The 56,493-nt window shown below is 57.8% G+C and carries 50 protein-coding genes, 1 tRNA gene, 1 rRNA gene and 4 pseudogenes (1 of these 56 only partly in view); 25 read left to right on the top strand and 31 right to left on the bottom strand.

Features of this window, described 5'->3' with window-relative positions; all coding sequences use genetic code 11:
• The 6 genes and pseudogenes from ACIQVE_RS08820 to ACIQVE_RS08795 all read right to left on the bottom strand — a co-directional run.
• A protein-coding gene (locus tag ACIQVE_RS08820) for a tetratricopeptide repeat protein (RefSeq protein WP_402806859.1) crosses the window boundary here: on the bottom strand, positions 1-269 show its 5' portion. It extends 679 nt beyond the left edge of the window; only the first 269 of its 948 coding nucleotides appear in the window; the start codon lies at positions 267-269; its stop codon lies beyond the left edge, outside the window.
• A complete protein-coding gene (locus ACIQVE_RS08815; RefSeq protein WP_402806856.1) occupies positions 266-1,213 on the bottom strand; it encodes a tetratricopeptide repeat protein in 948 nt (315 codons plus the stop codon). Before ACIQVE_RS08815 ends, ACIQVE_RS08820 begins: the two co-directional genes overlap by 4 nt.
• Complete coding sequence (locus tag ACIQVE_RS08810) at positions 1,210-2,124, bottom strand: tetratricopeptide repeat protein (RefSeq protein WP_402806853.1); 915 nt, start codon at positions 2,122-2,124, stop codon at positions 1,210-1,212. The genes ACIQVE_RS08815 and ACIQVE_RS08810 overlap by 4 nt, the downstream gene beginning before the upstream one ends.
• Positions 2,105-4,294, bottom strand: coding sequence for a hypothetical protein (locus ACIQVE_RS08805; protein ID WP_402806851.1), 2,190 nt, complete (start codon positions 4,292-4,294; stop codon positions 2,105-2,107). The genes ACIQVE_RS08810 and ACIQVE_RS08805 overlap by 20 nt, the downstream gene beginning before the upstream one ends.
• A 17-nt stretch (positions 4,295-4,311) precedes the next feature.
• Positions 4,312-6,691, bottom strand: a pseudogene (tssI, locus tag ACIQVE_RS08800) (type VI secretion system tip protein TssI/VgrG).
• A 292-nt stretch (positions 6,692-6,983) separates the two neighbouring features.
• The gene (locus tag ACIQVE_RS08795; protein WP_402806848.1) at positions 6,984-7,439 is read right to left on the bottom strand and encodes a hypothetical protein; all 456 of its coding nucleotides are present in this window, start codon (positions 7,437-7,439) and stop codon (positions 6,984-6,986) included.
• 140 nt (positions 7,440-7,579) lie between these two features.
• Here ACIQVE_RS08795 and ACIQVE_RS08790 point away from each other — a divergent pair, with 140 nt between their 5' ends.
• Positions 7,580-7,936, top strand: coding sequence for a VOC family protein (locus ACIQVE_RS08790; protein WP_402806846.1), 357 nt, complete (start codon positions 7,580-7,582; stop codon positions 7,934-7,936).
• A 96-nt stretch (positions 7,937-8,032) separates the two neighbouring features.
• A complete protein-coding gene (locus tag ACIQVE_RS08785; protein WP_150603233.1) occupies positions 8,033-8,242 on the top strand; it encodes a hypothetical protein in 210 nt (69 codons plus the stop codon).
• A gap of 3 nt (positions 8,243-8,245) precedes the next feature.
• Here ACIQVE_RS08785 and ACIQVE_RS08780 read toward each other — a convergent pair whose 3' ends face one another.
• The gene (locus ACIQVE_RS08780; protein WP_402807152.1) at positions 8,246-8,614 is read right to left on the bottom strand and encodes a cupin domain-containing protein; all 369 of its coding nucleotides are present in this window, start codon (positions 8,612-8,614) and stop codon (positions 8,246-8,248) included.
• 170 nt (positions 8,615-8,784) lie between these two features.
• Positions 8,785-9,693 carry a transcriptional regulator GcvA gene (locus ACIQVE_RS08775; RefSeq protein WP_402806841.1) on the bottom strand — a complete coding sequence of 303 codons (909 nt, stop codon included), beginning with the start codon at positions 9,691-9,693 and terminating at the stop codon, positions 8,785-8,787.
• 109 nt (positions 9,694-9,802) lie between these two features.
• Here ACIQVE_RS08775 and gstA point away from each other — a divergent pair, with 109 nt between their 5' ends.
• The 3 genes from gstA to ACIQVE_RS08760 all read left to right on the top strand — a co-directional run bounded on the left by gstA (position 9,803) and on the right by ACIQVE_RS08760 (position 13,208).
• Complete coding sequence (gene gstA, locus ACIQVE_RS08770; protein WP_402806839.1) at positions 9,803-10,414, top strand: glutathione transferase GstA; 612 nt, start codon at positions 9,803-9,805, stop codon at positions 10,412-10,414.
• 67 nt (positions 10,415-10,481) lie between these two features.
• Positions 10,482-10,862, top strand: a complete 381-nt coding sequence (locus ACIQVE_RS08765; RefSeq protein WP_401229382.1) for a RidA family protein — start codon at positions 10,482-10,484, stop codon at positions 10,860-10,862.
• 357 nt (positions 10,863-11,219) lie between these two features.
• On the top strand, positions 11,220-13,208 hold the full coding sequence (locus ACIQVE_RS08760; protein WP_402806836.1) for a U32 family peptidase: 1,989 nt from the start codon (positions 11,220-11,222) through the stop codon (positions 13,206-13,208).
• A gap of 115 nt (positions 13,209-13,323) precedes the next feature.
• On the opposite strand, the gene ACIQVE_RS08755 is transcribed toward ACIQVE_RS08760, so the two are convergent.
• Positions 13,324-13,398: transfer RNA gene (locus ACIQVE_RS08755), tRNA-Gln, on the bottom strand.
• Positions 13,399-13,716: 318 nt separating this feature from the next.
• On the opposite strand from ACIQVE_RS08755, the gene ACIQVE_RS08750 reads away from it, so the two are divergent.
• The gene (locus ACIQVE_RS08750; protein ID WP_402806833.1) at positions 13,717-14,745 is read left to right on the top strand and encodes an alpha/beta fold hydrolase; all 1,029 of its coding nucleotides are present in this window, start codon (positions 13,717-13,719) and stop codon (positions 14,743-14,745) included.
• Between the two features lie 75 nt (positions 14,746-14,820).
• Here the strand turns inward: ACIQVE_RS08750 and ACIQVE_RS08745 are convergent, their stop codons facing one another.
• Both ACIQVE_RS08745 and ACIQVE_RS08740 read right to left on the bottom strand, forming a co-directional pair.
• The gene (locus ACIQVE_RS08745) at positions 14,821-15,180 is read right to left on the bottom strand and encodes a DUF6124 family protein (protein ID WP_402806830.1); all 360 of its coding nucleotides are present in this window, start codon (positions 15,178-15,180) and stop codon (positions 14,821-14,823) included.
• Between the two features lie 124 nt (positions 15,181-15,304).
• The gene (locus ACIQVE_RS08740) at positions 15,305-15,670 is read right to left on the bottom strand and encodes a DUF6124 family protein (RefSeq protein ID WP_402806828.1); all 366 of its coding nucleotides are present in this window, start codon (positions 15,668-15,670) and stop codon (positions 15,305-15,307) included.
• Between the two features lie 679 nt (positions 15,671-16,349).
• Between ACIQVE_RS08740 and ACIQVE_RS08735 the strand changes: the two are divergent.
• Positions 16,350-16,454: pseudogene (locus ACIQVE_RS08735) on the top strand (DUF559 domain-containing protein); the annotation flags it as partial.
• A 130-nt stretch (positions 16,455-16,584) separates the two neighbouring features.
• Here the strand turns inward: ACIQVE_RS08735 and ACIQVE_RS08730 are convergent.
• Together ACIQVE_RS08730 and ACIQVE_RS08725 are read right to left on the bottom strand one after the other, a co-directional pair.
• Positions 16,585-17,610 carry a GlxA family transcriptional regulator gene (locus tag ACIQVE_RS08730; RefSeq protein ID WP_402806826.1) on the bottom strand — a complete coding sequence of 342 codons (1,026 nt, stop codon included), beginning with the start codon at positions 17,608-17,610 and terminating at the stop codon, positions 16,585-16,587.
• 50 nt (positions 17,611-17,660) lie between these two features.
• A pseudogene (locus tag ACIQVE_RS08725) lies at positions 17,661-17,783 on the bottom strand (agmatine deiminase family protein); the annotation flags it as partial.
• Between the two features lie 17 nt (positions 17,784-17,800).
• On the opposite strand from ACIQVE_RS08725, the pseudogene ACIQVE_RS08720 reads away from it, so the two are divergent.
• Positions 17,801-18,247: pseudogene (locus ACIQVE_RS08720) on the top strand (LysR substrate-binding domain-containing protein); the annotation flags it as partial.
• Between the two features lie 6 nt (positions 18,248-18,253).
• Here ACIQVE_RS08720 and ACIQVE_RS08715 read toward each other — a convergent pair.
• Positions 18,254-19,414: a radical SAM/SPASM domain-containing protein gene (locus ACIQVE_RS08715; RefSeq protein WP_402806824.1), complete on the bottom strand. Its 1,161-nt coding sequence runs from the start codon at positions 19,412-19,414 to the stop codon at positions 18,254-18,256.
• A 123-nt stretch (positions 19,415-19,537) separates the two neighbouring features.
• Entirely contained in the window at positions 19,538-20,431 is an 894-nt protein-coding gene (locus ACIQVE_RS08710) for a LysR family transcriptional regulator (RefSeq protein ID WP_402806822.1), read from the bottom strand.
• A 114-nt stretch (positions 20,432-20,545) separates the two neighbouring features.
• On the opposite strand from ACIQVE_RS08710, the gene ACIQVE_RS08705 reads away from it, so the two are divergent.
• The 7 genes from ACIQVE_RS08705 (at position 20,546) to ACIQVE_RS08675 (ending at position 26,546) form a co-directional block, all read left to right on the top strand.
• A complete protein-coding gene (locus ACIQVE_RS08705; protein WP_402806819.1) occupies positions 20,546-20,947 on the top strand; it encodes a RidA family protein in 402 nt (133 codons plus the stop codon).
• A gap of 130 nt (positions 20,948-21,077) precedes the next feature.
• The gene (locus ACIQVE_RS08700; RefSeq protein WP_402806817.1) at positions 21,078-21,941 is read left to right on the top strand and encodes a putative selenate ABC transporter substrate-binding protein; all 864 of its coding nucleotides are present in this window, start codon (positions 21,078-21,080) and stop codon (positions 21,939-21,941) included.
• Complete coding sequence (locus ACIQVE_RS08695; RefSeq protein ID WP_402806814.1) at positions 21,938-22,735, top strand: phosphonate ABC transporter ATP-binding protein; 798 nt, start codon at positions 21,938-21,940, stop codon at positions 22,733-22,735. The genes ACIQVE_RS08700 and ACIQVE_RS08695 overlap by 4 nt, the downstream gene beginning before the upstream one ends.
• The gene (locus ACIQVE_RS08690) at positions 22,729-23,553 is read left to right on the top strand and encodes a PhnE/PtxC family ABC transporter permease (protein ID WP_402806811.1); all 825 of its coding nucleotides are present in this window, start codon (positions 22,729-22,731) and stop codon (positions 23,551-23,553) included. Before ACIQVE_RS08695 ends, ACIQVE_RS08690 begins: the two co-directional genes overlap by 7 nt.
• A complete protein-coding gene (gene phnE / locus ACIQVE_RS08685) occupies positions 23,550-24,317 on the top strand; it encodes a phosphonate ABC transporter, permease protein PhnE (RefSeq protein WP_402806808.1) in 768 nt (255 codons plus the stop codon). The genes ACIQVE_RS08690 and phnE overlap by 4 nt, the downstream gene beginning before the upstream one ends.
• A 192-nt stretch (positions 24,318-24,509) precedes the next feature.
• On the top strand, positions 24,510-26,189 hold the full coding sequence (locus ACIQVE_RS08680; protein ID WP_402806805.1) for an MFS transporter: 1,680 nt from the start codon (positions 24,510-24,512) through the stop codon (positions 26,187-26,189).
• Between the two features lie 138 nt (positions 26,190-26,327).
• Positions 26,328-26,546, top strand: a complete 219-nt coding sequence (locus tag ACIQVE_RS08675; RefSeq protein ID WP_402806804.1) for a hypothetical protein — start codon at positions 26,328-26,330, stop codon at positions 26,544-26,546.
• A gap of 238 nt (positions 26,547-26,784) precedes the next feature.
• Here the strand turns inward: ACIQVE_RS08675 and ACIQVE_RS08670 are convergent, their stop codons facing one another.
• Positions 26,785-27,534, bottom strand: a complete 750-nt coding sequence (locus tag ACIQVE_RS08670) for a DUF72 domain-containing protein (RefSeq protein WP_402806801.1) — start codon at positions 27,532-27,534, stop codon at positions 26,785-26,787.
• A 140-nt stretch (positions 27,535-27,674) separates the two neighbouring features.
• A complete protein-coding gene (locus tag ACIQVE_RS08665; RefSeq protein ID WP_402806799.1) occupies positions 27,675-27,950 on the bottom strand; it encodes a DUF2798 domain-containing protein in 276 nt (91 codons plus the stop codon).
• 124 nt (positions 27,951-28,074) lie between these two features.
• Between ACIQVE_RS08665 and ACIQVE_RS08660 the strand changes: the two genes are divergently transcribed.
• The 5 genes from ACIQVE_RS08660 (at position 28,075) to ACIQVE_RS08640 (ending at position 34,450) form a co-directional block, all read left to right on the top strand.
• The gene (locus ACIQVE_RS08660; RefSeq protein WP_402806796.1) at positions 28,075-29,016 is read left to right on the top strand and encodes a LysR substrate-binding domain-containing protein; all 942 of its coding nucleotides are present in this window, start codon (positions 28,075-28,077) and stop codon (positions 29,014-29,016) included.
• Between the two features lie 75 nt (positions 29,017-29,091).
• Complete coding sequence (locus tag ACIQVE_RS08655) at positions 29,092-30,135, top strand: alpha/beta hydrolase family protein (protein WP_402806794.1); 1,044 nt, start codon at positions 29,092-29,094, stop codon at positions 30,133-30,135.
• Between the two features lie 519 nt (positions 30,136-30,654).
• The gene (locus ACIQVE_RS08650) at positions 30,655-31,065 is read left to right on the top strand and encodes a GFA family protein (protein WP_402806792.1); all 411 of its coding nucleotides are present in this window, start codon (positions 30,655-30,657) and stop codon (positions 31,063-31,065) included.
• 72 nt (positions 31,066-31,137) lie between these two features.
• Positions 31,138-31,977, top strand: a complete 840-nt coding sequence (gene yghU, locus ACIQVE_RS08645; RefSeq protein ID WP_402806790.1) for a glutathione-dependent disulfide-bond oxidoreductase — start codon at positions 31,138-31,140, stop codon at positions 31,975-31,977.
• Positions 31,978-32,269: 292 nt separating this feature from the next.
• The gene (locus ACIQVE_RS08640; RefSeq protein WP_402806787.1) at positions 32,270-34,450 is read left to right on the top strand and encodes a TonB-dependent siderophore receptor; all 2,181 of its coding nucleotides are present in this window, start codon (positions 32,270-32,272) and stop codon (positions 34,448-34,450) included.
• A gap of 76 nt (positions 34,451-34,526) precedes the next feature.
• Here ACIQVE_RS08640 and ACIQVE_RS08635 read toward each other — a convergent pair whose 3' ends face one another.
• From ACIQVE_RS08635 to ACIQVE_RS08625, 3 genes are all read right to left on the bottom strand, one after another.
• Positions 34,527-35,168, bottom strand: coding sequence for a LysE family translocator (locus ACIQVE_RS08635; protein WP_402806784.1), 642 nt, complete (start codon positions 35,166-35,168; stop codon positions 34,527-34,529).
• Between the two features lie 185 nt (positions 35,169-35,353).
• On the bottom strand, positions 35,354-35,695 hold the full coding sequence (locus ACIQVE_RS08630; RefSeq protein ID WP_402806781.1) for a hypothetical protein: 342 nt from the start codon (positions 35,693-35,695) through the stop codon (positions 35,354-35,356).
• A gap of 86 nt (positions 35,696-35,781) precedes the next feature.
• A complete protein-coding gene (locus tag ACIQVE_RS08625) occupies positions 35,782-36,420 on the bottom strand; it encodes an ATPase (protein ID WP_402806778.1) in 639 nt (212 codons plus the stop codon).
• 171 nt (positions 36,421-36,591) lie between these two features.
• On the opposite strand from ACIQVE_RS08625, the gene ACIQVE_RS08620 reads away from it, so the two are divergent.
• Together ACIQVE_RS08620 and ACIQVE_RS08615 are read left to right on the top strand one after the other, a co-directional pair.
• On the top strand, positions 36,592-36,840 hold the full coding sequence (locus tag ACIQVE_RS08620; RefSeq protein ID WP_402806776.1) for a hypothetical protein: 249 nt from the start codon (positions 36,592-36,594) through the stop codon (positions 36,838-36,840).
• A 57-nt stretch (positions 36,841-36,897) separates the two neighbouring features.
• The gene (locus tag ACIQVE_RS08615; protein WP_402806774.1) at positions 36,898-37,392 is read left to right on the top strand and encodes a PaaI family thioesterase; all 495 of its coding nucleotides are present in this window, start codon (positions 36,898-36,900) and stop codon (positions 37,390-37,392) included.
• A gap of 81 nt (positions 37,393-37,473) precedes the next feature.
• Here the strand turns inward: ACIQVE_RS08615 and ACIQVE_RS08610 are convergent, their stop codons facing one another.
• Positions 37,474-39,669, bottom strand: a complete 2,196-nt coding sequence (locus ACIQVE_RS08610; RefSeq protein WP_402806771.1) for an OsmC domain/YcaO domain-containing protein — start codon at positions 39,667-39,669, stop codon at positions 37,474-37,476.
• 299 nt (positions 39,670-39,968) lie between these two features.
• Between ACIQVE_RS08610 and ACIQVE_RS08605 the strand changes: the two genes are divergently transcribed.
• On the top strand, positions 39,969-42,614 hold the full coding sequence (locus ACIQVE_RS08605; protein WP_402806769.1) for an EAL domain-containing protein: 2,646 nt from the start codon (positions 39,969-39,971) through the stop codon (positions 42,612-42,614).
• 34 nt (positions 42,615-42,648) lie between these two features.
• On the opposite strand, the gene ACIQVE_RS08600 is transcribed toward ACIQVE_RS08605, so the two are convergent.
• Both ACIQVE_RS08600 and ppk2 read right to left on the bottom strand, forming a co-directional pair.
• Entirely contained in the window at positions 42,649-42,864 is a 216-nt protein-coding gene (locus ACIQVE_RS08600) for a hypothetical protein (protein ID WP_402806766.1), read from the bottom strand.
• Positions 42,865-43,008: 144 nt separating this feature from the next.
• Positions 43,009-43,824 (bottom strand): polyphosphate kinase 2, encoded by an 816-nt coding sequence (gene ppk2, locus ACIQVE_RS08595; protein WP_402807149.1) that lies wholly within the window; start codon positions 43,822-43,824, stop codon positions 43,009-43,011.
• A gap of 183 nt (positions 43,825-44,007) precedes the next feature.
• Here ppk2 and ACIQVE_RS08590 point away from each other — a divergent pair, with 183 nt between their 5' ends.
• The gene (locus tag ACIQVE_RS08590; RefSeq protein ID WP_402806763.1) at positions 44,008-46,158 is read left to right on the top strand and encodes a TonB-dependent receptor family protein; all 2,151 of its coding nucleotides are present in this window, start codon (positions 44,008-44,010) and stop codon (positions 46,156-46,158) included.
• Here ACIQVE_RS08590 and ACIQVE_RS08585 read toward each other — a convergent pair.
• From ACIQVE_RS08585 to ACIQVE_RS08570, 4 genes are all read right to left on the bottom strand, one after another.
• Positions 46,142-47,422 (bottom strand): ABC transporter substrate-binding protein, encoded by a 1,281-nt coding sequence (locus tag ACIQVE_RS08585; protein WP_402806760.1) that lies wholly within the window; start codon positions 47,420-47,422, stop codon positions 46,142-46,144. The genes ACIQVE_RS08590 and ACIQVE_RS08585 overlap by 17 nt on opposite strands.
• 63 nt (positions 47,423-47,485) lie before the next feature.
• Positions 47,486-48,754 (bottom strand): DUF1479 domain-containing protein, encoded by a 1,269-nt coding sequence (locus ACIQVE_RS08580; RefSeq protein ID WP_402806757.1) that lies wholly within the window; start codon positions 48,752-48,754, stop codon positions 47,486-47,488.
• Between the two features lie 129 nt (positions 48,755-48,883).
• Entirely contained in the window at positions 48,884-49,774 is an 891-nt protein-coding gene (locus ACIQVE_RS08575; protein WP_402807147.1) for a helix-turn-helix domain-containing protein, read from the bottom strand.
• 134 nt (positions 49,775-49,908) lie between these two features.
• Positions 49,909-51,126: an MFS transporter gene (locus ACIQVE_RS08570; protein ID WP_402806754.1), complete on the bottom strand. Its 1,218-nt coding sequence runs from the start codon at positions 51,124-51,126 to the stop codon at positions 49,909-49,911.
• A 131-nt stretch (positions 51,127-51,257) separates the two neighbouring features.
• On the opposite strand from ACIQVE_RS08570, the gene ACIQVE_RS08565 reads away from it, so the two are divergent.
• A complete protein-coding gene (locus ACIQVE_RS08565; RefSeq protein ID WP_402806751.1) occupies positions 51,258-51,884 on the top strand; it encodes a TetR/AcrR family transcriptional regulator in 627 nt (208 codons plus the stop codon).
• Positions 51,885-51,906: 22 nt separating this feature from the next.
• On the opposite strand, the gene ACIQVE_RS08560 is transcribed toward ACIQVE_RS08565, so the two are convergent.
• From ACIQVE_RS08560 to rrf, 4 genes are all read right to left on the bottom strand, one after another.
• Complete coding sequence (locus tag ACIQVE_RS08560; RefSeq protein ID WP_402806748.1) at positions 51,907-54,387, bottom strand: TonB-dependent siderophore receptor; 2,481 nt, start codon at positions 54,385-54,387, stop codon at positions 51,907-51,909.
• Between the two features lie 120 nt (positions 54,388-54,507).
• A complete protein-coding gene (locus ACIQVE_RS08555) occupies positions 54,508-55,464 on the bottom strand; it encodes a FecR domain-containing protein (protein WP_402806746.1) in 957 nt (318 codons plus the stop codon).
• The gene (locus ACIQVE_RS08550; protein WP_402806743.1) at positions 55,461-55,982 is read right to left on the bottom strand and encodes a sigma-70 family RNA polymerase sigma factor; all 522 of its coding nucleotides are present in this window, start codon (positions 55,980-55,982) and stop codon (positions 55,461-55,463) included. The genes ACIQVE_RS08555 and ACIQVE_RS08550 overlap by 4 nt, the downstream gene beginning before the upstream one ends.
• Positions 55,983-56,216: 234 nt before the next feature.
• A 5S ribosomal RNA gene (gene rrf, locus ACIQVE_RS08545) occupies positions 56,217-56,332 on the bottom strand.
• Positions 56,333-56,493: the final 161 nt, after the last annotated feature.

Here is a 56,493-nt window from a genome sequence, read left to right as displayed (position 1 = left end):
GCGATCGCTTTTTCGTAGAGCCCGACGATGGTTATCCAGTCTTTGACACCTCGTACCTTCTCCAAGGCGCGGGCCTGTTGAAACCAGCGTTCGGCTTCCGCATCCAGCGGCGGGTTGTGGTCTTTTTCGTAGGCACAGGTAAACGTTGGATAGGCCATGGCTGGAGTGCCATTGAATACGCCACACATGCAGACAGCACAAAAAGCCATTGCTTTAATCAATCGCCCAGGTAAGCGCCGACGCATTTCTTGTTGAAGAAGATCACTCATATTTCCGGCCGGCGATCCGGGTGCTCTGCGTCAAAGCCCTGCTTGGGGTGGGCTGGAAGCGGGTGGTCTTTCATCAGATTAGGGAAGCGCAATTCAGGGTTAGCATCTAGTTGCTCCCACAGGCCGGCATACAACTCATGAAGCTTGGGATCTGGCCGATATCCAAAGTTATCTACCGGAGACGGTTGAGACTCAAATGCCCCACTGAGATAACTTAAACCTCTAGCACTCCCTAATGATGCAGCACGTTGATAGTAGAATAAGGCTCTAGGTTTGTTTTTTTTAGAAATATCATAGAACGCAGCTGTTTCTATAATAGCCTCTGGTGAATCTTGAGCTCCAGCACACTGAAAATATGGCTCAGCCATTCGGTCATCCTGCTTGTCTCGAGGCAATTCGAAGGAGAGGTAATTTCCGATTCGAACTTGTGCTAAAGGACTGCCTAGCTGCGCTGCCTGGAACATATAGGAACTCGCCATGCGATCTGACTTCAACACTCCTCGTCCATTTTCGGCAACCACCGCCCAGTTGTAATAACCCAGCGGGACTTTGAGCTTCACCATGCGCTCATAGAGGTCGAGCATCTTGTTGGTGTCTTGTTCAACACCCGGTTGTCCCGGCCAGCCCGTGCGGTAAAGCCCCGCCAGGTTATGCATCGCCTTCCAATGATCTTTGGCGATGGCTTTTTCGTAGAGCCCGACGATGGTTATCCAGTCTTTGACGCCTCTTACCTTCTCCAAAGTGCGGGCCTCTTGAAACCAGCGCTCCGCTTCCCCATCCAGCGGCGGGTTGTGGTCTTTTTCGTAGGCACAGGTAAACGTTGGATAGGCCATGGCCGGAGTGCCATTGAATACACCGCACAAGCAGACAGAACAAAAAACCATTGCTTTAATCAATCGCCCAGGTATGCGCCGACGCATTTCTTGTTGAAGGAGATCACTCATATTTCGGGTCGGCGATCCGGATGCTCTGCGTCAAAACCCTGCATGGGGTGGGCTGGAAGCGGGTGGTCTTTTATGAGATTAGGGAAGCGTAGACTCCGGTCGGCCCGCAGCTGCTTCCATAGAGCCGAATATAGCTCATGGAGCTTTTTGTCTGGTTGATAACCAAAGTTATACATAGGTTCAGGCTGCTCCTCGAATGCTCCTTTTAAATTGCTTAATGCTGTGGCGCTACCCAATGTCGCTGCTCGCTGATAATAGAATAACGCTCGAGGTTTGTTTTTTTTAGCAATCTCATAAAAGCTCGCGGTTTTCAATATTGCATCAGGGTTGTCTTGCGCCCCAGCGCAACGGTAATAGCGCTCAGCCATGTCGTCATCTTGTTTCTCACTGGGTAGTGAATAGGCAAAATATTGCCCTATTTCAACCTGCGCTAAGGGGCTACCGAGCTGCGCCGCCTGAAACATATAAGAGGTCGCCATTCGATCTGACTTTAAAACCCCTTTTCCTTGCTCTGCTACTACAGCCCAGTTGTAATAACCAAGGGGCACCTTTAGTTTTACCATGCGCTCGTAGAGATCAAGCATCTTGCTGGTGTCGACTTCTATTCCGGGATTTTTTTCAGTTCCCGGTTCACCGACACGATAAAGCTGAGCAAGATTATGCATCGCCTTCCAATGATCTTTAGCGATGGCCTTTTCATAAAGCGCAACCACCTCAGGCCAATGCCCTAACTCTTTTTCTAAATGTCGGGCTCGTTGAAACCAGCGCTCGGCCTCTGCATCTAGCGGAGGGTTGTGGTCCTTCTCATAAGCACAGGTAAAATTTGGATAGGCCATAGCAGGAGCTCCACTTAATGAGAAAGAAAGAATGATGGCGCAGAGGGAAATCGCTTTAGTCGATGGCTTTGGCATACGGAGTCTCCACGTCCCAGAATCTCGTCAGATGGGCTAACAACGGCTCATTTTTATTTTTTCTTGACCAATTTTTATCCATTACATCATTCCATTTTTCGAAGTTGGCAACTGCGTCACAACGCCCCTTGTCATCGTTAACCGACTCACCAACATGCAACTTCCACAACTCTTCCCGCCAGTTCTTGGCCAACTCGGCATCCGGTGCAGCCAGACCTAACTCAGAGTCTGTATGCAGGCTACGAGTGTTGATATTTGCAGAACTGAGCAGACTGAAGACATCGTCCACCACCAGCAATTTTGAGTGCACGTAGATGTCCCTGAAAAAAGCCTGCTCTCCGTCGGCTAACGTGTTTCCGGGCTCTGGAGTGCAAGCAGTCAGTGTTGCGATGACGACTTTAAGGCCTGGTAAATCCTTCAAGGCGTAAGGCTTTTGATCTTCTTCCTCGCCATTTTTCGGTTTGCCGAGTTCAGGAATATCTGTTGGTTTGAGACCACCCAGGCGCTGCTCTAACTCAGGGGTAACCCCTTTTTTCTCAAGGTCGGTAATATCGCGCTGCAGTACCTCGGCTCGGTTGAGCTGAGCCCGCCGCACGTAAGCATCGCTGTGTAGATCTGTTTGCAGATCCGCCAACTGGCTGCGTTTTCGCAGCATCTCTTCCACCAGGCTGCGCTGAGCCTGGGGCATCAGCTGCTCCTGCCCCAGTTCCTGCAAGGTGGCATAAGTGGTGCTGGAAAAGCCCTTGTCGTTGGGGTTGTTGGAGACCACGAACAGATAGAGAGGATTTTTACGTTTTTTGCTTCGGTATGCAGCCGCCAATTCACGCAACTGTTTGGCAAACGGCGGGTAGCGGAAATACTGGTTTTCAAAATAGGCGTAGTTGCGCACGTTGCCCAGAGCCTTGTGGTACAGCTCCAGAATCGAGGTCTCGGCACCTTCTTGTGGTTGTGTGCGGCAAATCTGCGCCACGGTCGAGCCGGCAGCGTTGAAATTGTCCGGCTTTACGGCTTGGCGTTGATCGCGCAGGCCGTCGGAAAACCATTTTTTAACCCAAGAGGTTTCCCGATCCCAGGCGGTGCTGAAGTTGTGGTTCAGGTCATGCAGAACAGGGCCTTGCACTTTCATCGACAAGTCCTGCCAGGGACCGAAGCCCGGGCTACGCCGCGCGGCTTTGTCGTCATACAGGTGCGCGCTGGTATCCCAATAATTGCGATGCATGTTGTGCCCCATGACAAAGCCTACGGCGCTCGCAGTGTCTTCATAGTCCACTAACACCATCTTCTGGTGGTGGCTGCCAAACAGGGTTAACAGCAACATATGCGCAAAATTGGTATCGGGGGCTTCGCCATTCATCAATCGAAAAAGGGTCGCCAGACGTCCTTTTTCATCGCTCATCTGCGGTCCGCGTATGGCGGCATTCAGGGGTATCTCTGTGGAAAAGTCTCGGGTGCGAAACTCGACGTTCTGCATCCGCCCATCGTGGATGCGATTGAACCATTCCCGGGTGTATTCCTGATCCTGCGGGGAATATTTGGGCGCACCTGAGCCTTTGAGTTTGTTGTAGCCACCTTGCCCGCTCAGTTCGGTTTCAATGTCGAGCAGAATGGCCAGCAGCTCCTTTTCGCGTTGGTCGTAGCGAAAACCACTGGTCCCGTAGGCGGGGATTTCACCGGCACGAAGTTTGGTCAGTTCATGTTGATGAATCGTGCGGCGATACTCCAGTTTCTGACGATCTTCGAGCGTGCGGTTGGAACCGGCACTGCCCTTGGTGATGCCAGAGCCCATGGCCGTCCCGCCTGAGCCAGTCAGGCCATCGCCAATGATGGTGTTTTCAACAAAGTTGGCCACTGGGTTTTTCCAGATCAGCACACGCGTCTTGACCCCGTGGCGACCTCGAACATCCAGTAGCTCGCCGATGCGATCGCTGCCCGGCTTGAAACGCATCGCCGGGTCGAATCCCCAACTGATGATTTCGACACTCTTCGTCGCGGCCTCAATGGCATCGTATACAGCGCCGAATGCCTTATCACCATTGATCAATGGGGTGACCTTAATGCCGGCACGTGGTGGGTAGAGCGCTTTCCTCGCGAACCAGTCCATGGTCAGGGAAGTGGACTTGTGTTCTGTAGGCGTCAGCTGGATAACTTCTTTGCTGTAATCAGTGGTCATTCGATTGCTTCCTGCACTCAATGGCTCTTCGGCTTGCTGGCCGGGTTCAACGTAACGGCGCGGTAGTCATCCGTCGAGCCCATCGGTTCGAGCTGGTCGGCCTGCGCGTGATAGTCGCGATAGCCTTGACGTGCCAGTTGTTGGTTCTGTGAAGCGGATTGGCTGCTTTCTTCCTTGGGTTCAATCTCGAAACGATGGCCATTCACCAACTCCACCGCGTAGGCTTGAGTGCCCGGAACGTGATCAAACTTGATCTTACCGTCTTCGCCCGTAAGGCCTTCCTGAATCACGGCGCCATCGGCGAACAGCGTATAGGGCTCATCTTCGTAACCTGGATGACCGGGCACTGCACTGATGGTGGCGCTGAGCTTGTGAATGACGTCCGGCGCCGGTTGCGACTCGCCCCGCTCGGGGACTTCGCCGGCCTTGTCAGAAGCCGCTGGCAGTGGCACCAGCGGCAGGAGCGCGGCATTTCCGGTCCCGACACCCGCCGCACCTCCAGCATTCAGCTTGATGACCGGACCCACTACGGTAATGCCACCGGCATCCAGCTTGATGAAGCTACCGCCGGCTTTCACAGTGAGCTCCGTGCCTGCTTCGATAACCATTTTCTGCCCGGCCTTGAGATGGATTTCTTTGCCTGCCGTCATCAACTGTGCGGTGCCCAGTTTGATGTGCTGGTTTTGGCCTATCACCAAATGGTCATCGGCTTTGACCTCAACCTTGCGATCCGCAATGGTGGTGCGGTGTTCTTCGGCTTTCAGCTCGGTATAGGTGTTCTTCTCCACCGTGTCATGGCGTTCATTGCCGACCCGAATCTTCTGGTCGTGCTCAACATTTTCATCCCAATCGCGCTGCGCATGAATGTAGATCTGCTCTGCACCTTTCTTGTCTTCAATGCGCAGTTCGTTGTACCCACCGCCCCCCGGGGAGCTGAGCGTTTTGAACACGCTGCGAGTCTTGTTCGCCGGCAAGGCATACGGCACCGGGTTTTCCTTGTGGTACAGGCAACCGGTGACGAGTGGCTGGTCGGGGTCGCCTTCGAGGAAGGTGACGAGGACTTCCATGCCGATGCGCGGGATGCTGATGGCGCCGTAGCGATCACCGGCCCAGGAGCTGGAGACGCGCATCCAGCAGCTGGTTTTGTCGTCGGCCTGGCCTTCGCGGTCCCAGTGAAACTGGACCTTGATGCGGCCGTATTGGTCGCAGTGGATTTCTTCACCTTTGGGGCCGGTGACCATGGCGGTCTGGCTGCCGAGGACGCGGGGTTTCGGGTGTTCGAGGGCCGGGCGGTAGAACACGTCCCACGGGGTGGCGAGGAAGGTGTTGCGGTAGCCTTGGTGGAAGTCGTCCTTGTTATCGGTGGTGTCGCTGGTCACGCCTTCTTCGAGGACTTGCGGCTGTTTGCCTTCGTGGACGATTTCGGTGAGCAGCCACAGGTCGTTCCACTCGCTGCGCGGGTGGTCGGACATTTCCATGAAGTGGCCGCTGACCAGTTTGGTCTGGTCGCCACGACCTTCGGCCTGACGGTAGTCGGCGCGGTGGCGTTCGAGGGCACGTTGGCTGAGGAACTTGCCGCGCGCACGCTCGATGAAGCGGCCGGGGTAGTCGTAGTCTTCGAGATCCGGTTCGCTGCTTTTGCTATCAAGAGCGCCGTCAGGTTTGTACGCCGCTTCCATTTGCAGGCGCGGTTTTTCGAAATCGTAGTCGCGGCGGGTGACGCGGCTGGTGCGGGTTTCCAGACGTAGCTTGAAGCTTTTGATTACCGGTTCGTCGGCGACCAGCCCGCTGCCTTGCACGTAGGCGGTGGGCTGGCCGAGTTTCTGGAATACGGTCTGGTCGTCGCCGAACACCAGCAGGTGGGCTTTGTCACTGTGCTGGAAGTGGTAGTGAATGCCTTCCTCCTCGCACAGGCGCTGGACGAAGTGCAGGTCGGTTTCGTCGTATTGCACGCAGTAGTCGCGATCCGGGCACGGCTGGCTCAGCTGGAAGCTGTAAGCTGTAAGCGTTACCTTTAATGCCGTGTTCTTCGAGGATCAGCGCGATGATTTTCGGCGCCGACATCTGCTGGTAGATGCGTTGGTTGGTGCGGTGATGCAGGTATTGCAGTTGCGGCACCATCGAGACTTTGTAGCGGGTCAGACGCTTGCCGGCATCGCCTTGGGCGACGCGATAGATCTGGCCGTGGATGCCGCTGCCGTTAACGTCCAGCGCCAGGAACGCCTGTTTGTGGAGCAGGGTTTCCAGATCCAGGTCGGGGTTTTCGCTGACCAGTTCGAGGTCGAAACGAAACGGCTGGCTGATGCCTTCGGTGCCGGTGAACGAAAGCACCTGAAGATCGTGCTCAAGATTATCGATGGTCAGGCTGAAATGAGTTTGGTTGGCAGGACTGAACATCTCTTGTAGCTCCTTGACGTGCTGTAAATCTTCCTTAAAACCCAAGCTCGTCTCTGAGACATGGGGGCTCTGGGCGAGCAGCTCTGTAAAGTGCGCAATCATAACTTGCTTGAACTGCGCAAGAAGTTGCGCAGTTGCCCGCAGAGAACCAGTACGTGGGGGTTACAAAGAATTGAAACAATATGTTTCTTAGTTTCGTTAGCTACCACGCACTCATCCGTCGCACGTCCGCTTCTGGCCCCGGGTGTGTAAAAACGCGCTGAGCCAGAAGCGGACGAGCCCTTACGTCAACTCAAATCCCAAACGAAAGTGCGCCGCAATACATGAGCGTATTGCAAACGATCATCTGCGCGAACAAAAAACCAAGGCCAGCTCCCAAAAACGCGACACTCGCAACAACCCACGGCAACGTTGCCATGACGCGATACTTCAATAACCAAATCGACAGGCATGTACCTACCAACATGCCGGGGATGGAAAACAGGTGCCCAAGTCCGACAAGACCCGCCTCTCTACCCATGCTGGACATGAGTGAGATGTAGATCAAAAGAGTCGTGATTGCTGCGGCTGTTGTTCCCGTCAGGAACAACGCTGGCACGCGAAAAATCAATCCCGGAATCAGAGTGATCAAAGGCACGCCGATGAGATACCAGGCGCCCGAATAAAGCGGGGCGCCCCCCATACTTGCGAGAAGGAACAATGGAAGGATCAAAAGGATTGCTGCGACGAGATCACTTCTAAAGTCCATTGGCATTTCCTGGCCTCCCTGTCAGATGCAAACTTGATGTAACAGGTTAGGAGACGAGCTGGATTTTGTGGCGGGCGTGAACACATGCCAGGCCCAATCCACTAAACTCGATTTTTCCCCAATCAGCCAAGGAAGCGTCAATGGGTATTCGAGGAAAAGACCGGCAGATCGACAATATCGAGTTCAACGTCGTCGACATCGCCCGAAGCAAGGCCTTTTACGCGGCCGTATTCGACTGGAGTTTCGTTGACTACGGCCCAACTTATACCGAGTTCAGCGACGGTCGGATGACCGGTGGATTCACTACCGGAGAACCTGTGCGGCCCGGCGGACCATTGGTCATTCTCTACGCGGAAGATCTAGGCGTTACAGAACTCAGGCTCAAGGCAGCAGGCGCTACGATCAGTCGTGAAGTTTTCTCGTTCCCGGGTGGGCACCGCTTCCACTTCATCGACCCAGATGGCTATGAGCTCGCCGTGTGGTCGGCCTCTCCATGATTGGGCATGGCAAACAACTCCGTGTGGCTTTGAACTTCACGGCATGCAGGCATCGTGCTAAAACGGCAGTCACCCGTTTTGCAGGACAGTCACCGAATGCCCAAGAAACAACCGGTCAGTAAAGAGGCCGCCACCGCTGCGGAAATCGAGCGATCGATCCAGGCCTTGAACAAAATGGCCGAACGCTTGTGGGGGGATGGTCGAGAAGCGGAAGCCAAAGCGCTTCTCGACGCACTTGATGCATTAAATCGGGCGCTCGACCGGATCAGGATTGGCGAGAGTCGTCGCGTTGTGACACTGCACTAAACCCTACGGTTTGAGAATCAACAACGGGTCGCCCTTCTTCACAATGTAAGTCGCCAACTCCGAGGCCTTGTCTGTACCGATGTTCTTGGCGATATGCGCCACGCCCTCGGGAATGTACAGAGAGTCACCAGCCTTCAGCGTCACGGGCGCCCTGCCCTCGAGTTGATATTCGAATGTGCCGCTGATCACGTACGCGACTTCCACGCCCGGATGCGCATGGCGTGGCGAGGTCACGCCAGGTTCGAAATCGACTCGTGCCTGAATGACTTCGCGGTCAGCGGCGCCGAGATCCTGGCGAACCAAATCGGTACGGCTCAGGCCTTGTTGCCAGCTCTTGGGTTGGGTATCGGCGGCGTGTGCGATGCCGATCATCGAAGCGAGTATTGCGGCGGTAGTCAGGAACAGTGGACGGCGCATGATGTTGCCCTCTCAAACTCAGTGGTGTGTGGTGACATCCACTTTGAACAGGGCATGTAGAGCTGATGTGTCGTGAAACCTTGGTTTGTTATTGGCGTGTGTCCCGGGTCGGGATTGATACACGCTTATACAAACGGCTGGCGGCGTTGCTGCAGCGCCAGTAGCCATGTCCGTAACGCAACAATCTTCTTCGAGTCAGCCGTTTCAACAGGCGTCACCAGATAGAAACCCAGATCATCTTGCAAGCGCAGATCAAACGGTGCCACCAGCCGCCCCGCGCGCAAATCATCATCGACATAGGTCGAGCGCCCGATGCACACGCCCTGCCCGTCAACCGCAGCCTGCACCGCCATCAACGCCAGATCGAAGGTCAATCGTGGCGCCTTGGCCAGTTGCGCTGGTTGACCCGCCGCGCTAAGCCAAGTGTTCCAGTCGCCGGCGGTCATGCCACTGACTTGCAGCATCGTGTGGTTGAGCAGGTCTGCCGGTGTGTTCAAAGCCTTCGTGCCTGCGAGCAATGCCGGGCTGCACACCGGGAAAATCTCATCGGACATCAGCCAGTCCGCCCGCAATCCCTTCCAGTCACCCCGGCCATACCGAATCGCCGCATCAATGCCGCCCTTGCGAAAATCCACAAGATCGGTGGACGCGCTGACCCTCACATCGATATCGGGAAAGGCCTGCTGAAACGCCGGCAGGCGCGGCAACAACCACTTGGATGCCACCGATACCAACGTGCCGATAGTCAGCACGCTGGTGTTACGCGATGCCAGCAACTGCTCCGTCGAATGGCGCAACTCATGGAAGGCCGACCGGATGCCGGGCAGGTACGCCTGCCCGTCCTCAGTCAGCGCCAAGCCGTCCTTGAGCCGAAGAAACAGCGGCACGCCAAGCTCCGCTTCGAGTCGGCGAATTTGATGGCTGATGGCGGTCTGGGTGACGTTCAGCTCTTCGGCAGCCTGGGTAAAACTCATGTGCCGGGCGGCTGATTCGAAGGCTTTCAAGCCGTTGAGGGATGGAAGTCTGGCGGTCATATAACTTTCGGCACTCATGAGATTTTGTCATACGCTAGCACTTCAAATGACCTTTGCGAAACCCTCTGCAACGGAGGATTCTTGCGCCTTCTTTCAGCAAGGAAGTGCCATGAAACTGTATTTCGCGCCCATGACCTGCTCCCTGTCTTCGCACATCGTGCTGTGCGAACTGGGCCTGCCGTTCGAATTGATTCGCGTAAATAACCAGAGCAAACGCACTGCCGACGGGCGCGATTTTCGTGAGATCAATCCGAAGGGATATGTCGCTGCGCTGGAACTGGATAACGGTGAGGTACTGACAGAAGGCCCGGCGATTTTGCAGTTTATAGTCGATCAAGTACCCGGAAATACACTGGCGCCGCCACCCGGCACCTGGGAGCGAGCGCGGTTGCAGGAACACTTGAATTTCATCAGCACTGAAATCCACGGCGCCAGCTCGCCGCTGTTCAACAGCGAGATTGCGCCATCGACCCGGGCAATCTTCAAAGACAAATTGTTCAAGCGTCTGGACTTCCTGAGCCAGACACTGGTTACACAGGATTATTTGATGGGCACATTCGGCGTAGCGGATGCCTATCTGTTTACCGTGCTCAAATGGCTGCCAGTGTTCAACATCGACATCGAGCATTGGCCGCTACTGGCCGAGTACATGCGGCGCATCGCCGAGCGTCCAGCCGTGCAGTCGGCGATTGCGGCAGAAGAGGCAACGCAGCCGGTCTGATCTGTGCCGATTGGCCAACGAATCTGTAAACTGCGGCGATCTTTACTCGCTCAGACAAGGGACCCACATGGCCAACCAAGACATCACCTTCACGCCCGATCCGGACGCCGAGTCCATTTCTTCCGACGTCGCGACCTTTGGCGGGATCATGGTTTCCACGCAGATTCCGACCCGCGCTGATGGCAGCCTGGAACTGGGCGACATCACCGAGCAAAGCGAATGCACGCTGCAAGCGCTGAAAGTTGCGCTGGAACGTGCGGGCAGTTCGATGGACCGGGTTATGCACCTGACGATCTACCTCACCGACATGGCTGACCGTGCAGCGTTCAACGAGGTTTACAAGCGCTTCTTTGCCAAACCGTGGCCGGTGCGTGCGGCGGTTGGCGTTGCCTCCCTGGCCGTTGAAGGCATGCGCGTGGAAGTGACCGCGATGGCTGCAAAAGCCTGAGCCCCAATCTGAAGCAAACACAAAAACCTGTGGGAGCCAGCCTGCTGGCGATGGCGCACTGATAGTCGACATCTTTGTTGACTGATCCACCGCTATTGCGGGCAAGCCCGCTCCCACTGGGTTTGACGGTGGTCGCAAGGTTTGTGCCTGGCATAAAGCACTGTGGGAGCGGGCTTGCCCGCGATGGCGTTGGGTCAGGCGACATTGATGTTGAATGTGCCGGCCTCTTCGCGAGCAGGCTCGCTCCCACAGGTTTTGCCAGGGTGGCGGTTGCCATCGGGCAGCACGGGCGTGCCCGGCGCGCGTTTCGGGGCTACAATGCGCGCCTCGACCGTGACAGCCTGACTAAAAAAAACTATGTCTTTGCCCAAGCATCATCTGGAATTGCTCAGCCCGGCCCGCGACGTGGCGATTGCCCGCGAGGCGATCCTGCACGGCGCCGACGCCGTGTACATTGGTGGCCCGAGCTTCGGCGCCCGCCACAACGCCTGCAACGAAGTGAGCGAGATCGCCGGACTGGTGGAATTTGCCCGCAAGTATCACGCGCGAATCTTCACCACCATCAACACGATCCTGCACGACAATGAACTGGAGCCAGCGCGCAAGCTGATCCATCAGTTGTACGACGCAGGCGTCGATGCGCTGATCGTCCAGGATCTGGGCGTCATGGAGCTGGACATTCCGCCGATCGAGCTGCATGCCTCAACCCAGACCGACATTCGTACGCTGGAACGGGCGAAGTTCCTCGATCAGGCCGGTTTCTCGCAATTGGTGCTGGCCCGCGAGCTTAATCTGCAGGAAATCCGCGCGATCGCCGATGAAACCGACGCCGCCGTCGAGTTCTTCATTCATGGCGCGTTGTGCGTGGCGTTCTCCGGCCAGTGCAACATATCCCACGCGCAGACCGGGCGCAGCGCCAACCGTGGCGATTGCTCCCAGGCTTGCCGCTTGCCGTACACCCTCAAGGATGAACAGGGTGGCGTGATTGCCTACGAAAAACACCTGTTGTCGATGAAAGATAACAACCAGAGCGCCAACATCCGCGCCCTGGTCGAAGCCGGTGTGCGCTCGTTCAAGATCGAAGGCCGCTACAAAGACATGGGCTACGTGAAGAACATCACCGCCTATTACCGCCAGCGCCTCGATGACGTGCTCGAAGATCGCCCGGATCTGGCCCGCGCCTCCAGCGGCCGCACCGCGCATTTCTTCCTGCCCGACCCGGAAAAAACCTTCCACCGGGGCAGCACCGATTACTTCGTGACTGATCGCAAGATCGACATCGGCGCCTTCGATTCGCCGACGTTCACCGGTTTGCCGGTCGGCACGGTGGAGAAAGTCGGCAAGCGTGACATGCTGGTCGTGACCCACGATCCGCTGTCCAACGGCGACGGTTTGAACGTACTGGTCAAGCGTGAAGTGATTGGTTTCCGCGCCAACATCGCCGAGCCAAAAGGCGAGTTCGAAGAAGACGGCGAGAAGCGTTACCGCTACCGCGTCGAGCCGAACGAAATGCCGGAAGGCCTGTTCAAACTGCGCCCGAACCACCCGTTGAATCGCAACCTCGATCACAACTGGCAGCAGGCGCTGCAAAAAACCTCTTCCGAGCGTCGCGTGGCCCTGAGCTGGTTTGCCCGTCTGCGTGAAGAGCAGCTGGAAATCACCGCCACCAGTGAAGAAGGCATCAGCGCCAGCGTCACCCTGAACGGTCCGTTTGGCGTTGCCAACAAACCGGAGCAGGCACTGGAGCAGTTACGCGATTTGCTCGGCCAACTCGGCACCACGCAATACCACGCCACCGACATCAAACTCGATGCGCCACAGGCTTTCTTCATCCCTAACTCACAGCTCAAATCCCTGCGCCGTGAAGTGATCGAAGCCCTGACCGCCGCCCGCGTCGCCGCTCATCCGCGCGGCGGCCGCAAAGCCGAAACCACGCCGCCACCGGTGTACCCGGATTCGCACCTGACGTTCCTCGCCAACGTCTACAACCAGAAGGCGCGCGACTTCTACCATCGTCACGGCGTGAAGCTGATCGACGCCGCGTACGAAGCGCACGAAGAAGCAGGCGAAGTGCCGGTGATGATCACCAAACACTGCCTGCGTTTCTCCTTCAACCTGTGCCCGAAACAGGCCAAAGGCGTGACCGGCGTGCGTACCAAAGTCGCGCCGATGCAGTTGATCCACGGCGATGAAGTGCTGACGCTGAAGTTCGACTGCAAGCCATGCGAGATGCACATCATCGGCAAGATGAAGGGCCACATCCTCAACCTGCCGCAACTGGGCAGCGTTGTCGGGCACATCAGCCCTGAAGACCTGATGAAAACCATCCCGCGCGCACCGCACTGAGTGGTTGGCGTGCGCGGTGCTTCGGCGCCGCGCACGCATGCCCTGCTCCATCAATGGCCAAATCGCAGGCATAAAAAAACGCCAACTTCTTACGAAGTTGGCGTTTTTTGATATATGGCAGGGGCGGCTGGATTTGAACCAACGCATGGCAGGATCAAAACCTGCTGCCTTACCGCTTGGCGACGCCCCTACAGCACTTGTCAGCGGCTCCGTGAGGATCACTGCAAGAACGGGGCGCAATTTATCAACATTCGTTACGTTTGTGAAGCCCGAAATGAAATATTTTTTGTTTTAAAACAGCGACTTATTTTTTTGCCTGGATTCAGGCCAATCATCAGCCCGTTTGGCACCGTGTATCCCACTGTGTACGAACCCTTCCGCGATACAGCAATTTTCAACATCACCCCTCTTCGACACAGGCCAGATACGTCCCTACGCTTAAATGCACTCACGGTTTGAAGGATTTATTCGCACCCCTCAGCCAACGGTTCGCACAGGAGACGTCACCATGAAAATGGCACTGCACACCCGCAAAACCGCATTCGGACTTTCGATTCTGGCGCTGTCGCTATTCGGCGCTTTTGCCACGGTTCAGGCACAAACCACGGAACCTGCGGCTGTGAGCTATTCCGCGCCTTCGCCGTTCGGCCCGCTGAAACATGTGAAGGCCGGTGTGCTGGACGTCGCTTACGCTGAAACCGGTCCGGCCAACGGTCCGGTGGTGATTCTGTTGCACGGCTGGCCCTACGACATTCACAGTTACGATGAAGTCGCGCCGTTGCTCGCGGCCAAAGGTTATCGCGTGTTGATGCCGTATGCGCGGGGTTTTGGCGATACGCAGTTCCTCTCCAAAGACACCCTGCGCAACGGCCAACCGGCGGCGCTGGCCAGTGACGTCATCGACTTCATGGATGCGTTGAAGATCAAGCAAGCGGTGCTCGGCGGTTATGACTGGGGCGCACGCTCGGCCGGCATCGTTTCCGCGTTGTGGCCGGAGCGGGTCAAGGCGCTGGTGGCGGTCAGCGGTTACCTGATCGGCAATCAGGCTGCCGGGCAGGACCCGCTGCCGCCCAAGGCTGAATTGCAATGGTGGTATCAGTTTTACTTCGCCACCGAACGCGGTCGCGCCGGCTATGCGAAGAACACCCACGACTTCGCCAAACTGATCTGGCAAACCGCTTCGCCGCAGTGGAAATTCGATGACGCTACGTTCGATCGCTCCGCCAAAGCGCTGGAGACCCCCGATCACGTCGACATCACCGTATTCAACTACCGCTGGCGTCTGGGCCTGGTTCAGGGCGAAGCGAAATACGCGGCGCTGGAGCAGAAACTGGCCACCGCGCCATCGATTAGCGTGCCGACCATCACAATGGAGAGCGACGCCAACGGTGCGCCGCACCCGGCGCCTGAGGATTACGCCAAGCGATTTACCGGGAAGTACGAGTTTCGGCTGATCAACGGTGGCATTGGCCACAACTTGCCGCAGGAAGATCCGCAGGCGTTTGCCAAGGCTGTGATTGATGCGGATCACCTGTAGAAGCGCCTCACCCTGGCCGGAACAAAAAAAGCAGCCAGCCGCTGAGGCTGACTGCTTAATGGCTAACGCGCGTGATTACTCTGTTGGCACAACGATATCTAACGCCTTGTTTACTGCCAACTCCCCCAACATGACCACTTGCGCAATGCCCAGCAGGGTATGGCGGTTTGACCCCTCTAGCAGCCCTGCAAAATTGCCGAGCATGACCGTAGCAGACGCTAAAGAGCCGCTGGCATTGGTCAGCAAAGACTCGGAGTCGGACTGCGGGTTGACCATGAACATAGTGCTGGGCGTATAGGGTGCCGCCATGATCGCGCCCGCAGGCAAAAGGTAATGGTCGAGTGCACGCTCTGCCGCTTCGTGGAGTTTTCTTGAGTTGGGTGATGCGTACGGCGATGCCGGGTCTGTGACCGGTGGTTCGGGTGGCTTGGACATCAGTTGATACTCCAGACAAGAACCGCTTGAGGTTTTTTGATAGCGGGCGCGAAGCGTCACGATCACGACCGTTGACGCTTCTGTGCAGTGATGGAGCAAGCCCCCTCACTTGGCTGCATTGCAACTATTGCGGCAAGCGCTGGTTGTCCAGGACTCGACCGACGACCAGCTCGCTGAGCATGATCGCCTGTTGCAGCATCAGCATCCTTTTGCGATGCGGCCCGTCTATCAACTCGGCGAATTCCCGCGCCATGTCACTGGCGGAGGACAAGGTTTCGTAGGCCTCAACGAGCAGCGTTTCGTCATCCACCGTGGAGTCGATGAGATAGATTCTGCCGGTCTTGCGGGTGGGGATAGAGGTCTTCAGTGCCGATGGATTGAGGTAGAAGTTGATTGCGCGTTCTGTTGCCTCTTTGATGTTCTGAGGTTCGAGCGCTGCGTCGTAGGGGATTGGATCGGTTTCTGGCGGGTTGGGCGTGATTTTGAACATATCTCTAATTCCAAAAGTAGGGCCACGACCGTTCTCTACTAAAAGAAGGGAGGCAGCTGTGCGCAGGTTAGTAGACCGGTGGAATTAGCAAAACCGGCGCGCCCGAGAGCGCCCTACGCACAACCGCCATCAAGTGCAGGAGGCATACCTGACTGAATGGAGCTCGTGCGCTTACTAATACCAAACGGGCTACTAAACCCGACCACTGATAGGCAGTGGCAGGTCAACGATAGAGTCCTAGGGCACAGCGCACAAGCCGGCGGATTCTGGCGTACGCGTAGGTAAAGGCACAAGGTTTTGTAGCCTTTATGGCGTAACAGTTGGTGTAAGTTAAACGTACGTGCGGGATGGTGTTTAGAAGAGCCCCTCACCCTAGCCCTCTCCCGGAGGGAGAGGGAACTGACCGTGCGATGCTCCATGAATACGTCGACCTGAAAGTGCAATGCCGAATCCATGATCGACACAATCTTTCACCGACCTAAACTTGCCGAATCCATGATCGACATTGCGGCGCTGCTGCCGAATCCATAATCGACTCGGTCTTTCAGGTCGATGTATGACGCAAGACATCTCGGTCGGCCCCCTCTCCCTCCGGGCGGTCCGACGTTTCGGGAGGGCTGGGGTGAGGGAAAATTGGTCTACAGTTAAATTTCCATCCACTTCACAAGGATCGTGAAGCATGCACAATCGCCCCACCCTCGCCCAATTCGCCCGCCATTTGCGCACCAATCAAACTGACTGCGAACACCTGCTCTGGCAAAAGCTGCGCGCCCGCCAAATCTCGAAAAGCCCCTCACCCTAACCCTCTCCCGGAGGGAGAGGGGACTGACCGAGTTGAATGGCGGAGCTACGCCGACTTGGGATACCAGGGTGAACTCGGGTTAGTCAGGGGCTTGGGTTAGTGACGGCTCGGATTATTTGACCAGCCGTTTTTCCTTCGAAGGGCGATAGCCGAAATACGAGCTGTAACACTTGCTGAAATGACTCGGCGAAACAAACCCACACGCCACCAGCACTTCCACCTGCGACAGCTCTGTATGTTGCAGCAACCGCCGCGCTTCGGTGATGCGCAATTCCAGGTAATAGCGCTGCGGCGTGGTGCCGAGCTGTTCCTTGAACAAGCGCTCCAACTGGCGCCGGGATCGGCCGGCATAGACCGCCAGTTGCTCCAGCTCCAGCGGCTCTTCGAGGTTGGCATCCATCAGCTTTACCACTTCGCGCAGCGGCGCGCTGACGCAGATGTTTTCATCCGGTTTGATCCGCCGATACCGCGACTCCTCGAACGCGAGGATATCCTCGACGCCCTCGACCAACGCCTTGCCGTGCAGGTTCTTGATCCAGTCCAGCGCCATGTGAAACGCCCCGGACGGGCTCGATGCCGTGAGGCGGTCGCGGTCGATGACGTAGGGCTCGCTGCTGACGTGGGTGGTTTTGGCGATTTCGGTCAGTGCCGGGCGATGTTCCGGGTGGATCGCGCAACGATAGCCGTCGAGCAATCCGGCGCGGCCTAGAAACCACGCGCCGTTCCACAAACCCGCGAGGCTGACACCGCGTTCTGCTGCTGCTTTCAACAGGCTGATGAATTCGTCACTGGCGCGCAGTTCGGTGCGATAACCGCCGCACACCACCAACAAATCCAGCGTCTGAAGCGCCGCCAGATCAATTCGCGCATCCGGGCGGATCACCAATCCCAAGTCGCTGACGACCTCAGCTTCACTCAAGCCAAACGTGCGCGTAGAAAACAGCTCCGCGCGCAACAGATTGCTGGTGATGATCGTGTCCAGCGCCTGGGTGAAGGCCGGTAGCGAAAAGTGTTCGAGCAGTAGAAAACCCGCGCGCGTCACGCGGGCCTGGTCAGCGGATTGCTCATTCAGATAGCGGAGGTTTTTGCCCTTCATGCCCCCGCTGAATTGGCGTCGTTCGATCAAGGTCTGGTCCATCGGTCATGTTGTTATGCGCCGATAGTTGGCCTGAACCGCGCCGGAGTCAATCACGCCTGCGGCTGATGGCTGGTGACGCAATGAATCCCGCCACCCCCGGCAGCGATCGCGTCGATGTTGAGCTGGACGATTTCACGATCCGGATACAGCTCGGACAGCAGAACAAAAGTTTTTTTTGTCCGCTGTTTTGCAGACTATCGACATCGCCGTGCGTGACGACATCAGTTCCCAGGCCGAATGCAGCTTCAAAGTGCTGCACGCCGACCGCCTCTACCCGGCCTGTCATCCGAGTGTGTGGGCGCTGCCCGCTGCGCAACGCACAACGTTGCATGGTGAGCGGGAAATGGACTGGAGCCATTGGGCGGTGGAAGCCGGGGTCGATGTCGGCCAGCAGGATCAGGGCTTGAATTTCTCTGATCCGGGCTTGCTGCTCGACGCCGCGTGCTCGGGGCTGGGTATTGCGCTGGTGAGCCAGTTGCTCAGCCGTCAGGCGCGGGCTGACGGCGTGTTGCTGCCGTTGGTCGAGGCGACCATACGCGGCCCGAACTGGGCGTTGTTGACTCATCGCGACAGCGAGAATGATCCGATGGCCCAGCGTTTCGTGACGTGGTTATCGGATCATCTACCGTCATCCTGACGGCGCTTATACCGCTGAAAAAAGACCGGCGCCCACTCGCCCTTCCAGGCGACCGAAGAGCACGTAGTGCTGATAGCCACTGGTGAAAGCGCCGGTGCGAACCGCCTGCCGGACGTCGTCGTTCAGTTGGAGGTATTGCGCTTCATCGAAGTTTTCGACACTGACTTCGCCGGCCCGGCCGAGTTGTTCGCTATCAATCGGCAAACCCGCAATGCTGCGCTGCTGGAAATCGATAATGCGATTGATTGCATGACTTTCCAGCGCGCCCTGGCCGGGGTACATCGCGTAGATATGCATGCCCTTCTTCACGCACCGATTGCACATGTCGACACAGTTTTGCTGCGTGTTTTTACGCTTCATCAATTCGTCGACATTGATGTCCAGATACTTTCCGACTTGATATTCACTTTGATTGAAGATGGTGCAGCAAAGCACTGTGTTGCCGTTGCAGTCGATCACCAGCCAGTTATCTTTGAGCGAGCACGCTTGCTTGTGGAAGTGCTGCACGACATTGACCAGATCATCGTAAGGCGGCAATGCCAGCCTTTTCAGGGTCTCGTGGTCAGTGTCGGTCACGGAAGGATCGCGTTCGACAATGGCCAGCGCCTTCTCCAGCGGCATCATCACCGAATAACCGGTGCTGAAGGTGAAGCCCAGACGCTCACTGAACTCGCGCATCAGTGTTTCTTCTGCCAGGTTGTCCAGATACCGATGGTAATAAACCTCGACATGGGTGTTCAGACCATGGCGCTGCACAAGCTCACTCAGCGTGATCATGTTCTGTTTTACAACTTCGATATCCCCGCCTACATGGCCCTTCGCGTAGGTCTCCTGGTAAAACCCTGACAGCGAAATACGGAAGAAACCCGGTTCGGCCATCAAGGCTTTTTCCATGTTCTTGGCCAGGTTCAGGTTAGTGCTGACGCCACTGTTCATGCCGGCCGCATTGATGATCTCGATGAACTCGCCGATCTTCGGATGCACCAAAGGCTCTGTCCAGTTGTAGAGAAAAATCGCCCGAACGCCTTCACGTTTGGCTTTCTCGACGATCTCGCGGAACATCTCGATCTGCATGGCTTTTTTGAAGTTGAGGTTTTCCGAGTTGCCCATCGGGCAAGAAGGACAGCTCAGATTGCAGGCACCGACGATATCGATATACATGTTCATGACGAGTGAAGCTCCTTGAGCTCTACGCTCATCTGGTCAACGCCGCAGGCTTTCGGGTTGCCGGATGTGTTAGTTATTTGACGACATTGAGCACGTCCAAGCAAAAAGCGCACCAGACGCCGGCTACGCCATTAACTTCACAACCCAATCGATAAATACTCGCAACTTCAAGCTGATGTGGCGGTTCGGCGGGTACGCTATGTACAGAGGCATCGATTCAAGTTGCCAGCCCTCGAACAGCGGCACTAGTTCACCGCGTGCTACAGGGGCGTCGGACATGTACCTGGGCAGCCATAGCACGCCCATGCCGGCCAGACCCGCCGCGAGATAGGCATTACCATCGTCGACAGCCAACACATGACGACCTTTGATTTGCAAACTTTGCTTGTCGTTATGCAAAGTGAAAGGCAGGGGTTTGCCGGTGCGCGCCCACAGGAACGCAACCACACGATGATGCGAATCCTCCAGCTCCTGCGGATGCATCGGCGTGCCGGCACGAGCGAGATAGTCGGGCGCGGCAAACACGCCCAGTTGCAGATCCGCAACCTTGCGCGCCATCAGTGACTGATCCAGCAGCTCGCCGCCGCGCACCACGCAGTCGACGTTCTCATCGATGATGTCGACGATACGATCACTGACGCCCATGTCGATCTGGATATCCGGATAGCGCGCGTGAAATTCGGGCAATGCCGGAATCAGAATCAAGCGAGCGAACGGGCTCGGCACGTCCACGCGCAATCGTCCACTGGGCGACACCGAGGCACCGGGCAGGCTGGTTTCGGCATCCTCCATGTCGGCGAGCAACTTGATCACGCGCTGGTAATACGCCGCACCGTCGGCAGTGACATTGACCTTGCGCGTAGTGCGGTTGAGCAATTTGACCCGCAACCGCGCCTCCAACTGCTGAACCAGTTGTGTCACGGTGGTCTTGCTCATGTGCAGGGTTTCGGCAGCTTTGGTGAAACTCCCCGCCTCGACCACCCGTGCAAACGCCTGCATTGCATCAAAACGGTCCATTACTCGGCTTCCGATTGTTTGGAATTTGCAAACAGTTAACGCCAAGCTTGCGCGTTTATCACCCGCCTGCAAATCCCTAGAGTTACGCCATCACCTCACTGATGGAGACACCCCATGACGCAGCGCGATGTTGTTTTCCCACCCGCACGCCGGACCCTTTACGAGCGCCATCGCTACTCGCCGGCGATTCGCTCCAACGGCTTTCTATTTGTCTCGGGACAAGTGGGCAGCACCGAGGACGGTTCACCCGAGCCGGATCTGCAAAACCAGGTGCGCCAGGCTTTCAATAACCTGAACGCGATTCTCGATGAGGCCGGTTGCACGTTCGCCGATGTGGTCGACGTCACCGTGTTCATTGTCGATCCGCAGTCGAAGTTCGAGACGATCTGGAATGTCGTTCTGACGGAGTTCTGGGGTGACGCGCCGCATCCGACCGTTACCACCGTTGGCGTGACCTGGCTGTATGGTTTCGACTTCGAGATCAAGGTGATCGCCAAACTCCCCGAACGCCACTGATTGATGCGCACTGGCCTTTGAACCCTCGAATGCGTATAACCTCGCCGTTTCGTCTAACCTGACTTTGCGCCCAGCCTCGACTGTACAACGGCGGCGCTTCGACTTTGACGCTCACGAAACGGAGAATTCCATGCTCAAACGAACCCTGTCACTGACGGCCGGTCTGGCCCTGTCCCTATCTGCGCTGGTAGCGCAAGCCGCTGATGTATTGCGGGTCAGCGCCATTCCCGATGAGGCCCCAACCGAACTGCTGCGCAAGTTCGAGCCATTGGGTGCGTATCTGGAACAGCAATTGGGCATGAAGGTGCAGTTCGTCCCGGTGGCCGATTACCCGGCAGTGGTTGAAGCGCTGGCCACCGACCGTCTCGACATGGCCTGGCTAGGTGGCTTCACTTTTGTGCAGGCGCGCTTGAAGACCGACGCCACCACCCCGGTCATTCCATTGGTGCAGCGTGAACAGGATGCGCAGTTCACCAGCAAATTCATCACCGCCGACCCGAACGTAAAGAGCCTGGCCGATCTGAAGGGCAAGACCTTCGCCTTCGGTTCCGTATCGTCCACTTCCGGTAGCCTGATGCCGCGTTATTTCATGCTGAAAAATGACGGCATCAAGCCTGAGGCGTATTTCAGCCGCGTCGCCTACTCCGGCGCCCACGACGCCACCGCTGCCTGGGTGCAGGCCGGCAAGGTCGACGCCGGTGTGTTGAACGCCAGTGTCTGGCAGAAACTGGTGGACGCCGGCAAGGTCGACACCAACAAGGTCAAAGTCTTCGCCACCACCCCGCCGTACTTCGATTACAACTGGACCGTGCGCGGCACCCTCGACCCGGCGTTGGCAGCCAAGATCAAAAAAGCCTTCCTTGATCTGGACCCGGCCAACCCTGAACAGAAGAAGATTCTCGATCTGCAAGCCGCCAGCAAATTCATCGACACCAAGCCCGAGAACTACAAGGGCATCGAGGAAGCCGCCCGCGCTGCCGATCTGCTGAAATGACGCTACGCCTCACCCACGTCAGCTTGCGCCACGCCAATGGAGTCGATGCCCTGCGCGGCATCGACTTGCAGATTGGCGTCGGCGAACAAGTCGCCATCATCGGCCCGTCCGGGGCCGGTAAATCGAGTTTGCTCAACCTGCTGGCCACCGCACTGCGGCCCAGCAGCGGCGAGATCGAAGTGCTCGGCGAACGCGCATGGCACTTGTCTGCCCGCCAGCGACAACGCCTGCGCGCGCGCATCGGCCTGGTGCATCAGGCGCCGCCGCTGCCTCTGCGCCAGCGCGTGGTGACAGCGGTGCTGGCCGGCAAACTCGGGCAATGGAGTTTGGGCAAAAGCTTACTGAACCTGCTGCATCCACTCGACGTGCCCGGTGCTCGCGCAGCATTGGCGCGGCTGGATCTGGGCGATAAATTGTTCGCCCATTGCCAGCAATTGTCTGGCGGTCAGTTGCAGCGCGTCGGCATCGCGCGGGTGCTGTATCAGGCGCCGGATATTCTGTTGGCCGACGAGCCGGTGTCAGCGATGGATCCGGTCATGGCCGGGCATACGCTGACGGTCCTGTCGCGCCATGCCCGCGAACATAACGTCACGCTGGTGGCGAGCCTGCATGCGGTGGACCTCGCGCTGTCGCACTTCCCGCGGATCATCGGCTTGCGTGACGGGCAGATTCTGTTCGACAGCCCCTCCGATCAAGTCAGCCGCGAAATGCTCGACGCGCTGTACGCCAATGAACACCTGCAATCGCCGCCCACGGCGGTTACGCCTTTGCCTGTGCAGATTCCACGATGCTGAAGGCCGATTCACGCGATCCTGCGGCGTGGCCGCGTTTGCTGCTGACGGTTTTGGCGATTGCGGTGCTGTGGCCGGGAATACAACTCAGCGAGCTGAATTTGAGCGTGCTGCTGCCCGACAGCCAGAATGAAATGGGCCGGTTTGTCGCGCAGTTCTGGCCGCCCGCCCACGATGAAGCGTTTTTGCAGTTGTTATTCAAAGCCACGTTGCAAACCCTGGCAATTGCCACGGCGGGCATGGCGTTGGCGTTGTTGCTGGCCGTGCCTGCTGGTTTGCTCGCCAGCCGTGCCTTGTCGCTATCTGCTGCTTCACGGGGTGGCGTGCCCAGTCGTCTTGGCCGTTTGCTGCGCTGGCCGGTTCGCGGCTTATTGATCTTCCTGCGCAGCGTGCCGGAAATCGTCTGGGCGCTGTTGTTCGTGCGCGCCGTCGGTCTCGGTCCGGCGGCGGGCGTGCTGGCGATTGCGATCACCTACAGCGGCATGCTCGGCAAGGTCTACGCAGAGATTTTCGAATCCACCGACCAACGCCCAGCGCACGCCCTGTTGCAATCAGGCAGCGGTCGACTGGCGAGTTTTGCCTATGGGATTTTGCCCAATGTCGCCGGGGAATTGCTGTCTTACACGGTCTATCGCTGGGAATGTGCGATCCGCGCTTCGGTGGTGATGGGTTTTGTTGGCGCCGGTGGCCTGGGCCAGCAAATCGACCTGTCGATCCGCATGTTCGCGGGCGGTGAAGTCGCGAGCATTCTGCTGACCTTCCTGCTGCTGGTGCTGGTGGCCGATCAACTCAGCCGCTTGCTGCGCTGGAGGCTGACATGAATCGTCTGATCAATCTGTTGTTGATCGCGGGCATCGGCGTGGCCGTCATCGCTTCGTTCATTTACCTGGGGCTCGACCTCGGCGAACTAGGCAGTGCCACCAGCCTTAAACAGATGGGCGCGTATGTGCAGCGCTTTCTCAGCCCGGACCTGAGCGCCGATTACCTGAAAGCGATCCTCCATGGCTCGCTGGAAACGTTGGCCATGTCGGCGCTCGGCACCCTGCTCGCCGCGCTGCTGGGCATCGTCCTGGCGCTGCCCGCTGCCGGGCGATTCGGCTGGCCGCTGCGCAGTGTGTCGCGATTGCTGCTCAATGGCCTGCGGGCGATTCCGGAACTGGTCTGGGCCGCGCTGATGGTGCTCGCCGCCGGGCTCGGGCCGAACGCCGGCACCCTCGCACTCGCCCTGCACACCACCGGCGTGCTGGGTCGCTTGTTCGCCGAAGCGCTGGAAAACACCCCGCCGCAACCGGCCGAAGCGATCCGCTTGCAGGGCGGCAACCCTATCCTCGCCTTCTGCTACGGCACCCTGCCCAACCTCGCCCCGCAACTGCTCGCCTACGTCCTGTACCGCTGGGAGAACAACATTCGCATGGCCAGCGTGCTGGGTTTCGTCGGCGCGGGCGGTTTGGGGCAGATGCTGTATGTGAGCCTCAGCCTGTTTCAGGAAGCGCAGGCCAGCACAGTGATTCTGGCGATGCTGGTGCTGGTGTTTGCAGTGGATTGGTTGAGTGCGTCGAGCCGCCAGCGCTGGGTCAAGGCGTAAGTGCCGATGCTGGCGAGTGGATATCTGCCAGAAGCTGATTATGCTTCAGGAAACCTCGCACACCTGCGAGACCGTCAGACTGTGCAAGTTTCACGCGACAGCAATTGCGGCATACGCCACAAGGCCAGAGTGCGATAAAGCGTTATTGGGGGACTCCGGCCTACAAAAAAACCAGCACGACGGAGTACACCTATGGCCACAATCGACACGACACCCACAGGCAATCCACCCCGCAGCGGCGGCATGACCAAGGAGGAGCGCAAGGTCATCTTCGCTTCGTCCCTAGGCACGGTGTTCGAATGGTACGACTTCTACCTCTACGGATCACTGGCGGCGATCATCGCCAAGCACTTTTTTGCCGGCGTCAACGAAACCACCGCGTTCATTTTTGCCCTGCTCGCTTTCGCTGCCGGGTTTGCCGTGCGGCCGTTCGGCGCCATCGTGTTCGGTCGGCTCGGCGACATGATCGGGCGCAAACACACCTTCCTGATCACCATTGTGATCATGGGTGTTTCTACGGCCATTGTCGGTCTGCTGCCCGGCTACGCAACCATTGGCGTCGCCGCCCCGGTCATCCTGATCACCCTGCGCTTGCTGCAAGGCCTGGCGCTGGGCGGTGAGTACGGCGGCGCGGCGACTTACGTGGCCGAACACGCGCCACCGGGCAGACGCGGGTTCTTCACGTCATGGATTCAAACCACCGCGACGCTGGGCCTGTTCCTGTCGCTGCTGGTGATCCTCGCCTGCCGCACCGTGCTGGGCACCGAAGCGTTCGAAGCCTGGGGCTGGCGGATTCCATTCCTGCTGTCGATCCTGCTGCTGATCGTTTCGGTGTACATCCGCCTGCAACTGAGCGAGTCGCCGGTGTTCCAGAAGATGAAGGCTGAAGGCAAGGCCTCCAAAGCGCCGCTGACCGAATCCTTTGCACGCTGGGACAACCTCAAAGTGGTGATCATGTCGCTACTCGGCGGTACAGCCGGTCAGGCAGTGGTCTGGTACACCGGGCAGTTCTACGCGCTGTTTTTCCTTTTGCAGACGCTGAAGATCGACCCGCAAACCGCCAACCTGCTGATCGCCGGATCACTGTTGATCGGCACGCCGTTCTTCGTGATCTTCGGCAGCCTGTCCGACCGCATCGGCCGCAAGCCGATCATCATGGTCGGCTGCATTCTTGCGGCGCTGACTTACTTCCCGATCTTCCATGCGCTGACTCAGTACGGTAACCCCGACGTGTTCATCGCCCAGGAGAAAAACCCGGTCAAGGTGATCGCCAATTCCGATCAGTGTTCATTCCAGTTCGACCCGGTGGGCAAGGCCAAATTCACCAGTTCCTGCGACCTGGCCAAGACCCTGCTGGCGAAACGGGCGATCCCTTACGAGAACGTCGAGGCCGAGCCCGGCACCGTGGCGCAGGTACGCATCGGTGACAAAGTTATCGAGAGTTTCGAGGGCAGCGCCCTGCCCGCCGCCGACTTCAAGACCCGCAACGATGCCTTCACCGCCAACCTGAGTAGCGCACTGAAAGAAGCGGGCTACCCGGAGAAAGCCGATCCGGCGAAAACCAATTACCCGATGGTGTTGCTGCTGCTGACCATTCTGGTGATCTACGTGACCATGGTGTACGGCCCGATCGCGGCGTGGCTGGTCGAGCTGTTCCCGACCCGCATCCGCTACACCTCGATGTCGCTGCCCTATCACATCGGCAATGGCTGGTTTGGCGGCTTCCTGCCGACCGTGGCTTTTGCGATGGTCGCGGCCACCGGTGATATCTACTACGGGCTGTGGTACCCGATCGTGATTGCGGTGATGACGGCGATACTCGGCACGTTCTTCCTGCCGGAAACCAAAGACCGCGACATTCTCAAGGATTGACTCTGGTCCCCGTGCAGGCGCTGTCTGAGGCAGCGCCTGCATAGGTTTTCGGCTTCGATTCATTCAGCGATTCGTAGAAAAATCGAACGCTCACCTTCGCGCCTCCTCCAATGTTTTACACCAACGGAGGTCAGCGATATGGACAGCAACGACGGTAAAACCCCGAATGCCCCGCCTACCGACACGTCCGGCAAACCGGTGAACGTGGTCGAGCGCGATCTTGCGGACAGGGATGATGACACCAGGGCTGTGGACGAGGTCATCACGCCCTCTTCCACTCGGGTTAAAGAGCAGGATGCCGAGGAATTGCAGCGCAAGATTGATGAGATTGAACGCAAGGTGGCGGACGGCAATTGAGATTTTTGCGGTGTCAGGCAGTTTCCCCCCTCACCCCAGCCCTCTCCCTCAGGGAGAGGGGGAAAGGGAGCCGATCTTCATGCAGTTCAAAATCTCAGCTCGACCCACAGCTCTGCAGGTCAAAATCTGAGTTCGACTCACAGCTGATTGCGTGACATTCCTGAGTTCAACTCGATCATCCAGGTCGGTGAAGCTCTCGCTATCAACTCAATCAGTCCCCTCTCCCTCTGGGAGAGGGTTAGGGTGAGGGCTTCGACGGCGTCACGGTCGCGTACTGGTTAAGCTCCTGCGCCAAGGTCAACGCATTGCCAATAGCGGCGCCACTGGCGGTATTGTCGAAGATGCACCAGGTCGCAGCACCTTCGGCACTCGCGGTCTGCAAGGCTTGCGCAAGTTGTTGCAGGTACGGCAAATCGTAGGCGCTATGGTAAATGCGCGGCGAACCGTGCAAGCGCCAATACTGCACGCCGCGCCAGCCACTCGGCGACGGGTCACAGCTGATTCTTGAGGGATCGACCGCCGCTTGGGCGATCTGATACCTGATCAACAATGGCTCGGCATCGGCCCACGAAGCCTGTCGCGGTTCCAGCACCACGGCGCCGGCAAAGCGCTCGCGCAATGCGCTGAAAAATGCTTCGGCGATGGCTTCATCAAACGCCATTGAAGGCGGTAACTGCACCAGCAAACACCCGAGGCGATCGCCTAAGCTGCTGCATTGTTCGAGAAACTCATCGAGCGCCGTTTCACTGCCTGCCAGGCGCAATTCATGGCTGATGTGTTTGGGAACTTTCACTGAAAAACGAAAGCCGTCCGGCACCGAATCGGCCCAGCGCTCGTAGGTCTGGTGGCGATGGGGACGGTAAAACGAACTGTTGATTTCCACGCTGTTGAATAGCGCGGCATAGCGATGCAGGTGCGTGCCCTCCACCGGAAACGCCGGCCAATGCTCGCGCCCCAGACTCCAGCCTGCGCAACCGATGTAAATCAAATCGATTCCTCCACATTTTGCGTCGCCCTTCTCCTCTGGACATTCTGGCTGACGGCGAAGTTTCGATTGATTGCGCGATGTCGGATTGCCTTTTATCAATTGCTCGACGAGTTTTTTGAGGCGTAGAGAGGATTGCGCGCTTAGCGATGCGGATGCACCGTCCACGCCACCAGTTTGATCACGATGGGCCGGACGACGAGGATGCACAGGAACGCCACCGGCATCGCCAGTTTGTAAGCGTGCAGCGTATTACTCAGGTAGTTGTTACCAATGCCGGAATTGGATGCGGTGATCACCAGCGACATCAGAAACGCCATGATCGTCGCCATGTACAACGCAAACACATAGGGCGTGGCACGCGCTGACAGCTTGCGGCGGCTGACATACAGGGCATCGGAGCTTGTTCTTTGATTCATATGGCTTTTGCATCCATTGACAGGGAGCGGGCACCTTAGCAAAGCCGATTACCCTCAACTAGACGGCCAATCACAGGTACTTTATAAAGTATTACTTACGAATCCACTTCTCGGCAGGCCATGGATGAATCTGTTAGCGGCGATTGCCAGTTTTATCAAAGTGGTCGAATCGGGCTCCATTGTCGGTGCCGCCAAAACTCTGGGCGTCAGTGCAGCGGCGGTGAGTCAGACGATCAATCGTCTGGAAGCGCATCTCGGCGTGCGACTGCTGCAACGCACGACGCGGAGCATGGCGCTGACTGAAAACGGCGCGGTGTACTACGAAAAGGTCAAGCGCATCGCGGCTGATCTGGAGTCAGCACAAAGCTCAATCAGTAATGAAGAAGCCGAATTGCAGGGGCGACTGAGCATCGCCTCGACGTCCGCATTCGGCCGACATGTGCTCGCGCCGCTGATCGCTGGTTTCGCCGCGCAGCATCCGCGCCTGCTGCTTGAGCTGCAGACCACAGACGGCAAGATTAGCCACATTCAGGACGGCATTGATCTGAGCCTGCGGATCAAACCGCAACTGGAAGATGGCATCGTCGCGCGCAAGATCGTTTCGCTGCCCTTCATCCTGTGCGCCGCCCCCGCCTATCTAGAACGGGCAGGCGTGCCGCAATCGCCGCACGATCTGCAAAACCATGCGTGCCTGGCGTTTCGTTATCCTCTGGATGGACGATTTCTGCGCTGGAGTTTTCTGCGCGACGGCCAGCGTTACGAAGCCAACATCAATGCCACAGCGATCAGCGACGATATCGACGCACTGGCGCAGATGGCAATCAGCGGCGCCGGCATCACGCGTTTGGCGGAGTTCGTGGCGACGCCTTACATTGCCAGCGGTCAACTGCTGCCGCTGTTCGAAACGCATCATGGCGCAACATGCGCGGTTGTCGAACCCATGGAGATTTACGCCTGCGTGCAGGAACGCGCGGCGATGACGCCGAAGGTCAAAGCCTTCATGGACTATATGACTGAACATCTGGCTGCGCGCTGGCCGATGGAACAGGGGTCATCGAGGCTTTAAAAGTTACTCGCTGAAACGCGCGGATTGAGGCAAAGTCCGCCACGCCATCGAGGCTCATCAAGGAAGATAAAAACAATGAAAAACGCTTTAGGCGTCCTGTTTCTGCTGTGCCTGACCACCCACGTATTCGCTGACGACACGCCTATCGGTTTCCAGCGCTCTACGCTGCCGGACGCGAACAATGAGCGTCCACTGGAAATGGTCGTTTGGTACCCCGCCCGCGCATCCGCCACCCCACCGAAGTTGATCGGCGACAATCCGGCTTTTGTCGGTGTCCTGTCTGTCGAAAACGCGCCACCGGCTGAAGGCGAACACCCATTGGTGGTGCTCTCCCACGGGTACCGCGGCAACTGGACTAACCAGGCATGGCTGGCGAGTGCACTGGCCCATCAGGGTTACATTGTCGCGGCGGTCAATCATCCAGGCAGCACCACGCAGGACCGTAGCCCGCAAGCGGCGGCGCAGTTATGGCAGCGTCCTGCCGACATTGGTCGGGCCATCGATGGGGTGACGGCTCAGCCGGAAAAGTTTGGTGCCGTCGCGCAGGAGCGAATTGCAGTGGTCGGCCACTCACTCGGTGGCTGGACTGCAATGGAAATCGCTGGCGCGCGTTTCGACGCCGACCGGTTTGCCCGCGACTGCAGCGCTCATCAGAAGTTAGCCAGTTGCACCGTTTACCAAACCATGAATCCCGCAAGCAACCCGGCATCAAAGGCCCGACTCGCCGCCGATTTGCGCGACAAGCGCGTCACTGCCGTTGTGGCATTGGATCTGGGTTTATCACGCGGCTTCACGGATGCCAGCCTTGCAGCGCTGCCGGTGCCGGCGCTGGTGATCGCGGCAGGCGTGCCGTCGGAAGATCTGCCGGCTGAGCTGGAATCCGCTGACCTGGCCAAGCGTCTGCCGAAAACGTCGAGCCAATACGTTGAAATCGGCGATGCCAGCCATTTCAGCTTTGTGGCGCTGTGCAAACCGGGCGCTATGGCAATGCTCGAAGAAGACGTGCCCGGTGATGGCGTCATCTGCACGGACGGCGACGGTGGACGTGCGCGCGAGGTGATTCAGCAGCAGGTGATTTCGCTGATCAGCGAGTTTTTGCAGCGGTCTGCGGGTGAGTGAACAAACGCTCAATGGATCGAGCAAACATTCGTCATCAATCAGGAAACACACCACATAGGGCATTTCCCTGATAACCATGGACGATAGGTCCCAAGATCATCAGGGGCCCGCAGGCGTACATGGGCGTTACGAATGTCTCTCCACTACGCATCTTGCAGACAGGCAACTTCAAGGGGATAGGCACAATAACTGCCCAAAGCGTAACACCGCACCATTCTCGGTGGGTCTCGCCACTGTCCGCTTCGTATTGATATCCCGGTTTACGCGTTGAAACTGATACCCCGACACAGCCAGAAAGCGTTAGTGCGAGTGCTGTAACAAATGAAATTGTTCTGAGGTGGAACTGACTTTGCATTGCAGGCTTTATCCGTAAAAATCCAATCGCCTGGCAGTGTCCGTCGACAACGCCAGCATCCATGTGGGTGAAAAAACGGGATTCTATCCTCTTGAGGTAAAAGCCACTAACTGGGCTCAGGTTTTTTTCCCAAGACGAAACGCCACTCAACCATGAGGTCTTTAATGACGTTTCCCCAGACCTTCCTGGGCAGTTGCCTTTGCGATGCAGTGAAGTACCAGATCAACTCCAGACCTAAAGCACTTTCTCATTGCCATTGCAGCCAGTGCCGCAAGAGCCATGGTGCGGCATTTGCCAGCTATGGCAGCGTGCCTCGTGCAGATCTGGAATTGCTGCAAGGCGCCGAGGACATCAAGGCCTACCGCTCTTCTGAATCAGTACTGCGCGAGTTCTGCTCTCACTGCGGTTCCTCGTTGTTCTGGTCGCGCAGTCAGGGTGAGTTTGCCGACTGGATTTCGATAGCGCTTGGGACGCTGGATACGCCTTTCACTGGCGATAAACAGAAGCATGTCGAGGTAGCGTCCAAGGCGCCCTGGTATGACATTCAGGACGACAGGCCTCAGCGCCAATCCTGAAGCGTTGAATGAAACGACATCTTTCTCTACGGTGTCTCACTATTCTCAGCCAGTCACGATGAGGTCCGTTTCATGAGCAAAGCGCCCTACGTTCCGCCCAAGGTCTGGAAAAACGAAGCAGCGTCCGGCGGCCAGTTTGCCAGCATTAATCGTCCGATTGCCGAGCCGACGCACGAGAAGACGCTGCCGGTCGGCAAGCATCCGTTGCAGCTCTACTCGCTGGCCACGCCCAATGGGGTGAAGGTGACCATCCTGCTTGAGGAGTTGCTGGCGCTGGGGCACAGCGCCGCTGAATACGACGCGTGGCTGATCCGCATTGGCGAGGGCGATCAGTTCTCCAGCGGTTTTGTCGAGATCAATCCGAATTCGAAAATTCCTGCGCTGCTCGACCGCAGTGTCGAGCCACCGATTCGGGTTTTCGAGTCGGGCTCGATCCTGCTGTATCTCGCGGAGAAGTTCGGGGCTTTCCTGCCCAAAGACCCGGCGGGACGCACCGAAACCCTCAACTGGCTGTTCTGGCAGATGGGCTCGGCGCCGTATCTGGGCGGCGGGTTCGGGCACTTCTACGCCTATGCGCCGGAGAAGCTTGAGTACCCGATCAATCGCTTCACCATGGAAGCCAAGCGGCAACTGGACGTGCTAGATCGGCGCCTGGCCGAGAGCCCGTATCTTGCCGGCGACAGCTACACCATCGCCGACATCGCGGTCTGGCCGTGGTACGGCCAACTGGTGCGCAATAATGTTTATTCGGCGGCGGAGTTTCTTGCGGCCCACGAGTACACCCACGTCCAGCGCTGGGCAGAGGAGATCGCCAATCGACCGGCCGTCATCCGTGGACAGCGCGTCAACCGCACGTGGGGTGATGAGGCGAGCCAGGTTCCCGAGCGGCATCAGGCTGAAGATTTGAGCTAGGCGAGATCTGCGTTTCCTCAACAGCGCCGTGGCCGACTCAGCACTCAGGTTGACCGGTCGCGGCTGGACTGTTTGCCCTCCACCCTTTCCCCGAGTTGCGCCTTTCAACTTCCCACGCAAAGACTGCCTGCGGCGCGACCGCCGACGTAGAGCCTGCGCAGATGTGAAAAATTTGTTAACTAACTGAATGGTGAGCCTTTCTTCAAGTGATTCAATCTGACAGACTAATGCGAATAATTCATAAACGCATATGCATCAGATTCGTCTTTAGTATCCTTGGGGAAGCAGATTGATGTCGTTTCACACCCGTTATCGCCGTTCGAACCTTTCGCCTAACTTGCTGGCATTGGCCATCTGCATGGCCGGTGCCACCCCGGCCATGGCCGATGAAGCAACGCCAACCACGCCAGAAAATACCGCGGCGCCCGCCACGCTGGAGCTCGGCGCGACCGAAATCGGCGCCACGCAAATGAGCAGCACAACGGAAGGTTCAGAGTCGTACACCACGGGCCCGATGCAGACCGCGACCAAGCTGTCGTTGACCATGCGCGAAACGCCGCAGGCGGTGACGGTCATCACCCGCCAGCGCATGGACGATCAGGGCATGACCAGCATCAACGATGTGGTGCGGGGCACGCCAGGGTTGTTCCTCAATCAATCCAGCGGCCCGGGCCGGCAGAACTACAGCGCCCGCGGTTTCGACATCGACAACATCATGTACGACGGCCTGCCCAGCTCTTACCAGCCGTACTCGATGGCGGTGCAGCCGAACCTGGCGATGTTCGACCGGGTTGAAATCGTCCGTGGTGCGACCGGCCTGGTGACCGGTGCCGGCAACCCGTCGGCAGCGATCAACATGGTGCGCAAACGCCCGACGGCCACCCCGCAAGTGACGCTCACCGGTGCAGCCGGCAGTTGGGATGATTACCGCGGCGAGGTCGACGCCTCCGGCGCGCTCAACGAAAGCGGCACATTGCGTGGCCGCGTAGTGGGTTCCTATCAGGGCGCCGACAGTTTCCGCGACAAAGAACAAAACGATCACGGCCTGTTCTACGCCATCGGCGAAGCCGACCTGAGCGACGCCACGACGGCGACTCTGGGTTTCTCTCGTCAAAATGAACAGACCAACTATTTCTGGGGCGGTTTGCCGATCGGCACCAACGGCCATCACCTCGACCTGCCCCGCTCCACCTACCCGGGCACGGATTGGGAAAACAAGAAACTGCAGATCGACACGGTCTTCGGTGACGTCGAGCATCGTTTCGACAACGATTGGAAACTGCATGTAGCCGGTTCCTCATCGACGCTGAACGGCGAATTCTCCGGCTCTTACCTGTCGCGTTACGCCGGCCCGCTCGAAACCACGGCCTATCAGTCGCACAACACCGACAAACAGCGCGCTTTCGACGGTTTTGCCAGCGGCCCGTTCGATGCCTTTGGTCGCACCCACGAACTGGTCGTCGGCGCCAGCAATCGCGTCTACGATGCAACGTCCAAGGAATACGACCCCTACACCACGGCCTGGCCAATCGGTGCACCAAAGCCCAACTTCGTGCGTGATGGCAAGACGCGTAGCGTCACCACTCAGGATGCGGTTTACCTGACCACCCGTTTGAGCCTGGCCGATCCGCTGACGCTGATCCTCGGCAGCCGTCTCGACTGGTATGACTACGATGACCGCACCACCGACGGCGACTATAAAGTCACCCGCAACCTGACGCGTTATGCCGGCCTGATCTACAAACTGGACGACCATTACTCCGTTTACGCCAGCTACACGGACATATTCACCCCACAAACCCAAAAAGACCTTTCCGGTAAAGTGCTGGAGCCAATCGTCGGCGAAAACTACGAGGTCGGCATCAAGGGTGAATATTTCAACGGCGCCCTCAACGCCAGTCTGGCCGTGTTTCAGATGGACCAGACCGGTCGCTCGACCACGGCGGACAACCAGTTGGGTTGCCCGGTGATGACCTGCTACAACGCGTCCGGCAAAGTGCGCAGCCAAGGCATCGACATGGAGCTGCAAGGCGCGCTGACCGAAAACTGGCAGCTCGGCGCTGGCTACACCTACACCCGCGCGCATTACATCAAGGACGAAAATCCGGCCAACAACAATCAAAAATTCGACAGCGACACACCTGAGCACTTGTTCAAGGTCTCTACGATGTATCGCCTGCAAGGCCCACTGGAAAAACTCCGCGTCGGCGGCAGCGTTTACTGGCAGAGCCGCATGTATAACGACATCGCGCTCAGCAATGGCAGCAGCTATCGTCTCGAACAGGGCAGCTACGCGACCGCCGACCTGATGGCCGGCTACGAAGTCAGCAAACACCTCGACCTGCAGGTCAACGCGAACAACATCTTCGACCGCGTTTACTACTCCGCCATCGGCAGTAACGTCACCTGGGGGGCTAACGACAACTACGGCAACCCGCGCAGCTACATGCTGACGGCTAAATACAAGTTCTGAGTCGCGTAACCCTCACGACGGCATATGCAAAGGGCGCCGCAGCATTGATGCGGCGCCTGTCATCCTGAGCATGCACTTATGCCGTCTGGCGACGCATCGTCAGGATCGCCGCACCAAAACCGATGAACGTCGTCCCCACCACGCGGCTGACCCAACGGGACAGCGCCGGGCGGGTCAATACGCCCTTCGCCCGTGATGCCAGCGCGGCATAGACACTCAACGACGACACCGACAGCGCCATGAAAATCGAAGTCAGGATCAGGAACTGCGGCAGCAACGCCGCGCCCTGATCGATGAACTGCGGGAACAGCGCGGTGAAAAACATCGTCGCCTTGGGATTGGTCACTGCGGTGAGGAAGGCTGACTTATAAAGTTTGCCGCGAGTCGGGCGCGGTTTGTGCGTGTCGCCCTCAGTACCCTCTGGGAGCATCGGACCCTTTTTGCACAGCTGTTTGACCCCAAGGTAGAACAGATAGCCGGCACCGATGATCTTCACCGCATTGAACAACCACTCGGAACTGGCCAGCAACGCGCCCAACCCCAACATGGCCGCCGCTGACAGGCAAAACAGGCCACTGGCATTGCCCAGCGATGACCAGATCGTGCTGCGCTGCCCGTGAGCCAGGCTGTTGTTGATCGCCATCAGCGTCGCCGGGCCTGGGCTTGCGATGGCAATCGCGGCGACCAGGGTAAAAGCCAGAATCGAGTGAGAATCCATTTTCAGTGCTCGTGGTAGGTGAGAGATGGCATGTTACCTGTCTGTCGCTACACAGAAATACACGATTCACCCTGTGGGGGTTTGAAAGCAAAAAAAAACCCGCAACCCAATAAAGGCGCGGGGTAAAAAATTGGTTGGTTGCGGCCAACCAAAGGAGCTCTGTCAGATACGGTCAACAGGCGCAATCAAATGCAGTCCTGGGCTGCCCGTTCAAAACTGGAAGGCATGAAATTCGAGGCCAGCAGGTGACGCTCGTAAAGGAACACTTTGCCGCCGCTGCCGGCCTTGTAGGCTTCCAGCACGTTGTCCGCCGAGACCTTGCTCGGCACCACGATCCGGTAGCTGCGCTGGGTCTGCGAGACGGTCGGGTTCAGCGCGATGCCCTGCAACTTGGGCACGACGCAATCGGCGTACTGCGCAGGGGTTTTGTTGGTCTGCAAGGTCAGGGTCGGGTCGTTTGGTGCAGACGCGCAGCCGGCAAGCAGCAAGGAAGCGACAGCCATGGCAGAAACGAATAAAGGACGCATCGGTGTAATCCTGAAAATAAAGTTTCGGTTCAACCGGCAACGGCTCAGCTTCCCGGCGCCGCCGTTGCTATTTGTGTTTGCAATGTTCAGCTTGCCGAGACCAACGCCTTGAGCGAGTTGTCGAACTGCTTCAATGCGTTGAGTTGCAAGTCACGTTGCTTATCGATCTGCGCGGCGATTTGCGGCGCCGCCTGGTTATGTACCCAGACCGACGGCATCTGCTTTTCCACCGCGCCTTCAGCCTTGCCGATGTATCGCAGGTCGGCGTCGTAGAACCGCGCGGTAAAGCGCGCTTCGACCAGATTGTTGCGTTGGGTCAGCAGACGATTGAACGTGTCGAGCTTCACCACCACATCGGGATGGGCCTGCACCAGTTCGTCGAGGCTGTCGTAGACAGTCACCGACAAAAACTGCCGTTGTAACGAACTCATCAGCCAGTCGATGGCCAGTTCCGGGTCGGAACTGGCGACGAAAGCGTCGCGAATCCGCGAGTCGAGCGCATCTTTTGCGCCGTTGATGGCCATGTCGTGGTAACGCTCAAGGTATTGCAGGTTGTCCAGGGTGTTTTCGCTGTACAGCACGCCAACAGTCTGCGAATGCTGCAACGTGGCGCTGCTGCCGGTGATGGTTTGTAAATGACACGACCGGGCATTGTCGGCGTAGGTCGGTGCAGCGACAGCGCCCATCAGCAGGGCCGCCAGCGCCAGTCGAGTCAGAATGTTCATCGCGCAAATTCCTTGAGCTGCGTGTTCGATGGAGGCGATTTTCCGCCCATCGCCGGCAAAGCAGAACTTGCGTTTGGTGATGGTCACTATTACTTCTAGCGATAGTTGCGCAATGTGCAGACTGATTACACACTCGATCACAACTAGAACAAGATGAATGAGGAATCCTCCTTGAGAACATTTGACCTGATCCGCGACGCCGTTCTATCCGAATATCGCGATCGCGTGGCTGAATACCTGGTCCAGTACGAAAGCGTGTTGCTGAACAAGGATGACGCTGACCCGCAGCTCATCCGGGACACTGCCAATCAGTTGCGCGGCTATTTGCGCGGGCTGAACACCACACGGGTTTTGGGCATGGCGTATTGGGAAGAGCTGGATCGACGGGTTGTCGACACGTGGCTCACGGTAGACGAATGACCAAGAATCCAAGCGTATTCGCCTGACCGGGCTCACCACTCCAGGATCACCACACCCATGTCCAGCCTCGATACCTCACTGCAAGACAGCGCCGCGCCCGAGGGCGTTTGCTACGGCTGCGGCGGCAGCAACCCGCACGGCCTGCACATCAAGAGCCATTGGCATGAGGACGGTGTGCACGTCATCGCCGAGCATCTGCCGGAGGCCAAGTACTGCGGCTGGCCAGACCTGGTCTACGGCGGGCTGATCGCGATGCTGGTCGACTGCCATTCCAACTGGACGGCGATGGCCTATCACTACGGCGCAGAAAACCGCGAAGCCGGCACCCTGCCCCGCATCGATTGCGTCACTGGCAACCTCGGCATCAAGTTCATCAAACCGACACCGATGGGCGTAGCACTGACCCTGCGGGCGAAAGTCGAGGGTGAAGTCGGGCGTAAAACGCGGGTGATCTGCGAGGTGTTTGCGGGGGACGTGCTGACAGCGGTGGGTGATTCGGTGTTTGTCCGGGTCGATACCGGGCAGTTGGCGGATGCTGCGCATAAGCGCTAAGCAACTGTGGCGAGGGAGCTTGCTCGCTCGCCACAGGTATTCGATGTCACAGGTACTTCCGTGACAGCACTGCTCAAGGAATCAAGCCTTCACATTCGCTCGCGCCGAATGCAGCTTTTTATAGCTCTCGATCAAGCGCAAATGCCGATCAAGGCCTTCCAGCTTCATGCTCGTCGGCGTCAAGCCATAGAAACGCACGCTGCCGTTCACCGAACCAATGGCCGCGTCCATGCGCTCTTTGCCAAACATGCGGCGGAAGTTGGATTCGTAGTCGGCCAGTTCCAGATCTTCGTCCAGTTCCATTTCCAGTACCACGTTCACCGCTTGGTAGAACAAGCCGCGTTCAACAGTGTTGTCGTTGTATTGCAGAAAGGCTTCGACGAGGTCTTTCGCCTGATCAAACTTTTGCAGCGCCAGGTAGATCAGCAGGCGCAGTTCGAGGATGGTCAACTTGCCCCACGGCGTGTTGTCGTCGAACTCGATGCCGATCAGGGTGGTGATGTCGGTGTAATCGTCCAGCTCGCTTTTTTCCAGACCCTGGGCCAGGTTGCGCAGGCCGACTTTGCTCAGGCTGTGCAGGTTGAGGATGTCGGCGCGAAATTGCAGCGCCTTGTTGGTGTTGTCCCAGATCAGGTCGTCCACCGGATAGATTTCCGAGTAGTCCGGCACCAGAATCCGGCAGGCCTTGGCGCCGATGTGCTCGTAGACCGCCATGTAGACTTCTTTGCCCATGTCTTCGAGGATGCCGAACAACGTTGCGGCTTCTTCGGCATTGGAGTTTTCGCCGTGGCCAGAGAAGTCCCACTCGACGAATTCGAAGTCTGCCTTGGCACTGAAGAAGCGCCACGACACCACTCCGCTGGAGTCGATGAAGTGCTCGACAAAGTTATTCGGCTCGGTCACCGCCTGCCCCGAAAAAGTCGGCTGCGGCAGATCGTTCAGGCCTTCAAAGCTGCGGCCCTGCAACAGCTCGGTCAGGCTACGCTCCAGCGCGACTTCCAGGCTTGGATGCGCGCCAAATGAGGCAAACACGCCGCCCGTGCGCGGGTTCATCAGGGTCACGCACATCACCGGAAACTCACCGCCCAGCGACGCATCCTTGACCAGCACCGGGAAACCCTGCTCTTCCAGGCCCTTGATGCCGGCGAGAATGCTTGGGTATTTCTCCAGCACGTGCTGTGGCACATCCGGCAGCGCCATTTCACCTTCGAGAATTTCGCGCTTGACCGCGCGCTCGAAGATTTCCGACAGGCACTGCACCTGTGCTTCGGCCAGCGTGTTGCCGGCACTCATGCCGTTGCTGAGGAACAGGTTTTCGATCAGGTTGGACGGGAAGTACACCACTTCATTGTCGGACTGGCGCACAAACGGCAGCGAGCAGATGCCACGCTGAGTGTTGCCGGAGTTGGTGTCGTAAAGGTTCGAGCCACGCAACTCGCCATCGCTGTTGTAAATCTCAAGGCAGTATTCGTCGAGGATCTCGCTCGGCAATTCGTCTTTCGGGCCAGGCTGGAACCAGCGCTCATCCGGGTAATGCACAAATTCTGCGCTGGCGATGTCTTCGCCCCAGAACTGATCGTTGTAGAAGAAGTTGCAGTTCAGCCGCTCGATGAATTCACCCAGCGCGGACGCCAGTGCACCTTCCTTGGTCGCACCCTTGCCGTTGGTGAAGCACATCGGCGAGTGCGCGTCACGGATATGCAGCGACCACACATTGGGCACGATATTGCGCCACGAAGCGATTTCGATCTTCATGCCCAGGTCGGCGAGAATTGCCGACATGTTGGCGATGGTCTGTTCCAGCGGCAGGTCCTTGCCGGCGATGTAGGTGCCCGCCTCCGAGCCCGAGTGCGGCATCAGCAAGGCCTGGGCATCGGCGTCAAGATTCTCGACTTCTTCGATGATGAATTCCGGGCCGGTCTGCACGACCTTCTTCACCGTGCAGCGGTCGATCGAGCGCAGGATGCCCAAGCGATCCTTTTCAGAAATGTCCGCTGGCAATTCGACCTGGATCTTGAAGATCTGGTTGTAGCGGTTTTCCGGGTCGACGATGTTGTTTTGCGACAGGCGAATGTTTTCCGTGGGGATATTGCGCGTGTCGCAGTACAACTTCACAAAGTAAGCCGCGCACAAGGCCGACGATGCCAGGAAGTAGTCGAACGGCCCCGGTGCCGAGCCATCGCCCTTGTAGCGGATGGGCTGATCGGCGATCACCGTGAAGTCGTCGAACTTGGCTTCAAGTCGAAGGTTGTCGAGAAAGTTGACCTTGATTTCCATGCGGGATTACCAGAATACGGCTAAACGAATGGCGGCCATTATCCGGTTTTTGAGCGGGAAGTCTTGTGCTTTCGGGAATCGCCGCTGACCGGTGCCACGCCGTTTTCGGGCGTAAAATGCACGCTCGACCCAAGAGTTGCGGGGTCAGTCGTCCCTTGTTGCAAACTGGCAAAAGCAAATTCTTCAGGTGTTCACTACGCTTCTACAGATTCCGATCAGCATGATCCTGAACAAGAATCTGAACATTGCGCCCGTGCCGCTGTTCTAGATTCAGAAGACTGCGGATCAAGGACGAGCGAATGGACATTTCCACTAATGCAGCGCCGCTTCCCCCAAGACAGAGCGCCGTCACTTGGCGCCTAGCGGTCGCCGTGGGCGCGCTGTTCGTCACCGGGGTGATTGCTGCGGCAGTCGCCCTGCTCGGCATCGCCAACAGGCTGGATGCCGAGGAAGTCAAAAAGACCGAGTTCTACTCGGTTCGCGCTCTGGAAAACCGCATCACTGCGTCGAAAAACTACATCACCAGTTACGCCTACTGGACCACGGCCTATGAACGCTTGAGCGATAAGGTCGACACCCACTGGGCCTATACCGAGCAAAACCTGGGCAAAACGCTGTTCACCGCTGACGGCTATGATGGCGTGTTCGTGTTGGATAGCGAGCGCACCAAATACGCCGTGGTTCGCGGGCAAATGCTCGATGCGGATGTCGCGGCGTTCCTGGAGATCAGCGCGACCTCGCTGCTGGATCAGGTGCAAGGCCAAAGCGACTTGACCCAACCCGTCAGCCGCTATTCACTTTTCGAGGGCTGGCCGGCGCTGGTGTCGGCAGCGGCCATTTTGCCTAACGATGAGCGCGCACTGAACACTGCGCAGAAAACCTCTGTGCTGGTGTTCGTCGACAAACTCACCCCAACCAAACTGCGCAAGATCGGCAGCGGTTACGGTTTGAAAAACCTGACCCTTGCCCTGGATGAAACCCTGCACCCGGCCCGCCCGCGAGTGCCGCTGGACAGCACCGGTTATAGTCTGGTAGCCGATCTGGAGCGGCCGGGGCAACAGTTATTGTGGTCATTGCTGCCCACCCTCGGCGCAACAATGGTGGTGTTAATGCTGCTGACCGCGTATTTCTTCCGCCACGCCTTGCGCTCATCGCGGTATGTCGACGAAAGTTTTGCGGTGATGCAGTCCTCCAACCTTGCACTGGAAGCCGCCAACCTTGGTCTGGAAGCCAGTGAAGAGCGTTTTCGTGCGGTGGCGGAAGCCGCTTCAGACTGGATCTGGGAGATCGACCGGCATCTGTCGCTGACCTATTTGTCGGCGCGCTTCAGCGAAGTGACCGGTTACCCACAAACCCTTTGGCAGGGCCAGGACATCGGTCAACTGCTGTTTTGCGACACCACGCCGCTGGAACTGTGGCTGCGGAAACTGAACGAGGAAGGTCACGCCAGCGACCTGCGTTGCACTTACCGCGACCATTCCGGGCAGCAACGTCATTGCCGTCTTTCGGCTCGCCCGATCTTCGACAAGCATGTCGTCATCGGTTATCGCGGCACCGCCAGCGATATCACCGACGAGGTCGCCGCCCATGCTCAAATCCAGCACTTGTCCATGCACGATGCCCTGACCGGGCTGCCCAATCGCAACAAACTCGCGCGTTATCTGGATGAAGCGCTGATGCTCAGGGAGCACGCGCCGGCGCTGTCGCTGCTGATGATTGACCTGGACAACTTCAAACCGATCAATGATTCGCTCGGCCATCCGGCCGGTGATGCGGTGCTGCAAGAAGTCGCCGCCCGTTTGCGTGAATGCACCCGCGACGATGACATCGTCGCCAGGCTTGGCGGGGACGAATTTGTCGTGGTGCTCAATGGCATGGACACACCTAACGAAATCGACAAATTCTGCACCCGTCTGATCGGTAGCCTGCATCAACCGGTGATCTTCGAACATCACCCGCTGCACATCGGCGCCAGCATCGGCATTGCCCTTAGCCGGCGCCATGGATTTACCCCCAGCGAACTGATCCGCTACGCCGACATTGCGCTGTATCAGGCCAAATCCGAGGGCAAAAACACCTGGTGTTATTTTGAAGCGCACATGAGTGACCAGATCCAGACACGCCGGCAAATGGAAGACGACCTGCGCCATGCGCTCAAGCACAACGAGTTTATCCTGCACTATCAACCGCGTTACAAAGTTGATGGCAAGCAGATCGTTTCGGTCGAGGCTCTGGTGCGCTGGCAGCATCCGATCAAGGGCTTGCTTGGGCCCGATCTGTTTATTCCGCTGGCGGAGCAGACCGACCTGATCGTCCCGCTCGGGCGCTGGGTGTTGCGTGAGGCTTGCGAAACGGCCCTGACCTGGCCGGAAGACATTATGCTGTCGGTCAATCTTTCGCCTGCACAGTTCGCCAGAAGTGACGTGGTCGAGGATGTCCGCGAAGTGCTGGTCGACACCCGTTTCCCGGCCAGTCGCCTGGAGCTTGAGATCACTGAAAACGTCATGCTCAACGACACCGACGGCGCGCTGACCACCATGACAGCTCTTAAAGAGCTGGGCGTACGCCTGAACATGGACGACTTCGGCACCGGTTACTCATCGCTTGGTTACCTGCGCGCGTATCCGTTCGACGGCATCAAGATCGACAAGCGCTTCATCGCCTCGATCAGCAGCGGCGCCAATGATCGGGCGGTGGTGCAAGCGATCATCGGACTGGGCAAAGCCATGGGCCTGACCGTCACTGCTGAAGGCGTCGAAACCGCGGAGCAACTGGATATTCTGGGCGCCGATCAATGCAACGAAGTACAGGGTTACTTCATGAGTCGGCCGGTCGACAAAGCTGCGTTCATGCGTCTGCTGCAAGCGTCCAGAAGCACCCAAGCGGAGCAGCCGAAAGCCAAAAAAGGCCGCGTTATGAGCGGCCTGAATCTGGAGGGCTTGTGAGGCAGATCAACCGCTTGAGCGTAATCGGGCGGTATCAACTGCGTGTTTGACTCGTGTCGCTGGTGAACACACTGCCCGCATCCCGAACCAACTGCCGCCACTCGGCGCTGGTGATCAGTCCCTCCTCCTCCATTTCATCGGCGGCCTTGAGCAGCTCGTCGTACTGTTGCTCGGGGTCCATCTGCAATTGCGACTGCGTCGCCAATTTGCGCCATGCCGCCAGTAATTCTCTCTTACGCTGATCGAACATAGGGTTTAACTCATGAGGGACTTCCCTTGTAGAAAGAAGCGGGGGCGCGGTGGTTCAGCGCAGTCGACAGGCGGAAGGCCGATCCATGATCTTCCCGGTTCAGGCACAAATCGATGACACACTTTGTGCGCTGAGAGCGAGCCGTCAGAACTTATCCGCGACACGTCTATAGGGATAATCCGGCTCACGGTACTTGCCCGGTTTCTGTCGCTTGGGAAGCGAGATCTGCTCGTGTTCGACGTTTTCATATGGGATGCGGCTGAGCAGGTCAGTGCTGATGTTGAGCCTTGCCCGGCGCTTGTCGTTGGAATCGGCCACCAGCCAAGGAGCATGGTTAGTGTCGGTATGCTTGAACATATCGTCACGCGCGCGTGAGTAGTCATACCAGCGGCTGTAGGACTTGAGATCCATTCCCGTCAGTTTCCAGGTTTTGCGGCCATCGTTGATTCGCGCCTCCAGCCGGCGGGTCTGCTCCTGTGGGCTGACCTCCAACCAGTATTTGATCAGGATCACTCCGGAATCGACGATTGCCTGCTCGACCAGCGGCAATGAAGTAAGGAACTTGTCGGCTTGCTCCTCAGTGCAGAAGCCCATCACCCGCTCTACGCCCGCGCGGTTGTACCAACTGCGATCGAAGATCACCACTTCGCCCGCGGCGGGTAAATGTGGCAGGTAACGCTGGACGTACATCTGACTTTTCTCGCGCTCGGTTGGCGCCGGCAGCGCCACGACGCGAAAGATCCGCGGACTCACCCGTTCGGTGATCGCTTTGATTGTCCCGCCCTTCCCCGCACCATCGCGGCCCTCGAAAACGATACAGACCTTCACACCCTTGGCGATGACCCACTCCTGCAACTTGACCAGTTCGACGTGCAGCGTGCGCAACTGCTCCAGGTAATCCTTGTTTTTCAACCTGGGAGTTTCAAGGGTCTTTGCGGCTTTCTTCTTGTCTTTTGCCATGGTCGAGCCCTCACTGATTGCCAAATGATTTTGGGAATTTACTGTGAACCAGACTCGTGAGATTAGTTTATGGCGTGTTGTTTTCCATTGCCGGACAATAAGCAAAATCACGATGTGTTTCCTTCGTTCTTTCTAACGTCGCACTGTTCATTGCCCGTGCCTGTTCTGTCTGGAGTTTTCTCGATGCCCTCGCCCAATTCCCTGCCCACCGCGTTGTTGGGGCTGGCCCTCGCCTGTCCGACCATGGTCGAAGCTCAAGGTATGGAGCTGGGGCAGGTGCTGATTTCGGCTGAGGATCGCAGCGGTACTGACGCGGCTGTCGAGGACGCCAAGGTGCGCCTGGCCCAAGTGCCCGGCGGCACCAACGTGGTCGACATGCGCCAGCCGTTGCAGGGCCGCGTGGCGAGCAATCAGGATGTGCTGGCCTATCAGCCGGGGGTTTATGCGCAGTCGGCGGGCAACGAAGGAGTGAAAATTTCGATTCGCGGCTCGGGCATCAATCGTGCGCCGGGCGCTCATGCTTCGGGGCTGTACACCCTGCTCGACGGCTTGCCACTGAGCGGTCCCGGCGGCACGCCTTACGAATTGCTCGAACCACTCTGGGTCGACCATGTTGAAGTGCTGCGCGGTGCGAACGGCTTTGATCGCGGCTCGCTGGCCCTTGGTGGCGCCATCGATTACGTCAGCCACACAGGCTACGACGCGCCGAAACTGCAAGTGCGATATGCCACCGGTAGCCACGGTTTTCAGCAGCGTCAGGTCAGTTCCGGGCAAGTGCTCGGCGACTTCGATTACTACGTGTCGTTGACCGATTCGAACGCCGACGGCTATCAGGATCACACCGCTAGCGAAAGCAAAGGCCTGGTCGCCAACTTCGGTTATCGCTTCAACCCGAACCTGGAAACCCGCTTCTACATCCGCTACCGCGAAACCGACAACGACCTCGCCGGCCGCGTCACCAAACACTCCATTGAGCACAACCCACGTGCGGCCAACCCGGCGTACGTGTCGCGCGATGACAGCCGCAAGCAGCCGGGCAGCACCTTCATCGGTAACAAGACCACCTTCTATATCGACGACGATTCCAGCATCCAGACCGGCCTCGTTTACCACGACTACCCGATGGATCTGCGTGAAGGCCCGAATCGTCTGAAGGTCGCCTACACCGACGTCAGCGGCACCTTCGACTACAAGCGCCGCGACACGCTTTGGGGCATGGAAAGCAGCAGCAATGCTGGCCTGCGCATCACCAAACACCTGCCTAACGCCGGCGCCAGCGAACTGGTGCGCATCCCTACCGGCAACACGGTCGGTTACGCGCCCGGCACGCATATGCGCAACTTCACCTATCAGGGTTCCGACACCGTTCTGCACGTTGGTAACGACCTGGAAATCGCCGATGACCTGTGGCTGACCACCGGCCTCGCGGCCATCTACACCCGCCGCGAAAGCGCCGTGACTTACCCGCAAAGCGGCGGCAAAACCAGCATGAACGACTGGGACTACGCCCCCCGCCTCGGCCTGCGCTACCAGGTAACACCGGACCTGCAAGTGTTCGGCAACCTCAGCCGCTCGGTTGAGGCACCGCACCCGTGGTCGCTGATCTACAGCTCCAACGTGCGCTTCCCGGCCGGCAGCGGCGCGGCCACCGGCACCCAGCGCGCCCCGATCAAACTGCAAAACCAGACCGCCACCACCCTTGAACTCGGCGGTCGTGGTGACAGCGCGCTCGGCGAATGGAGCCTGGCCTGGTACTACGCGCAAGTGCGCAACGAGTTGCTTTCGGTGCTACCGGACGCCACCGCAGTAACGCCGTATGAGCTCAACGCCAGCCCAACCGTGCACCAGGGTGTCGAAGCCAGCCTGAACAGCAAACTCTGGTCTTCCGCTGACGGGCGGCAGTTGAGCTTGCGTCAAGCGTACACCTTCAGCGATTTCCACTACCGTGATGATGATCGCTTCGGAGACAACCGCTTGCCGGGGTTGCCGATGCACTACTACCAAGGTGAATTGCGCTACGACTGGCCGCAGGGATTCTTCGCTGCGCTCAATACGCAACTGGTGTCGAAAGTGGCGGTGGATTACGCCAATAGTTACTACGCCGATCCTTATGCGCTGTTTGGCGCCACGCTGGGGTACAACGCGCCGAAGGGTGACTGGCAGACCTGGGTGGATATGCGCAATTTGACCAACAAACACTACGCGTCCACGGTCACGCCGGGGTATGACGACAAGGGACAGGACGCTGCGCGGTCGACCCCGGGTGAAGGAATGGGGGTTTATGTCGGGGTTTCGTGGAGTTTGCTCAGATTCACCCCTATTGCGCAGCCCTGATAGCTGCCAGCATTCGCTTACCCGCTTTTGCCGGGTCCGCCTGTTTGTCATTCATGAAATGGGTCACCACATCAAACACCGCACCCTGCACTGCCTGCGATGTCGACATGTTGAACGCCATGCTGGGCGCAAGTGAATCAGTGTTTTCTGCGCTTGCAAAATCTTTCGCCGAAGCTTGGGCGCAGCTGTCGAACCGGGTCATGTCCAGTCCTTTGATGACAGGGATGGAGCCTTTGTTCTGGTTGAATACATACTGAAACTCCGGCTCCAGCGCGACCATGGCCAGAGCGTCGCGGGCGGCAATATTGCCGGGGTTATCTTTCTTCGTGGCCAATTTGAACATGGCGAGCGAATCAATGGTGTAGCTGTAAACACCCTGCGAACCGGGGAACGGGACGCACTGGTAGTCGACATCCGCCTGCTTGCCCGCCGCCGTCCACTCGCTTTTCGCCCAATCTCCCATGATCTGCATACCGGCCTTTCCATTAATGACCTTGGCAGTTTCCAGATTCCAGTCCTGACCATTGCCGTCGGGGTCGAGATAACTTTGCAGCTTGCGCAACGCGATAAACACGTCGGCCATCTGCGGCCCTTCGAGCGTGGCTTCATCGACGTCAATGAAGGCTTTTCTGAACCCTTGCACACCCATTATGCTCAGCACCAGGTTCTCGAAAATTGTGGTGTCCTGCCATGCTTGGCCTCCATGGGCGATCGCGATAAAACCCGCCGCCTTGAGCTTATCGCCAGCAGCGTAAAGCTCCTCGAGCGTGGCCGGGGCTTGGGTCACCCCGGCCTCTTGGAGAACCGAGGGGTTCAGCCATAGCCAATTGATGCGGTGGATGTTCACCGGCACCGCCACGTAATGCCCCTCGTACTTCATGATATCGGCGACAGCCTTGGGCAGCAGGCTGTCCCAGTTGTTCGCCTTGGCGACGCCATCAATGCTGGTCAGCAAATCAAGTTTGCCCCACTCCTGAATATCCGGCGCCTTGATCTGCGCAGCGGAAGGTGGGTTACCCGACACCGCACGGGTTTTCAGCACGGTCATCGCTGCGCTACCTCCCCCGCCTGCCACCGCGCTGTCCTGCCAGGTAAAGCCATCCTTCTCGATGATTTTTTTCAGTACGTCCACTGATTTGGCCTCACCTCCCGAAGTCCAGTAATGGACTACTTCGACAGTGCCCTTACTTTCAGCGGCGTGGCTGGCGAGGGGGAACAGCGTGGCGAGAGAGACCATGGCGGCAATGCGATTGATACGTGTCATTTCAGTACCTTTATTTTTGTTATTCCAAGGGTTCACGTGTACGCCCCATTGGTTTTTTTGCACTTATTCAAGCCCGAGACCGGCGCGCCCGAGGGCGTTCAAACTCTCGACGCTGAAACGCTCTTCCCAAGACTTTTCGTAATGTTCAGATGGAAAATCATCTGGCGATGCGCCTTGTTCAAAGGCCCTGAACACGTCCTTGGCGTAACGCAAGTTTTTCGGACACATTGGCGCCGCGGGAACGTACATGACGTTGCCCCAGCCTTGTTGGTTTTCCACTGGGGCAACGCTGTGAATCACATCGCAATGCCACCAGACCGAGTCACCTGCCTGAACATCCGGAATCGGGCTCAGTCCCTCGAATAGCAGCGAATGCCATTGGCGAGAAACCGGCAGGACCTTGCCAGGAGCGACGCCACACAACTCATCTTCGGGCACATCATCAAGCAACGGCCGAAGCAGCATGTAAGCCATCGCTTTCGGGATCGGCAATGTATGCAACACGCCCTGATCAGCCTTCATGTCAGACAGCGCCGTCCAACCCTGAAACGTGCGAAACGCCGAACACTTGACCGTGTCCCTATAGGCGTACTCGTCGACCTCGGTACGAAACGCCGCGTCCCACGGGTCGTATGAACTAAAATCGTTGCTGTAGATTTTGTCGAAGACTTTCAGATAGCCCGGATGCAACCAGCGCTCCAAAGCTCCAGAGTCGGTGTGCGGCCCAAGGCCTTTCGACTGCGTGCCAGGCGGACGCCGGCGCACCCGATCGGGATACAACGCATTGACGTCAGGGTTGAACCAGTCCTGACCTTGAGAGTGGGTCTTCCACAAACGATTGAGAAACGATTGGGCAGCGCCCATTCGCTTGTCCTGACGCAGCTGCATTTGCGACGCTGACCAGTAGATCGGGAAAATCTCCGGACGCGAGGCCTCCAGGTTGCCGAAGAACTGATCGACCGGGCCACGGTAAACCGCATCGAAGCGGTTTTTATCGAGGTAATCCAGCAGGCCCTTGTCCCACTTCAGCATCTGCTCTCTGGGAAAGTGGTTTTTAATCACCACACAGCCCCGGCGCTTGATCAAAGCCAATTGCGCTGGCGTCACTTTTGCGGCAAGGATGTCATCGAACTCCACCACCGGCCAGCCCGAGCCCGTCTGTGCCTCTTGCTGCCTGATGGATGCGATTTCACCGGCAATGAACTCGCTGACCTGCGCGAACAACGCGTTCACATCGCCAATCTGTGCACGCAATACGCGCTTCATGTTGACGATATTGGCACGGTAATCTTTGGGAAACGTTGCGCTTTCGAATGCCTGGTACTTGCTCATCGAATGACCTGCTGTTCTTGTTATTCAGGCAGGTATGGAAGCATTTTCAATGTCGGTCGCGGCAGCCTCAATAGAAGCGTCAGGTAATACGATTGTGGCGCTCTACTGGGTAAGCGCTGTTGTATCGATCTACTGAACGCGAGGCTTTTTACTGAAATGGTGGCCGTGCTGTCGACGAAATTCCGAGGGTGTCAGTCCCTTTTGCGCCTTGAACTGGCGATTGAACAGCGCCAGTGATGAGTAACCCACCGTCTCGGCAATCAACGATACCGTAGAATTCCCTTGCATCAACAACTCGCAGGCGTGTCCAACCCGCAGCCGCACGATGTAGTCCAGCGCCGTGCAGTGGGTATGTCGGCGAAACATCCGATGGAATGCCGATACGCTAACGCAAGCCATCTCGGCCAGCGCAGTCATACTCTGGGGTTGGTCATAGTGACCGTGCATGTGCTCCAGAACCCGATGGATACGTGCGTCTTCGACTATGTGGCTGCCGGGCTGTATGTGTGGCGCCGGCAGGATTCGCGTGGCATCAACGTTCATTGCTAACTTGCCGAGCACCGCCAGCAACGCGAGCAAGCGTTCGGACGGGGCTTGATTGACCATCGCCTCAATGACCGGCCGAACCTCGCGAGAAGCCGCCTCACTGAAACTCAAAGCGTGCCGGGCCGCCGCCAACAATTGCCGGACCGAGGCCATCTCCGGGAACAACGTCACTAACGACTCCGCCCACTGTGCGGAGAACCAGATCACCAGAACAATGTGCGGTTGCCGCGAATCAATCAATTCCGACGAAGACCAGCTATGGGGCACATTCGGCCCCACCAATATCAGATCACCATCATCGTAAGGAGCGACGTCATTACTGATATAGCGATGGCCACGGCTGTTCAACGTCAGCGTCAACTCGTACTCGGGATGATGATGCCATTCGAATGGAATCGCCTCCGGTAAGCGTCTGTTCAACAGCGTCCAGGATGCATCGGCCACCGAGGGTACTTTCTCGAAACTCGCTTTCATGGTGAATTCTGCCACGTAGCGTTCATGGACAGTTGCTCCAGGTGCAATGCGTGCAGGAGTTTCGACGGGGGACCTACCATCAATTATGGAGCCCCCGGACGATATAGAACTATTCGTGAAACGGCTACAGAACTTCAGTGGCCCGCAACCACCGGCCGTCCATGTCCGCGCGGACCCGATTTGAAACCGTGCTCCCGCGCCCGCCAGACAATGGCGAACCCCACGGCCACCAGCAGCGTCATCGCCCATGGAAAAGACGCGACGCCCCATTTGTCCAGCAATACGCCACCGACAACGCCGCTTCCCGCAATTGCGCTATTCCATGCCACCACATTCAGTGACAACGCCACGTCCGCGCCATCGCCGGCCGCATCCGCCAGAGCGGTTTGCAGCAATGTCGCGGCGCCGCCAAAACTCAATCCCCAAACCGCTACACCGATGTAGATCACTTCCGGTACGCGCCCTGAAAAACCCAGCACCACGCAAACTGCCGCAAATGCTGCGAGGCTGACCAGTGTAGTTTTACGCAACAGCGGCTCAACCAATTTGGCCGTCAACCAGATCCCCGCTAGCGCAGCAATCCCAAAAACCAGCAACACCAGATCCACCCGATTCTCCAAACCCGCCGCCGCCACAAACGGTGCAATGTAGGTGTAGAGAATGTTGTGCGCGAGCATCCAGCTGATCACCACCGCCAGCACCGGTCGTACGCCCGGCGTGGTCAGCACATTGCGCAGCGACATGCGTTGATGCGCGGGTTGTGGTGGGTAGTCAGGCACTTTCACCAATACCCACACTATCAGAATCAACGTCAGGCCCGACATGATGCCAAACGCGGTGCGCCAACCCACCAGACCACCCAGCCATGTGCCGAGTGGCACCCCCAGCGACAGCGCAATGGGTGTGCCGACCATGGCCAGCGCCAACGCCTTGCCCTGTTGGTGGGGCTCGACCATTCGGCGGGCATAGCCTGCCAACAAACTCCAGGCCAATCCGGCCGCGACACCGGCAAAGAAGCGCGCCACCAGCGTCACGCCGTAGTGAGAGGACAGCGCTGTGATGGAATTGAACACCAGGAAACCGACGATGGTCAGCAACAGCACATTACGCCGACGCCAGCCACGGGTCGCGATGGTCATCGGGATGACCGCCAGCACCGAGCCCAAGGCATAGGCAGTGACCATCTGGCCGGCCATCGACGGTGAGATCGCCAGGCCTTCGCTGATCAACGGCAACAGGCCGGCAGGTAGGGTTTCGGTGACTATGCAGATAAAACCAGTCATGGCCAACGCCAGCAAGGCGCCAATTGGCAGACTTTTCGGCGTTGCCGATAAGGTGATTGAGGGTGTCACGGGAGAGTCCTTGAGTGGTGATTTTCAGAGTTAAATACCGATCGATATAAAATACTGATGGCAGCGACCACTCGTTGTCAACGATTTATGTATCGTCTAGTATTTAAGTTATCTCGTTGAGGAGTCTTGAAATGGCAAGAACAGGCCGCCCCCGCAATTTCGACCGCGACGACGCCGTCGAGCAAGCCATGCAATTGTTCTGGCAACATGGCTATGACTCCACCTCCCTCGCCCTGCTGAAAGCAGAATTGGGCGGCGGAATTTCCGCGCCCAGCTTCTACGCTGCCTTCGGCTCAAAGGAAGCCCTTTTTGATGAATGCGTGCAGCGTTACCTGACGACCTTCGCTCAAGTTACCGAATGCCTGTGGGATGAAAACCTGCCACCACGCCAAGCCATCGAAACCGCGCTGCGCCAGTCAGCACGCATGCAGTGCGAGGATGGCCATCCCAAGGGGTGCATGGTGACACTCGGCGTAATGAGCGCTCCCAGCCCTGAAAACACCCGAGTGGTCGAAGCCCTCACCCAGTCCCGCGCACGGACTCGTGCGGGGATTTTGGCGTGTGTTGAGCGCGGAGTTAGTGCTGGTGAGTTACCGGCCAGGACTGTCGCACCCGCCCTGGCGACGGTGTTCGACAGTTTCCTGCAGGGGGTTTCCATCCTCGCTCGGGATGACACCTCGATCGAGGTGATAGACGCGGCGATCACTCAGGTATTGATGACGTGGGACATTGCGGCCGCCACGTCTGGCAAGGATTGATCAGAAGTGCAGCGGCGTAGCGTTAGAAGCTCGCTTTTACCGACACCATGAAATTACGCGGATCGCCATAGTAGTTACCGAAGGTTTCGGTGCCGATAGTCGCGTAGTAACGCTTGTTGAACAGGTTGTTGCCATTAAGTGCAACCGACCAGGTGTCATCGATGCGATAGCCGATTCGACCGTTCCAGACGGCATAACCGGACTGACGGATTTTCGCGCCACTGATGGGTGAAACCCGGAAGTTGTCGCTCTGCGCGTTGACCCCGGCGCCGACGGTGAACCGATCAAGCGTGCCGCTCAAAGCGTAATCACCCCACATGCGCAGCACATGCCGAGGCACATAAGAGTTGAAGGCAGCGCCGTTCAAACTCGTGTCGAGGTCGTCGAGGGTTTTGGTCTGGGTGTAGGTGTAGCCCGCTAGCAGTTGCAAACGCTCGATCACTTCACCGCTGATCTCGGCCTCGAAACCTTGCGCGCGAACCTTGCCGGAATTGACGTAGCAGTAACCATCGGATGACGGGCAGGAAGAGTTGTAGTCCGTCTGCGCCTGGTCTTTCTGGATCGTGCGGAACAGGTTGAAGGCGCTGTTCAATCTGCCATCGAACCAGGCCCCCTTTATGCCCAGTTCATAACTTTGACCCACGAGCGGCTTGAGTGCCGAACCGTCTTGCGAACGGTAATTGCCTTGTGGGGTGAAGATATCCGAGTAGCTGGCGTAGGCCGTCAGGTTCTCGTTCAGGTCGAACAACACACCGGCAAACGGCGTAACCTGCCCGGTTTCGCGGCTGCTGGAATGCTCGGAAGTGCCGCTGTTGATGAAATCGGCATCCGTCTCGGAGGTGTACCAACTTACTCGACTACCTACGACCAACGTCAACGGGTCAGCCACTTTCAAGCGAAGCGTCGAGTAGAGGCCTTTCTGTTTTGTTACTGAATTGACTGGTCCGCCGCGAGACGAATTGTTGATGAAGTAACTGTCATCCGGCTCCGGGATATGCTTCGTGGGGTTGAATACATCCTGTCGCTGCGGCAGAAATGCGACCGAATAGAAATCGTTCTTTTTCGAGCGGCTGGTGTTGGCGCCAATCACCAGTTCATGTTGCCGACCGAACGCGTCGAACTTGCCATCCACGTAGGCATCGATCCCGTAATCGACCTGATCGTAGTCATACAGGCTGCCCAGCATCCCGGTGGTGCCAACGCCCGGAGTCACGGCACCGGAAGCGAACGCGTATTTGATGTCCTGAGTGTTCTTTGTATAAACGCTGGCGACCTTCAGCGCCCAGTCGTCATTGATCTGGTGTTTCAGATCGCTGAATACGGTGGTGCGCTGGCTGCGCCAAGTGTTCCACGAAGGATCGAGGCAGGTCGAGCGACTGAGTTTCAAGTCGCTGCCATCCTTGTAACGCGGCAGGCCACCCCAGCAAGGGCTGGCATCCACGTCTTCGTAGGCAACCCCCAAACCGACCGTCGTATCAGGACTCAAATCCACGTCGAGTGCGCCGTAGTACACCTGATCCTTGCGGCTGGCATCATGTGCCGAATAATGCCGAGCCTGCTCAGCGACCACCGCCCTGCCGCGTATCGTACCGGAATCGTTCAGGGGGCCACCGGTGTCGACCTGCGCGCGATAGTTGTCCCACGTGCCGCCGGACAGGGTGATGTCAGTATGCGCGACACTCCGACCGCGTTTGCGCACGAAATTCACCCCGCCGGCGGTGCCACCCGAGCCTTTCATCATGCCGGCCGCGCCGCGAAGAACTTCGACCCGATCGTAGTAGGCCATGTCACCGCTGAAACTGTCGGCCTGAACATACAGGTTGCCCATGTCCAGAGGTACACCGTCGTACTGATACTGGCCCGACATGCGGAAACCGCGCGAATAGAAATACTTGCCGCCCATGGTCGAGTCGTAGACGGTAATGCCGGGCGTCTTCTCCATGACCTGATCAATGGTGTTGAGGTTCTGGTCATCGAGCATCTTGCGTGTCATCACCGTGACCGATTGCGGGGTTTCCTTGAGCGAGTGCTCACCCTTGCCGATGGTTACCGCCCCGGTGGTGTACGAGCCGCTGTTTTCCGTGGTTGCGCCGAGCATTTGCCCATTGATGTTCGTCGCGCCCAACTCCAGTGCAGAACCGGTGGGCGGTGCCGGCCGCAGCACATAAGTGCCGTTGGCCTGAGGCTCGGCTTGCAGACCGCTGCCGCCAAGGATCCGCGCGAAACCTTCACTGAGCTGGAACGCACCTTTGAGCCCGGCCGAGCGCAAGCCTTCGGTTTGCCGCGCATCAAAAGAAATCGCAGCACCCGCCGCACTGGCGAAATGGCTGAGAACTTCAGTCAGACTGCCCGCAGGAATGTCGAAAGATTTGACTGTATTCTGCTGCTGTGCCGACAGCGGTGCCCCCATCGTTGCCGTCGACCAGACGCCAGTACAGGTCGCCGCCAACAGACCAACCTTCACTGCGATTGCCAAACGACCCGTCTTATACACCCGAGACATGTTTACCCCTCCCCCAAAAACACTCAATAAAAACTCACTGAGGGATGAGCCGAACGATGCGTGCAAAAGATGCAACGGCAGAAAAAGTTTTTTCGGATCACCGTGGAATCGAGTACGGAATCAGTGCGAATCGGCGGGCACCACATTGACCCAAAATCGGCTGAACCGAGTAATCCGCAGCGAGAACCCACTCTCCAGAGCCGCCAGCGCCAGGTCGGTGTCATCAATTGGAAAAGCACCGGAGACCTTCAGTTGCGCGATGCGCGGATCACAGCGCAGAACGCCTGAGCGATAACGAGAGAGATCGGCGAGTAACTCGGCCAATGGACGGTTCAGCGCGATGATACTTCCTTGCTGCCAGGCACCCACCGACGGATCATTTCTCCATGGCGCCCCTAACGCACGATCGTTGATGTCCAGCGAATGTCCGGCCTCCAGACGAACCGCCGGAGCACCGCCGGACGACCTGACCTCAACGGCCTTCTCGATCACTGCAACCTCGCCCCCCTGATCCCCGGATCGCACGATAAACCGCGTCCCCAGCGCCAGCACCTGTGCATGGCGGGTCCGCACCGAGAAGGGTCGCTGTAATGGATCGACAGCCGTCGTCACCATAATCTCGCCCCACAGCAGTTCCAGCACGCGCTGACGACCGTCGAAACGCAGGTTGACCGAAGTGTCGGTGTTGAGCAGCACAGAGCTGCCATCCGCCAGCCGAAATTCGCGACGCTCACCCACGGCAGTGCGCAAATCGGCAAAGAGATTGCGGGACGTCTCGCTGCGCCAGCCCAACCAGCCTAGCGAACCCGCCGATGCCAACACAAAGACACTGCCCAACACCTGTCGCCGGGATCGCTCGGCACCGCGTAACGCCGGCGCCGCCAACGCGCCCGGGACACTCGCCATCTGTTCGCCTACCGCCGTCATACGCTGCCAGGCTTGATGATGAGCAGGATCAGCGATCAACCAGTCGTTCCAGGCCGCGATATCCGAATCGGTAGTAACACCGGAATGGAGTCGGGCGTACCAGCGAGCGGCGGCACTGATCGCTTGTAGCTCAGCGGAGGAAAGGCTCATGCCAGTTGCAACTGGATCTGCATCAAACAGCAGTGCTCCATCGCCTTGGCCATGTAGTTGTTAACCGTGCGCACGCTGATACCCAAGTGCTCGGCAATCTGCGGGTAGGTCAGTCCATCGAACTGCGACAGGATGAACGTCTGTCGAACCTTGGGACCCAAGCCGCTCAGTAAGCGATCGATCTCCATCAGCGCCTGCAACAGGATCGCCTGCGCCTCCAACGAAGGTTGTTGGCATTCCGGCATCATGGCCAAGGCGTCCAGATAAGCCTGCTCCAGCGATCGACGCCGAAACAGATCGACCAACAAGCCCTTGGCGATCATCGACAGGTATGGACGCGGCTCGCGAATCGCCAAGGCGTTGCGCGCCTTGATCACCCGTACAAAGGTGTCCTGCGCCAGATCAGCAGCATCGAACGCATTGCCCAAACGCTTGCGCAACCAGCCATTGAGCCAACCGTGGTGGTCGCAATACAGATCATTAACGGCGCTACGCAGGGATAAATCGTTGGCAGACATAACGATGGAATAGTTCGCGAGTGATAATTGATCGCATTATCGTGCGTACACTGGGTGACTTGCAATAGACACATAGGTCTTAGAGCAACGCGTCTCGGAAAGGCGAATTGCCCCAGGGAATGTCATCGCCATTCGGAATTGCTGACTTGGTTGAACGGGTCTGGTTTATGCAAAACTTTTTCGCAGGCAAAACAAAACCCCAACTGCTTTCGCAATTGGGGTTTCGGAATTTAATCTTGACGATGACCTACTCTCACATGGGGAAACCCCACACTACCATCGGCGATGCATCGTTTCACTGCTGAGTTCGGGATGGGATCAGGTGGTTCCAACGCTCTATGGTCGTCAAGAAATTCGGGTACTGAGTCGTGGCCAGCTGGCCTCGCTTCAGCAAATTGGGTATGTGATAGCTCTCGGTGTTTGTGAACATCGAACTTTCGGTTCGTTTCGTCTTCACACACCGCAATCTGGCTCTTAAGCGCAAATTGCTTGGGTGTTATATGGTCAAGCC

The sequence above is a fragment of the Pseudomonas sp. NPDC098747 genome, assembly GCF_044760045.1.
Lineage (GTDB): Bacteria > Pseudomonadota > Gammaproteobacteria > Pseudomonadales > Pseudomonadaceae > Aquipseudomonas.
This window is presented reverse-complemented; position numbering and strand designations above follow the sequence as displayed.

Bases quoted from the DNA above. Each gene is read 5' to 3' on its own strand.
- ACIQVE_RS08560 (WP_402806748.1), bottom strand. From the start codon at position 54,387: ATGTCTCGGGTGTATAAGACGGGTCGTTTGGCAATCGCAGTGAAGGTT.
- ACIQVE_RS08815 (WP_402806856.1), bottom strand. From the start codon at position 1,213: ATGAGTGATCTCCTTCAACAAGAAATGCGTCGGCGCATACCTGGGCGA.
- ACIQVE_RS08730 (WP_402806826.1), bottom strand. From the start codon at position 17,610: ATGGACCAGACCTTGATCGAACGACGCCAATTCAGCGGGGGCATGAAG.
- ppk2 (WP_402807149.1), bottom strand. From the start codon at position 43,824: ATGGCAAAAGACAAGAAGAAAGCCGCAAAGACCCTTGAAACTCCCAGG.
- ACIQVE_RS08715 (WP_402806824.1), bottom strand. From the start codon at position 19,414: ATGAACATGTATATCGATATCGTCGGTGCCTGCAATCTGAGCTGTCCT.
- ACIQVE_RS08660 (WP_402806796.1), top strand. From the start codon at position 28,075: ATGAATCTGTTAGCGGCGATTGCCAGTTTTATCAAAGTGGTCGAATCG.
- ACIQVE_RS08710 (WP_402806822.1), bottom strand. From the start codon at position 20,431: ATGGACCGTTTTGATGCAATGCAGGCGTTTGCACGGGTGGTCGAGGCG.
- ACIQVE_RS08565 (WP_402806751.1), top strand. From the start codon at position 51,258: ATGGCAAGAACAGGCCGCCCCCGCAATTTCGACCGCGACGACGCCGTC.
- ACIQVE_RS08740 (WP_402806828.1), bottom strand. From the start codon at position 15,670: ATGTTCAAAATCACGCCCAACCCGCCAGAAACCGATCCAATCCCCTAC.
- ACIQVE_RS08765 (WP_401229382.1), top strand. From the start codon at position 10,482: ATGGCCAACCAAGACATCACCTTCACGCCCGATCCGGACGCCGAGTCC.
- ACIQVE_RS08655 (WP_402806794.1), top strand. From the start codon at position 29,092: ATGAAAAACGCTTTAGGCGTCCTGTTTCTGCTGTGCCTGACCACCCAC.
- ACIQVE_RS08580 (WP_402806757.1), bottom strand. From the start codon at position 48,754: ATGAGCAAGTACCAGGCATTCGAAAGCGCAACGTTTCCCAAAGATTAC.
- ACIQVE_RS08590 (WP_402806763.1), top strand. From the start codon at position 44,008: ATGCCCTCGCCCAATTCCCTGCCCACCGCGTTGTTGGGGCTGGCCCTC.
- gstA (WP_402806839.1), top strand. From the start codon at position 9,803: ATGAAACTGTATTTCGCGCCCATGACCTGCTCCCTGTCTTCGCACATC.
- ACIQVE_RS08630 (WP_402806781.1), bottom strand. From the start codon at position 35,695: ATGCGTCCTTTATTCGTTTCTGCCATGGCTGTCGCTTCCTTGCTGCTT.
- phnE (WP_402806808.1), top strand. From the start codon at position 23,550: ATGAATCGTCTGATCAATCTGTTGTTGATCGCGGGCATCGGCGTGGCC.
- yghU (WP_402806790.1), top strand. From the start codon at position 31,138: ATGAGCAAAGCGCCCTACGTTCCGCCCAAGGTCTGGAAAAACGAAGCA.
- ACIQVE_RS08760 (WP_402806836.1), top strand. From the start codon at position 11,220: ATGTCTTTGCCCAAGCATCATCTGGAATTGCTCAGCCCGGCCCGCGAC.
- ACIQVE_RS08745 (WP_402806830.1), bottom strand. From the start codon at position 15,180: ATGTCCAAGCCACCCGAACCACCGGTCACAGACCCGGCATCGCCGTAC.
- ACIQVE_RS08665 (WP_402806799.1), bottom strand. From the start codon at position 27,950: ATGAATCAAAGAACAAGCTCCGATGCCCTGTATGTCAGCCGCCGCAAG.
- ACIQVE_RS08810 (WP_402806853.1), bottom strand. From the start codon at position 2,124: ATGCCAAAGCCATCGACTAAAGCGATTTCCCTCTGCGCCATCATTCTT.
- ACIQVE_RS08650 (WP_402806792.1), top strand. From the start codon at position 30,655: ATGACGTTTCCCCAGACCTTCCTGGGCAGTTGCCTTTGCGATGCAGTG.
- ACIQVE_RS08615 (WP_402806774.1), top strand. From the start codon at position 36,898: ATGTCCAGCCTCGATACCTCACTGCAAGACAGCGCCGCGCCCGAGGGC.
- ACIQVE_RS08785 (WP_150603233.1), top strand. From the start codon at position 8,033: ATGCCCAAGAAACAACCGGTCAGTAAAGAGGCCGCCACCGCTGCGGAA.
- ACIQVE_RS08605 (WP_402806769.1), top strand. From the start codon at position 39,969: ATGGACATTTCCACTAATGCAGCGCCGCTTCCCCCAAGACAGAGCGCC.
- ACIQVE_RS08610 (WP_402806771.1), bottom strand. From the start codon at position 39,669: ATGGAAATCAAGGTCAACTTTCTCGACAACCTTCGACTTGAAGCCAAG.
- ACIQVE_RS08625 (WP_402806778.1), bottom strand. From the start codon at position 36,420: ATGAACATTCTGACTCGACTGGCGCTGGCGGCCCTGCTGATGGGCGCT.
- ACIQVE_RS08575 (WP_402807147.1), bottom strand. From the start codon at position 49,774: ATGAAAGCGAGTTTCGAGAAAGTACCCTCGGTGGCCGATGCATCCTGG.
- ACIQVE_RS08640 (WP_402806787.1), top strand. From the start codon at position 32,270: ATGTCGTTTCACACCCGTTATCGCCGTTCGAACCTTTCGCCTAACTTG.
- ACIQVE_RS08695 (WP_402806814.1), top strand. From the start codon at position 21,938: ATGACGCTACGCCTCACCCACGTCAGCTTGCGCCACGCCAATGGAGTC.
- ACIQVE_RS08775 (WP_402806841.1), bottom strand. From the start codon at position 9,693: ATGACCGCCAGACTTCCATCCCTCAACGGCTTGAAAGCCTTCGAATCA.
- ACIQVE_RS08555 (WP_402806746.1), bottom strand. From the start codon at position 55,464: ATGAGCCTTTCCTCCGCTGAGCTACAAGCGATCAGTGCCGCCGCTCGC.
- ACIQVE_RS08585 (WP_402806760.1), bottom strand. From the start codon at position 47,422: ATGACACGTATCAATCGCATTGCCGCCATGGTCTCTCTCGCCACGCTG.
- ACIQVE_RS08675 (WP_402806804.1), top strand. From the start codon at position 26,328: ATGGACAGCAACGACGGTAAAACCCCGAATGCCCCGCCTACCGACACG.
- ACIQVE_RS08790 (WP_402806846.1), top strand. From the start codon at position 7,580: ATGGGTATTCGAGGAAAAGACCGGCAGATCGACAATATCGAGTTCAAC.
- ACIQVE_RS08690 (WP_402806811.1), top strand. From the start codon at position 22,729: ATGCTGAAGGCCGATTCACGCGATCCTGCGGCGTGGCCGCGTTTGCTG.
- ACIQVE_RS08550 (WP_402806743.1), bottom strand. From the start codon at position 55,982: ATGTCTGCCAACGATTTATCCCTGCGTAGCGCCGTTAATGATCTGTAT.
- ACIQVE_RS08805 (WP_402806851.1), bottom strand. From the start codon at position 4,294: ATGACCACTGATTACAGCAAAGAAGTTATCCAGCTGACGCCTACAGAA.
- ACIQVE_RS08795 (WP_402806848.1), bottom strand. From the start codon at position 7,439: ATGGACTTTAGAAGTGATCTCGTCGCAGCAATCCTTTTGATCCTTCCA.
- ACIQVE_RS08780 (WP_402807152.1), bottom strand. From the start codon at position 8,614: ATGATCGGCATCGCACACGCCGCCGATACCCAACCCAAGAGCTGGCAA.
- ACIQVE_RS08750 (WP_402806833.1), top strand. From the start codon at position 13,717: ATGAAAATGGCACTGCACACCCGCAAAACCGCATTCGGACTTTCGATT.
- ACIQVE_RS08600 (WP_402806766.1), bottom strand. From the start codon at position 42,864: ATGTTCGATCAGCGTAAGAGAGAATTACTGGCGGCATGGCGCAAATTG.
- ACIQVE_RS08635 (WP_402806784.1), bottom strand. From the start codon at position 35,168: ATGGATTCTCACTCGATTCTGGCTTTTACCCTGGTCGCCGCGATTGCC.
- ACIQVE_RS08680 (WP_402806805.1), top strand. From the start codon at position 24,510: ATGGCCACAATCGACACGACACCCACAGGCAATCCACCCCGCAGCGGC.
- ACIQVE_RS08700 (WP_402806817.1), top strand. From the start codon at position 21,078: ATGCTCAAACGAACCCTGTCACTGACGGCCGGTCTGGCCCTGTCCCTA.
- ACIQVE_RS08705 (WP_402806819.1), top strand. From the start codon at position 20,546: ATGACGCAGCGCGATGTTGTTTTCCCACCCGCACGCCGGACCCTTTAC.